A 56007-nucleotide genomic window follows, 5' to 3' on the forward strand; every position below is an offset into this window, starting at 1 on the left:
TGATCGGGGAAGACCCATATGCATACAGTTGTTCATTGCGGAGGGAAAAATGAAAATCGAGTTAACCATTGATCGCATGAAGAAACTTCCTGTTGGAGCTATACCTGCGCTCGAGTCAGAACTGCTCAAAAGACTTAGCAAGCAGTTTGATGGTTGCCAGATTACGATTAAGCGTGCCAGTAATGATGGTTTGACTGTTTTCGGGGGCGACAAGAAAGAGGTTGAGCAAATCGTGCAGGAGACCTGGGAAAGCGCCGACGAGTGGTTTTATTAATCGCGTGAATTTCACTGGAGCAGTTTCAAAGAGTATCGCTGTTTGCGTTCCCCTGGCTGTTCCCGATTACTGTTTACCGCGTCAATAAGTCGCTCTGGGGGAAATAGTGTGTAGTGCAGATGCCTTTAATGCAGATGATCAATGGTACGACGTGGTCAGAAGGGCCGATAAAGCAGTTATCTATAGCTTCCCGGCTGAGGGCAGATATCTGGTTTATCGAGTAAATGGAATAGTTTCATTGCGACCGTTGCTCGAAGAGGAAGAAATATTCACTCTCAACGGGTTTATGCAATTTGCAAAACGACTGGGGTACCGAGTTACACCACCGTCTGATATTATTCTTTCATAGGCCTGAACAACCTATACCTGATGCGCCACGGAGAGAACCATGGCGCTAGAATTACAACTTATCAAACACCATTCAGGAATACTGATCCCGGCTACGCCCGAGACCAGGGATATCCTGCAATCAAAAACCCGGCTCGGCGATATTCTTGTTGCCGAGTTCAGGCGGGTACGAAACCCGGCATTTCACCGGCGCTTTTTCGCGCTTCTCAATCTCGGTTTTGAATACTGGGAACCAACCGGCGGGGCTATCTCGAGTAACGAGAGGAAGCTGATTACTGGCTACGCCAAGTTCCTGGCTTCGTATGCCGGCAATGAGGGCGCGCTGATCGATGCTGCTGAGCATTATCTTGAGCAGGTTGCATACCGCCGGGTCACAAATGGCATTAGCCTGTGCAAATCCTTTGACGCTTACCGCTCCTGGGTGATCGTCGAAGCAGGGCACTTCGATGCTATTCAGCTACCTGACGGCACACTCAAAAAGCATCCTCGCAGCATTTCATTCGCCAACATGGACGAGCTCGAGTTTCAACAACTCTATAAAGCTGTGCTCGATGTTCTTTGGCGCTGGGTCCTGTCTCGTTCATTCCGCAGTCGCGATGAGGCCGAAAATGTCGCCGCGCAGCTGCTTGGCTTTGCGGGGTGATGGGCATGCAACATTCATGGTTCCATCATACCGAATGCAGCACCGAACAGGCCGACGAACTGGTTATCTACGCTGGACAATAAAACCAGCCACGACTGCATTATTCGTGACCTGTTGCGTTACACCCTGGATAACAAACCGGTCGGGCATAAGGTGCCTTACCTGCAGGGACCCGGGAGGATTCATTTCTGCTGTCGTTCTACTGAAACCCTGATTCTCAAGTCGTGGCGCGAACTCGGCATCGATATCGACGAGATGGACGAGGGGACTCGTGCCAGCATGGATGGACAGGTACCGGGAAAAACATCATATCTGGAATGGCTCGCGCGCCAGCCGGCACAACGCCAGGATCAGGTTTTGGGCGCCGAGCGTGGCCGTTTGTTCCGCGCGGGTGAAATCGACCTGGCTGATATGTTCACTGACAAAGGCGAATGGATCAGCCTGGAACGTCTGAAGCAGCTCTCAGGCACAGACAACTAACAATCCATCTTACTCCACGCCCTGGCATCCGCCGGGGCTTTTTTATGGGCGAGGCCCGGCAAAATCCCGAGGGGAAATTATGTTAATTCGAAACATGCTTCTGAAATATTACGCACCTGAAAGCGGCGGTGAGGGCGGCGGTGGCGGTGGTATCGAAATCACTCCTGAAATCCAGAAGCTGATTGATGAGCGCGTGACCAGTGAAGTCACTGGCCTCAAAACGAAAAATAGTGAACTGCTGGGCACCATTAAACAGCAGAAAGAAAACCTGTCCCGCTTTGAAGGTATCGATCCAGACGCTGTGCGCGGCATTCTCCAGCGTTTTTCCGACGACGAAGAGGCAAAGCTGATTGCCGCCGGAAAAATCGATGAGGTGCTCAATAGGCGCACCGAGCGTCTGCGTGCTGACGTTGATAAGCAGATTAAAGCCGCAAATGAACGCGCGGACAAAGCCGAAGCGTTCTCCAACAAATTCCGGGATCGAGTTCTGGGCGATGCAATCCGTGCAGCAGCGTCAAAAGCTGGCGCGCTGCCGGAAGCATCAGACGATCTGATCCTGCGTGCCAAAGGCACATTCCAGCTCAACGACGAAGGCGAGGCCGTGGCAGTTGATGCAAATGGCGATGTTCTGTTCGGTAAAGACGGCAAAACCCCACTAAGCCCGCTTGAATGGGCGGAGTCTCTTAAGGAGACGGCTCCGCACCTGTTCCCGCGCGCCGAAGGCACCGGCGCAGGCGGACACAAATCAAACAGCGGTGGCAGCCTGAAACGTTCCGAAATGAGCGCCAGCGACAAAGCGGACTACATCCGCAAACACGGCCAGCAGGCCTTCCTCAAACTTCCGAAATAAGGGATTTAAACCATGGCAACGACTGTTAATACTGACCTGGTTATTTATGACGACCTGGCGCAGACCGCTTTCCTTGAACGCCGACAGGATAACCTGGCAATCTTTAACGCCTCTTCCAACGGGGCGATTCTGCTGGATAACGAGCTGATTGAAGGTGATTTCCGCAAGCGAGCCTTCTACAAGGTGGGCGGTTCTATCGAATCGCGTGACGTGAACTCCACCGAAAAAGTGACGGGTAAGAAGATTGGCGCCGGCGAAGCAGTTTCCGTCAAAGCGCCGTGGAAATACGGTCCATACGAAACGACTGAAGAAGCGTTCAAACGCCGCGGCCGCTCGGTTGACGAGTTCTCCGAAGTGATCGGCACTGATGTGGCTGACGCGACGCTGGAAGGCTACGTGAAATACGGCTTGAAGGCGCTGACGGCTGCTATTGGCGCCAACACGGACATGGTGGTTACCGCCGATATCGAAACAGACGGCAAGAAGACCCTGACGCGCGGCCTGCGTAAGTACGGCGACAAGTTCAACCGTGTGGTGCTCTTCGTTATGCACTCCGCCACTTACTTCGACATCGTGGATGAGGCGATCGCCAACAAAATCTATGAAGAAGCGGGGGTGGTGGTTTACGGCGGGCAGCCGGGCACCCTGGGTAAACCTGTCCTGGTTACCGACACCATGGACGCTGATGCGATCCTTGGGCTGGTGGCCGGAGCGGTTATCCCTTTAACTGGTCATGGGTGAGCGCCAACACGTTCACCAGCACCACCTGCCACTAACCCATTCAGTTTTGAACAAACCCCGCTCCGGCGGGGTTTTTTATTGCCTGGAGAAAATATGCTTTATAACACTGGCACCATCGCCATTAACGGAAATACAGCCACCGGCACCGGCACGAACTGGACGGCACCGGCCAGCCAGATTCGGGTTGGCCAGACGTTGTTTGTTCTTTCTAACCCGGTACAGATGTTTCAGATCACCGCCATCAACAGTGCGACGTCACTGACGGTTACGCCTGCCGCGTCTCCGGCGCTGAGCGGCCAGAAGTACGGCATTCTTGTTACTGATAGTCTCTCAGTCGACGGCCTGGCGCAGAGCATGTCTCAGCTCATTAACGAGTACGACGAGAACATCGGCGCCTGGGAGACGTTCGCCACCACCTCAGCAAACCAGAACATCACCGTCACCATCAACGGCGTACGCGTGACCATTCCTGCGATCGGCAAACTGGTCCAGAAAGGGAGCAATGCGGCGGTTAGAGTTTCGGACGGCGGGACCGGGGCAACGAATGCCGCTGACGCTCGCGCAAACCTCGGTTTAGGAAGTAGCGCGACTAAGGACGTCGGAACGGACTCCGGTAATGTCATGCAAGTGGGGGCTTTTGGGGTTGGTACATACCAGGCTCCAAGGCCAAATGATGCAAACTCATCGTTTATCAGTGATGCTGACGGTAACACCAGTTGGGCTCCTGCCAATGGCTGTGGCTACCAAAGCTCTTATAACACTCAGCGCATAGCGCAAATGTGGGTTACCACTGGCGGAGCTGGCTATTGGCGTTTTCTGTTAAACACAAATCCTCAAACTGCAAAAACAGATGCTCCGTGGACGGTATTTCAGTCAGCAGGAACATCGGACATTAACTTTAAGAAAGTGACCGGGGATCTGGATCTAAACGAATCGCTGTCAAACATCGCGGCAATGGATTTTAAGACCTTCTACTACCTTGCTGATGAAGATAAAGTCATTCGCCGCGGCGTTATTGCTCAGGAACTGGAAAAGATAGATCCCCAGTATGTTCATTCAGCTGAGGAATCGGGGAAAATGACACTTGACCTCAACCCTCTTGTGCTCGATGCGCTTGCTGCCATCAAAGCCCTGACAATCCGTGTCAGAGAGCTGGAGAAAGAGGCTCAAGCTGTGGTTCCTGTCTCATCCGCTGATTAAAGACAGAATCATCAGGCATATCCAGGCGAACATCGATCCAGCTGTTCACCGGCACGTCCATCGGTTCCCCTTTTGTTTTGACGATCTCCCCTTCATCGCTCAGCATGTATTTTCGCTTAAACAGGCGGATAGTCAGCTCGCCGTCAGCGGTTTGTTCAGCTTCAGCCACACCCAGTTCTCCCATGCCGCCAGGGTCCATTGGCGGCAGTAACTGCCAGCCTTCTGATGCCAAGCCTGCGGAACCGAACAGGGCATATACACCAACATCCAGGCGGGAGATTTTGATTCCTTCAGCCTCGGTGTTCGCCGTACCACAGCCGCTCCAGAAAAAGCCTGGTTCATCGATATCAGTCCGCTGACATTCCTCCTGACTTTTCACTATACGGGCTACAGGGGATGCTGCCCTGAGCGTTCCGTCGCTGGCTTTCGTGGTATTTTCAGAAGTGTAAACAACTGAGCCTGGCTTCACAGACAGCATTGTTGAGAATGCATCGGTGCCATTATTTCTTCCTGCGATTTGGTAAGAGACGGCACCACCAATGCCTGCAACACCTGCCCTGAAGCGAGGAGTACCGTTAACCATCACCGTATGAGCCCATACACTACCCACCGTTGAAAGTCCTTCAACGGTAAAAGCGTAAGGGTTGCCAGCGATACCTGCGATATTCAGAGCATTCGTTAATGTACCTCCGCTCAAGCCCAGAGCGCCAAGGTTTGAGAGTGCAGAACTGGCAGTCTTTGCACCTGTTCCTCCCAGTTCTAATGGGATGACACCATTGCTGTCTACCAAACCGACGTTTTATAGATTGCCCTGCGGCATCCATGCCGATAACTTCACCTGATTTTTTTTGCAGAAAATATTGGGTGAAAAACATGCTAATTGGCTACGTAAGGGTGTCAACAAATGACCAAAACACAGATCTTCAGCGACAAGCTCTCGAACGAGCAGGATGTGAACAGGTTTTTGAGGAAAAAATGAGCGGGACGGTAGCGAACCGGCCAGCGCTTAAAAAGCTTCTGCGAACGCTGAATGAGGGCGATACGCTGGTAGTGTGGAAGCTGGATCGCCTCGGGCGAAGCATGCGGAACCTGGTACTGCTGGTGGACGAACTCCGGCAGCGCGGCATCCACTTCAAAAGCCTTACGGACAGCATCGACACTTCCAGCCCAATGGGGCGTTTCATATTCCATATCATGTCAGCCCTGGCCGAGATGGAGAGGGAGTTAATCGTAGAGCGTACCCGGGCAGGACTGGCGGCAGCGCGTGAGAAAGGGCGCGTAGGTGGTAGGCGCTCGAAGTTAACCCCAGAGCAATGGGCGCAGGCGGGGCGTCTGATTGTAAACGGCGTGGACAGGAAGCAGGTAGCGATTATCTATGATGTGGCCGTATGTACTTTGTATAAGAAATTCCCAGCCCTCAAGGGAATCAGCGAAACGTAAATGATTATAGATCATCAGGATTATTAGATGTGCAGATCCCAACTTTAACCAGACAGAATATCATCAATGCCAGAACTATTACGACGATAGTAGAGATTATGAGCGTTATCATAAATGACCTTTATATGATTTTATTTTTTAGACTGTGTGAATCAAAAAATGTTCCAAACAGTTAAAAATATGTGACTTAAGTTAGGATGCTATTGAATGCCGTACTACATAGAATGTAATGAGTGCGGCGGCTGGCTATCCCGCATCAAACTAGCTTACTTAGGTTAGTATGATCGGCTGGACAAAATTCATAATGAGCAATTACCCGAGGGATGAAAACATACATACAAAATTGAGAGTCCTTAAATATCAGCGAATTCGCAAAAGTCTGGCCATATCCTTGAAGCTACCTCACCATTTATTTCATTTTTTACCTTTGAGTCTGGGCACAAATGTAAGGGTTTTTTCTTCTGGTGATATCATCAAAAAAATGACCATAGGCGTAGGCTCTAAATTTTTAATCCTACGAAGAATGCCATAAAGTCGCTGTTTTAACTTGGCTGCGCCGTCTTTTTCAGACTCCCAATCTAAAACCATTTGTTTTTCAATTCCGATGTAGGTGTTTTGAGGAAATCTCACTCCACTACCAGATTTTTCCATATACTGACGACTATGTAAGAAATCTACAATCAAGGAGTTATCCATTTGATTGAAGGGCTTGCTTTCGAACATTAGCAACACCGTATAACTTATGATTTTCATAGAAATCTCATGGGTAGGTTCAGACCATGTGAACGGTATGTTAGTTAAAAAAGCGACAATGTGTATTGTTTAACATTAAAGAAATGTATCGTCTGCTATATAAAAAAAAGCCTACACCAGGTAGGCAATGCTGATGATTTCTAATTATTTTTATAATGCTTCTTGTTCAATATCTTCCGCGATGTTGGTAAAAAACACCGAAGCTTATAGATACTTTCGTGCCGCATCAAAAATTTCCTGAGAGGTTAGCTCTCGATCTGATGCAACATAGACAACTTCATGGTCCCCTGTTAAAGAGGGGAAACCGGCTGACATTATCTGAAGATTGATCTCTTCTCCACCAGGGTACTGTTCGAGTATTGATGTTACGCCTTTAAGCACAGTGACAACCTTACTTGGTTTACCATTAAAGAAAATGATTACTTTTTTCATATATCACCATGTATTGAAACAATTTTTAGCGGTCGTGGCTGTTCGGTAAGTGTTGCTTTTTTCTATGTATTGTTTGTTTTTCGAAATTAAAACAAGCAATATTCTGCCTTAGCGTGTACTGTAGTAGCCCATTTGAACTGGAGAAGCCTGTGTCTGCACGTAAAAACAATCAATTCCGCCGAAATTATTTAGTCAAATGCCTTTGTCCAAACTGCTCAAAATATTCGGAGCATAGTTACAATCGTGTACAAAAGGGATCTCAATTAGTATGCCCTTACTGTAATGCTTTGTTCAAAGCCCCTGAACGTTACTAAAAAAACTCATACAATAAATAAGAAGTGATGCTTTTGGAGGCTGCCTAACCTCTTACGCACTTTAATATTTTATAAGCAGTTAGCTTCTGCTTTGAGACTATTCATGCAGCAGTCCTGCATTTCATCACATCGGTCAGCAAACTTGACGGTTCTGAAAATATGCTGGCCTGTTGTAATGATACTCGCAAACGATAAATGACTCTTCTTGTTTTTTAATTCGTATAAGCTTAAACGGCCCTTGAGGGGGTTATTTATCGCAGAGCGTAACATTTGCAGCTGTCGGACCTTTAGTACCGGCAATGATAACAAATTTCACTTTTTGTCCTTCAAAAAGAGTTTTGAATGTCTCTCCCTGTAGTGAAGAAGAGTGAACAAGAATATCTTTACTTCCATCGAGTGGGGAGATAAAACCAAAACCTTTATCTTCGTTAAACCACTTAACAAGACCTATCATTTTTGAAGACATAAAAACTCCCCTTGAACACTTAAGAAGTTACAACTTCATGAAAAGAAACGCATAATGGCATACGTATGGACTCAAGATGAGGGGTATCAGAGATAGCACCTGGTTATGAGGATTACTTAGAAAAAGTCAGATTCACATTGCATCGAACTAACCAGATCATTAAGGCACGTGTTAAACTATTTAGCAAATTTTATTTTAGCCATCTGGGAGGCTATGAAAATTAGATTAGCTAATCCAAATTTTTCCTGTATAGTCAAATTGGATTTCACGAAAGGAAATTATTTGACTCGTAAAATGACAGGCGTTGTCAAAAGTTTTGACTGCAAGAGTGGGAAGGGGTTCATTATACCATCGGATAGGCGTAAAGATGTTTTCTTACACATCTCTGCATTAAACAATAGCGAAAGCCAAACGTTAAGTCCTGGTGTTCGTGTTGAGTTCTATCGTATAAATGGACTCAGTGGTCCAATGGCGGCAAACATATTTCTTTCTTAAAAATATGCTATTGTGAGACTAGCTAAAAAGTGCAGGTCTAACTGATATTAGATTTGATTGTTATATGCTCTATCAAATTCCTCCCTTGGTTTTTTACATTTCCAACTGTACGCGTTACCGCATGCCAGTTGAACTTATCGGTGGGCACTGCACCGTCTGAAGCTATCTCTAACGCTTTATTCCCTCCAGCGTCCAGCCGCATCCACTCTCTTGCAGCTTCCGGCGACAAAACTAGTGGCCGGCGGTCGTGAATGTCGACCAGACCTTTGTCCGCTGCCGATGTCACGATGAGAAAACCTTCTGCTTCATCACCGCGTTCGAATGGCGTGCTTCCGATCGCCGCCATGAATACGGGCTGCCCGTCTACCCGGTGAATGAAGTAGGGCTGTTTCTTGTCGCCTTCATTCTTCCATTCAAACCAGCCATCTGCAAAGCAGATCGCCCGGCCATGCTGCCATAGCGGTTTAAACATTCTGCTTGTGTCCGCCGTCTCTACGCGCGCGTTAATCAGTGGCTGCTTATCCCACCACCCGGGCGCGTAGCCCCAGAACACCGGATCGAGATGCAGTTGCTCGTCTCGTTCGCTCAGCAGCAGAACTTTGGTTCCTGGTGCAACGTTGTACCGGCCAATAGGTTCCGGGTCATAGGCAATGTCACGATCGGCTTCGTCGGCCAGGTAAGCCAGATATTCTTCACGGGTTTGTGCTTGTACAAAACGTCCACACATAGAAACCTCCAGTCAGTCAGACTGAAAGTATAGGGCAGGGAGAAAAAGAGGTACGTACTGAGTAAAGTTAGGGGCAAATTTAGGGGCAAAAATGCGGAATAGAGGCAAAAAAAGGGCACTGAAAATGTAGATCTGGGTAGCTTTAGGGAGAAGTTATTATGCTATAACTAATTGAATAAGCGGAGAAAATAAATGATATCAATGAGTTGGGAAAATCAGCGTAGCTTATTCAGGTTAATCTCTTGATTTTGTTGCATCTATTCGTTACTCAGATCTCAAATGGGGCACAGGGTGAGGAAAACGATTTCAAAGCGTCAGCTTCGTGTTCATCTCTTCTATCCATGTAGCATAGATTTCATACACCATCTGCGCATTTACGTGCCCCATCTGGTTAGCGATAAAAGACGGGTTTGCGGCTACCGGTAAAAACCAGCATGCGAAAGTGTGTCGTGTATGGTACGGATTGCAGCGCCGAATGCCAGCACGATTTACAAATGAGCCCCACAGGAGAAGTTTGGTTAAGACTGAAGGGTTGTCTACACTTACAGCTTACGCAGTAAAAACGGAGGTGAAAATGACTGACCGTCCCGTTCATGGTGACCATCCTGATTATAATCCCAGCCCGGATAACCCGGAAAAGGATGGAAGAAAACCGAAAGATGATCCTGGCTCAGCGCCTGAATCAGGCGATAAAGATCCAGAGTAATGACCAACCGCCTTTACGAAGGCGGTTTTAACACCCATTACGGCCTCTCTACGCGCACCGCTATTCACGTTATCCTCATCAACGTCGTCTGATAACCGCTCAGAATCCATCCCTTTTTTGCCGGATGATCGGGTGAGATAAAGCACGGATCTCATTCCCGCGTACCAGCGCGTTTTACAGTTCTCCTGCTACGCTTTTGTGGGGGACAAGGGAGCGCTTCTATGAAAAATAAAGACGAGCAGACAGGATTAGTTGGGCTGGCGATTGGTGCCGCCGTTATCGGGCTGGTTTCATCCCAGAAGATCATCAACCGTGAAAGTATTGTCGATGAACTGGTAAGGCTCGGCAGGCAGAAGGGGGATGGTGTCGAAGATGAGGTCTTTTTAAAAGCGGCTGAGTTAGTGAGAAAAGGGGTATAAGCGATGGCTGACATTCGTCATGCACAGTGTCATTGTGGGGCGGTGAAATTTACGGTTGAGCTGACGGACGGCCTGAATACCGCACGTCGATGTAGCTGCTCGTTTTGCAGGATGCGTGGGGCGGTCGTGGTTTCAGCGCCTTTGACGGGCATTAAGGTGACGCAGGGCGCGGACACGCTCACAGAGTACCGTTTCAACACCGGCACGGCGCGCCATTTCTTCTGTTCGATTTGCGGTATTTACACGTTCCACCAACGACGTTCCAATCCCAATGAATATGGTGTGAATGTCGCCTGTCTGGAAAATGTCACGCCATTCGACTTCCCGGAAGTGGCGGTAATGGATGGAGTAAATCACCCTATGGATGGCGACAGCGGGGTATTTGGCTATCTCTCTTTCCGTAAAGAACAGACGAAACAGCGATGAAAACTAGCCCGCAGATCGCTGCGGGCAAACGGGATTAGAACTGGTAAACCAGACCTAACGCTACAATGTCATCCGTACCGATGCCATTGTTTTTGTAGAATGAATCATCTTCATCCAGCAGGTTGATTTTATAATCAACATAGGTGGACATATTTTTGTTGAAATAATAGGTAGCACCGACGTCAGCATATTTCACCAGGTCTTTATCGTCCTGGCCATTGCCCAGGTCTTTACCTTTAGACTGTAAATAGGAAATGGCCGGACGCAGACCGAAATCGAACTGATATTGTGCGGTGACTTCGAAGTTCTGGGTTTTGTTTGCCACCGCATCTGCATTGTCGCCGTACGGCGTCATATTGCGGGTTTCGGAATACATTGCCGCCAGATAAATGTTGTTGGCATCGTATTTCAGACCTGCGGTCCATGCATCCGCAGTATCGCCGCCCGCAGTAGTGTAATTTACCTGATCGTTGGTACGGTCAGATGAAGTATATGCTGCACCTGCGCTGAAGCCCATGCCGAAATCGTAGGTTGCGGATATACCGTAACCGTCACCATTTTCATGACGTGTATCACGACCGTTGTTGGTCCCTTCATTGGTAGAGCAGAAATTCTCGTCGCAGTTATTACCTTCATTATTACCCTGATACTGCACCGCGAAGTTCAGACCCTGCACCAGACCAAAGAAGTCGGTGTTACGGTAGGTCGCCACGCCGTTTGCACGACCGGTCATAAAGTTATCGGCATAAGTATAAGAGTCGCCACCAAATTCTGGCAGCATATCGGTCCAGCCTTCAACGTCGTACAGGACGCCATAGTTGCGGCCGTAATCGAAGGAGCCGTAATCGCCCACCTTCACGCCCGCGAAGGCCAGACGCGTCCAGGACTGATTGTCAGAACCTTCGGTGTTGTTTGCCTGAATGTTATATTCCCATTGGGCGAAGCCGGTCATCATGTCGTTGATTTGGGTTTCACCTTTAAAACCCAGACGCATATAGGTTTGATCGCCATCTTTAGACGCGTCGTCAGAGAAATAATGCAGACCATCTACTTTGCCATACAGATCCAGTTTATTGCCGTCTTTATTATAAATTTCAGCTGCGTGAGCGGCTCCAGCCATTAACAAAGCGGGGATCATCAGTGCCAGTACTTTTCTTTGCATTTTGATTATTCCTTTGCAGTTATTTTTTTATTGCTTAGTGAACTTTCCGGGCTGGAAAGGTGTCCCATGCTAAATCACTCTGGCGGCGGATGAATAAAATATAATTGTTACGGGTTAAGTAAAATCTAAACTAAATGATGCGGTTGAAATAATGATAAACGTCATGAATGGATTATTATAATCAATACAAAATAAAAATTATTAATTACGAGGAAAACAAGGTAATCTCCACGCCGTTATATGCCTTTAAGATTATTTCATCCATAATTCACGTGAATATTGTTCAGAACATTGAGGCAATTTTCACCGATCTTCTGGATTCGCCCGGTGCACGTGCATCGGGCTTTTTTATAGCAAAAAAATGCCCGGACAAGCCGGGCATACAGGTTATTCACTGGTCGATTTTTCGGCTTTTCCTGCCAGTTGCGCCAGAAAGTCATAACGCTTCTGAAGATCCGCTGCCGCATCCTTCCATAGCTGCTCTGCTACTTCAGGCTGCTGGGCGTTCAGCCTGCGGAAACGCTGCTCCTGAAGTAAGGTTTCGGCAAGGGCGTCTGACGGCGGACGCGAATCCAGCGCCAGCGGCAATTTCCCTTCATCGGCACGGCGCGGGTCAAAGCGGTACAGTGGCCAGAAGCCGGTTGCGGTGAGCTGACGCATCTGGTCGTGGCTGAGTGCCAGATCGTAGCCATGCTCCTCACACGGACTGTAGGCGATGATCAGCGACGGGCCTGGATACGCTTCCGCTTCCTGAATGGCTTTCACCGTCTGGTTGAGCTGCGCCCCAAGCGAAATTTGCGCGACGTAGACGTGCCCATACATCATCATGCTGACGCCCAAATCTTTACGCGCCTTGCGCTTGCCGTGCTCACCAAATTTCGTGACCGCTCCCAATGGCGTTGCTTTCGAGGCCTGTCCGCCGGTGTTGGAATAACACTGAGTATCGAGCACCAGAATATTGACGTTTTCGGTCAGGCTCAGGACATGATCAAGACCACCGAAACCAATATCGTAGGCCCACCCGTCGCCGCCGATCAGCCAGATAGATTTTTCAACCAACGCGTCAGCATCAGTCAGGAGTTGTTCAGCCCCTTCAACACCCTGAAGCGCGTGGCGCAGTTCAGCAACCTGCGCGCGACGAACGTCAGGTGTGGCCTCCGCATGCAGGGCATCATTCAGTTCTGCCGGGATCTTATCGGCAAACTGTGCCAGCAGACGCATTACGCGGGCGCGGTGCTGATCGACCGTCAGACGGAATCCCAGACCAAATTCTGCGTTGTCCTCGAAAAGCGAGTTTGCCCACGCCGGGCCGCGACCGTTTGCGTCGGTAGTGTACGGCGTGGACGGCAGGTTACCTCCGTAGATCGACGAGCAGCCCGTCGCGTTGGCAATCAGCATCCGGTCGCCGTAAAGCTGGGTAAGCAGTTTGATATACGGTGTTTCGCCGCAGCCGGAGCACGCCCCGGAGTACTCGAAGAGCGGGGTGATGAGCTGCGAGGTACGAATGTCAATGCGTTCCAGCTTGTTGCGATCGATTTCGGGCAGGTCGAGGAAGAAATCATAATTCACTTTCTCTTCTTCAACATGTTCAAGACGCGACATCATATTGATGGCTTTGATTGACGGGTCCTGACGATCTTTCGCCGGGCACACCTCGACGCACAGGTTACAGCCGGTACAGTCTTCCGGCGCCACCTGAAGAACATATTTCTGACCACGCATATCGCGGGATTTTACATCCAGCGAGTGCAAACTTTCCGGTGCGCCATCTAACGCTTCTGGTGACACCACTTTGGCGCGAATAGCCGAGTGCGGGCAGGCCGCCACGCAGTGGTTGCACTGGGTGCACAGCTCTTCTTTCCAGATAGGAATCGCTTCGGCAATGTTGCGTTTTTCCCAGCGGGTCGTGCCCATCGGCCAGGTGCCGTCAGGCGGAAGCGCAGAGACGGGAAGGGTGTCTCCCAGTCCGGCAAGCATCGCCGCCGTGACGGTTTTGACGAAATCCGGGGCGGCGTCAGACACCACTGGCGGCCGGTTCGGACTGCTGGCATTGACCGGCTGCAACGGCACCTCGAACAGCGATTCGCGGGCCAGCGCCAGCGCCTGCCAGTTGCGCTCAACCAGTTCCTGACCTTTGCTGCTGTAGCTTTTGGCGATCGCCCCCTGGAGTTCCATCAGCGCGCTGTCGCCCGGCAGAATATTGGTCAGGTGGAAGAACGCCATCTGCATAACCGTATTGATGCGCGCCGCCAGGCCGCATTCGCGGGCGATCTTCGCGGCGTTAATGACATACAGGCGCGCCTGTTTCTGGTTAAGCACTGCCTGCACTTCCTGGGGCAGGCGTGTCCAGACCTCGTCGGCGCTGTAAGGGGTGTTGATCAGGAAAATACCACCGGGCTTCAGGCGCTCGGCCATCTGATATTTATCAATGAACTGGAGCTGGTGACAGCCAACAAAATCCGCCTGAGAAATCAGGTATGCCGAGCGGATCGGGTGTTCGCTGACGCGCAGGTGGGAGACGGTCAGTCCGCCCGCTTTTTTGGAGTCGTAGACGAAATATCCTTGCGCATACCACGGCGTAGAGTTGCCGATAATTTTGATGTTGTTCTTGGTCGCCGAGACGCTGCCGTCGCTGCCCAGACCGTAGAACAGCGCTTCCAGTTTCGCATTCGAGGGCAGGGTGTTTTCCGGCAAAGGGAGAGAAAGGTTAGTCACGTCATCATAAATGCCGACCGTAAAGCGCGGTTTCGGTTTTGCCTCGCGCAGTTCAGCAAATACCGCAAGGACGCACTCCGGCCCGAACTCTTTTGAAGACAATCCATAACGCCCGCCAATGACGCGCGGCAGCGTTTCGCGCTCACCGCGGTTAAACGCCTCAGCCAGTGCGGTCATCACATCCAGATAAAGTGGCTCAGCCTGTGCGCCAGGTTCTTTGGTGCGGTCCAGTACTGCCACGGCACGCGCGCTGTCCGGCAGGGCTGCGAGCAGGTGTTTCGCTGAGAAGGGACGGTAGAGGCGAACTTTGAGCACGCCAACTTTTTCACCACGCGTCAGCAGCTCATCGACCACCTCTTCGCAGGTGCCGATGGCAGAGCCCATCAGGACGATCACGCGCTCGGCCTGTGGATGACCATAATATTCAAACGGCTTATATTCGCGGCCCGTCGCAGCGGCAAAATCGTCCATCGCCTGTTCAACGTGCTCATACACCGCGTTGTACCATGGGTTTGTCGCCTCGCGGGACTGGAAATAGGTATCCGGGTTCGCAGAGGTACCCCGGATCACCGGATGTTCCGGATTGAGGGCGCGAGCGCGATGCGCATTGATGTCAGCCTGCGGCAGCAGATTCAGAATGGTGTCGTCCGGCAGTGGAACGATTTTGTTGATCTCGTGGGACGTGCGAAAACCATCGAAGAAATGAATAAATGGCACTCGGCTTTTCAGCGTAGCGATATGCGATATCAGCGCGAAGTCCTGTGCTTCCTGTACGCTGCTGGCGCAGAGCATAGCGCAGCCGGTCTGACGCACGGCCATCACGTCTGAGTGGTCGCCAAAAATAGAGAGAGCGTGAGTGGCTACGGTGCGTGCGGCAACGTGCAACACAAACGGCGTTAATTGCCCTGCCAGCTTGTAAAGCGTGGGGATCATCAACAGCAGCCCCTGAGACGACGTAAACGAGGTCGACAGGGCACCGGTCTGCAACGCACCATGCACGGTGGCAATGGCCCCGGCTTCGGACTGCATCTCAACAACCCGCGGGACATCGCCCCAGACGTTTTTTATCCCATTACCAGCCCAGGCGTCAGCCTGTTCAGCCATCGTGGAGCTGGGAGTGATGGGGTAGATGGCGATCACTTCGCTGGTACGAAACGCAACAGACGCGACTGCACCATTGCCGTCAATAGTTTGCATAGGACAACACCCTTACATTGCGCAAAAAGAGGGGTCTGTAAAACGACGACAGACCCTGAATATTATCTGTGTATTTTAGCAAAGCTCAGGTTTTACGATTTTCGCTTTTGTGTCCTTGGTATGCGCTGTATCAATGACTCGAAGGCTATTCGCGTTAAAAAATTGCGAGAAATTGTTACCAGGGCGCATAAATACGCACATCCGCTCTCGACGATGCTGCGCGTGATGCCTATTATGCATAGGTTTCGCGTTAATTATGGGGAGGAAGGTATGCGTTCAGCATTTTGGGTCGGATGTGCCGCGTTACTGTTGTCGGCATGCAGCAATGAACCAGTACAGCAGGCGACAGCGGCACACGTTACGCCGGGTATGCGAGCGGCTATGTCCAGTTCAGGTCAGGCCAACTGCGCAATGATCGGCGGTTCACTCTCCGTTGCCCGTCAGCTCGACGGCTCAGCCATCGGCATGTGCGCGTTGCCAAATGGCAAACGCTGTAGTGAGCAGTCGCTTGCCGTTGGTTCGTGCGGAAGCTACTGAGTTATTCAACTCGCTTAAACATCAATGTCTTATTGGCTGTCGCCAGCGTTAACTGGTCTTCGGTCAGGTCTACCTGTGCGCCTGTGCGTAGCATATCGGCGATGGTCTGATCCAGTTCATTTAGCTGCGGCTCGGTGCAGAGTTTCCGCGTCATTGCCAGCGTTTTGACCGTCAACTCTCCTTCGGACAGTTTACCCTGGCCGTTGAAGCCGTTGCACATTGTGCCGGAGACGACAATGTTGTTAATCAGGCTGATATTGGGTTGCGCACTGAAGCGAATTTCAGGCTGCGTTTTCCCGCCTTTGACTGCTTTGCCATCCACATTTTCAAGAACGAAACGGTGATTCTCTAACTGATCGGTCTGAACGGAGGCTTTACCAGGATTAACGCATCCAGCCAGTACAAGGCTGATTAAACTTACTGCCGCGAGCTTTTTCATTTTTCTTCTCAAACTATCAATGCTGTAAATATTTTTTCAGTGTAACCATACCCTCCTGGGTGTTAATGGGGTTTATCTGAAAGTGCGGGAAGGGACCGGGCGGCGGCGCGCCCGGTCAGCGAGTTAGTGCGATTTAAATCCAGCTGCGGCCATCAGCATTTTAAAGAGCATACTTACGCAGGCCAGCGCCAGGACGCTGCCGCCCCAGATGATGGCAAGCCACATCAAACGTTTCCATACAGGTTGTTGCATCAGTGATAACCCTCCCCATGCTGTACTTTTCCGCGAAAAACGTAATAACTCCAGAAGGTGTAGACCAGAATCACGGGAATGATCAACAGTGCACCCACTAACATAAAGCCCTGGCTTTGGGCTGGCGCAGCGGCCTGCCAGAGGGTAATGTCCGGCGGGATGATATGCGGCCAGATGCTGATCCCAAGCCCGCTAAAGCCAAGAAAAACCAGCCCTAACGTCATGATAAACGGCAGGGTATGGCTCGCAGGATCGTGCAGGCAGCGCCACTGGCACAGACTCAGGATCGCAACCAGCGCAGGAACAGGCAGCAGATAAAACAGATTCGGCAGCGTAAACCAGCGCGCAGCAATAGCTGGTTGGGCGAGAGGGGTCCAGATACTGATTATCGCAATGAATACCAGAAGCAGGGGCAGAAGCACTTTCGATAGCTGACGCATCCGCTTTTGCAGGGCATTTTCGCTTTTCATTACCAGCCACGTTGATCCTAACAGCGCGTAAGCCACCACAAGACCCGCTCCGCAGAAAAAATTGAACGCGGTAAACCAGTCAAACGGACCACCGCTGTAAGCTCGACCGGTGACGCTGAACCCCTGGATGACCGCACCGACGGTGATGCCCTGGCTGAAGGTCGCCACAATTGACCCGCCAATAAAGGCCTTATCCCAGAACGGGCGGTGCGCCGGAGTGGCCTTGAAGCGAAATTCGAAGGCGACCCCACGAAATATAAGCCCGATCAGCATTATTGTCAGTGGAATGGTTAGCGCGTCGATGATAACCGCATAGGCGAGAGGAAAGGCGCCAAACAGGGCCGCACCGCCAAGCACCAGCCAGGTTTCGTTGCCATCCCAGACGGGAGCCACGCTGTTGACCATCACGTCGCGGTCGTCCGCATTCGGCGTTGCCGGAAACAGGATGCCTATCCCCAGATCAAAACCGTCCATCACGATATACATCAACGTGGCGAAAACGATAATCACGAACCAGATAATGGAAAGATCGATACCCATTACGGTTACTCCTTAAATTCAGTGGTGACGGCAGAAAGCGGACGAGCAGGGCGGCCATCGGATTCAGTCGCGAAGGATTCATGGGGCTGCGGCCCTTTTTTAATCAGACGCACCATATAGCTGTAACCCACGCCGAATACCGCGGTATAAACCACGAAGAAGGCCAGCAAACTGATGCTCATGTGCAGATCGCCATGCGCGGAAACCGCATCCTTCGTACGCTGTAGTCCATAGACGACCCACGGCTGGCGGCCGACCTCCGTTGTTACCCATCCGGCGAGGATCGCGATCAGCCCGGACGGTCCCATCAGCAGGGCAAACCACAGGAAGGAACGTGATGTATAAAGGCGCTGTTTGTAACGCAGCCAGATTGCCGTCACGCCCAGGAGCAGCATCAACATCCCCAGGCCGGCCATGATGCGGAAAGACCAGAAGACAATGGTGGCGTTCGGGCGATCTTCTTTTGGGAACTCCTTCAATGCCGGAACCTGTTTATCGAGACTGTGGGTCAGGATCAGGCTGCCGAGAGCGGGAATTTCCAGGCCAAAACGGGTCCGTTCCTGCTCCATATCCGGCCAGCCAAACAGCAGCAGTGGAGTAGGCTCACCCGGCGGATTCTCCCAGTGACCTTCGATGGCGGCTATTTTCGCTGGCTGGTGTTTTAAGGTATTAAGCCCGTGCATATCCCCCACCAGCGCCTGGACTGGGGCCACGATTAACGTCATCCACAACGCCATGGAGAACATAGTGCGAATAGCGGGGGTATTGTTTCCGCGCAGCAAATGCCAGGCCGCGGAGGCACCAACAAACAGTGCGCTGCTGAGAAATGCCGCTATCGACATGTGCAGCAGGCGGTAAGGGAAGGAGGGGTTAAACACCACGGCAAACCAGTCCACCGGAACGACCTGACCGTTGATGATTTCATACCCTTGCGGTGTCTGCATCCAGCTGTTTGACGAGAGGATCCAGAACGTAGACATGAGGGTCCCCAGGGCGACCATGCAGGTCGAAAAGAAGTGCAGCCCCGGCCCGACCTTATTCCAGCCAAACAACATCACCCCGAGGAACCCCGCCTCAAGGAAGAACGCGGTAAGCACTTCATAGGTCAGCAGGGGGCCGGTAATACTGCCCGCGAACTGCGAAAACCCGCTCCAGTTGGTGCCAAACTGATAAGCCATCACCAGGCCGGAGACCACGCCCATCCCAAAGTTGACGGCGAAGATCTTTGACCAGAAATGGTACAGCGATCGCCAGACGGGATTTTTTGTTCTCAGCCACAGCCCTTCCAGCACGGCGAGATAGCTCGCCAGGCCAATGGTTATCGCCGGAAAAATAATATGAAAGGATACGGTAAAGGCGAACTGTATTCGCGCAAGATGAAACGCATCTGGACCAAACATGCATTGCCTCAATGTTAAACGGTGTACTGTTATGATAAAGAGGGGGGGAATGAGATATCAGAAGCAGAAATTGATAATTTACCTATAACAGTTGTGTGAAAAGGTGAACTTTATCTGGCTGATATAGCTAACAAGTAAGAATAAAAAATTTCTTTTTATGATTATTACGCATTAAACAGCTTGCTTTGTCGCCAGCAACATGCGTTAATGGATTTCTGGTTTTGAATCCAAATAAATATCTGACGTAGTTTTATAAAGCAGTTCTCATCACGTTGTGCCTCTCCGCAGCCTCTCTTGGGTCTTTATCTACATTCCGATTAGTTTTGTATCGAACCATTTTTTGCCTGATCGGCTCATGAGTAATTTACGTTTTTACGTTTACAGGAGAATCCTATGACTTCTTATATCCATTTCCGCTGCCCATGCTGTCATGGCTCGCAGTACCGCACCTCAGCTTTTGATGTGTCTGACAAAAATCCGTTCGGCGCGAAATGCATTTTCTGCAAATCGCCAATGATCACGCTCGACCACCTGGCCGCAGCGCGTTCGGCTCAGAATCACATTACTGAGTACCGCAAGTAATCTGCCGCGTTTCCCATAACAGTTAGCAAAATCTTCTCTTTTTCTCCTGCTGATATACACTGTCAGCAATAAGGAGAATCTGATGAAAAAATACCAGCGTCTGGCGCAACAAATTATCTCGCAGATTGAGCTTGGCGTATGGTTGCCGGGCGATAAGTTACCTTCTCTGCGAGAGCAGGTGGCAAGCAGCGGCATGAGTTTTATGACCGTGGGCCACGCGTATCAGATGCTGGAAAGTCAGGGGCGCATTGTTGCCAGACCGCAGTCAGGCTATTACGTTGCCGCGCGCCCGACCACACACCAGCCTGCACCGCCCGCGCAGGTGATGCGCGATGAAGTGGTCGACATCAACACCTATATCTTCGACGTGCTACAGGCCAGCCGCGACCCCTCCGTTGTCCCTTTTGCCTCGGCGTTTCCCGATCCGCGCCTTTTCCCGCTTCAGCAACTCAACCGATCGCTGGCTAACGTCAGCAAAACGGCTACCGCCATGAGCGTGATTGAAAACCTGCCGCCGGGTAACGTCGACTTACGTCATGCCATTGCCCGTCGCTACGCTCAGCAGGGAATGAATATCTCCCCGGATGAAATTGTGATCACCGCGGGTGCGCTTGAGGCGCTCAACCTCAGTTTGCAGGCTGTGACTGAACCAGGGGACTGGGTTATCGTTGAAAATCCCTGTTTTTATGGCGCACTCCAGGCGCTTGAACGTCTGAAACTGAAAGCGCTGTCGGTTGCCACTGACGTGCGTGAGGGCATCGATCTCAGTGCCCTTGAGCAGGCATTAAATGATTATCCGGTGAAAGCCTGCTGGCTGATGACCAACAGTCAGAACCCGCTCGGCTTCACGCTGAGTGCAGAGAAGAAAGCTCAGCTGGTGGCGTTATTAACCCGGCATAACGTCACGCTGATTGAAGACGATGTTTACAGCGAACTCTACTTTGGCCGCGAAAAGCCGCTTCCGGCAAAGGCCTGGGATAAGCAGGATATGACGTTGCACTGCTCCTCATTCTCCAAGTGTCTGGTGGCTGGTTTTCGTATTGGCTGGGTGGCGGCGGGAAAACATGCGCGCCGTATTCAGCAGTTGCAGCTGATGAGTACGTTATCCACCAGTTCTCCCATGCAGCTGGCGCTGGTGGATTACCTGGCGACCAAACGTTATGACGCCCACCTTCGCCGCCTGCGACGCACGCTTGCTGAACGCAAACAGCAGGCCTGGCAATCGCTTTTGCGCCATATGCCTGCCGGCGTCAAAATCCATCATAACGACAGCGGCTACTTTTTATGGCTGGAACTGCCTGAACAGCTGGATGCGGGGCGGTTGAGTGAGAAGGCGTTAACCCATCAAATCAGCATTGCGCCCGGCAAGATGTTTTCCACCTCCAATATCTGGACACCGTTTTTCCGTTTCAATACCTCATGGGGATGGGGCGAGCGGGAGGAGCAGGCGGTCGTCCAGCTGGCGGGGGTAATCCGCGAAATGATGCTGCACCCAGTCACACCTTGATGAAAATTCCTGAAGCGACATGACGTGCGGTCTACCTTTAGTAAGGGAGTGCGGATTGGTGACGTGACGTTGTCACGTACATGTCCGCCAGAACGTGTACTGACAGCGAAAACAATGTCGATTTCAACAGGACGATGCTATGCAAAATCAATTGCTGATTAATGGTGAACTGGTGGCCGGCGAAGGTGAGAAGCAGGCGGTTTATAATCCTGCCACGGGTGAAGTGCTGCTGGAGATTGCTGAAGCGTCGGAAGCACAGGTGGACGCTGCCGTCCAGGCTGCCGATCGCGCGTTCACAGAGTGGGGACAAACGACGCCGAAAACGCGCGCCGAATGTCTGTTGAAACTGGCTGATGTGATAGAAGCCAACGCTGACGCGTTCGCAAATCTGGAATCCCTTAACTGCGGGAAACCGCTGCACTGTGTCCAGGGGGACGAGATCCCGGCCGTGGTCGATGTGTTTCGCTTCTTTGCCGGGGCCGCCCGCTGCCTGAACGGGCTGGCTGCCGGAGAATACCTCGAAGGACATACTTCGATGATCCGCCGCGACCCGGTTGGCGTTGTCGCCTCTATTGCGCCCTGGAACTATCCTCTGATGATGGCCGCATGGAAGCTGGCGCCCGCGCTGGCGGCGGGAAACTGTGTCGTCATCAAGCCGTCTGAAATCACCCCGTTGACGGCGCTGAAGCTGGCGGAACTGGCGAAAGATATCTTCCCGCCAGGCGTGTTGAACGTGCTGTTTGGTCGCGGCAAAACCGTAGGAGATCCGCTGACCGGTCACGAAAAAGTCCGTATGGTTTCTCTCACCGGCTCTATTGCTACCGGAGAACATATTATCGGGCATACCGCATCTTCAGTTAAACGTACCCATATGGAATTGGGCGGAAAAGCGCCGGTCATTGTCTTTGACGATGCAGATTTGGATGCCGTGGTTGAAGGCGTGCGTACGTTTGGTTTCTACAATGCTGGTCAGGATTGTACCGCAGCCTGTCGTATCTATGCCCAGAAGGGGATTTACCCCGCGCTGGTCGAAAAGCTGGGCGCAGCCGTTGCCAGCCTGAAAATGGGCGCGCCGGACGATGCTTCAACCGAGCTGGGCCCGCTCAGCTCCGCAGCGCATCTTTCCCGCGTTTGTGCTGCCGTGGACGAAGCCAAAACCCTTGGACATATCCGCGTCGTCACCGGTGGCAGTAAAAAAGAGGGGGCAGGATATTACTTCCAGCCAACGCTGCTGGCCGGGGCGAAGCAGGAAGATGCGATCGTCCAGCGAGAAGTGTTTGGCCCGGTGGTCAGCGTGACAGAATTTGAGGATGAAGCGCAGGTGCTGAACTGGGCTAACGATTCGCAATACGGCCTGGCCTCGTCCGTCTGGACAAAAGACGTCGGACGCGCCCATCGCCTCAGCGCACGGTTGCAGTATGGCTGCACCTGGGTCAATACCCATTTTATGCTGGTGAGCGAAATGCCGCACGGCGGGATGAAGTTATCCGGTTACGGAAAAGATATGTCGGTCTACGGACTTGAGGATTACACGGTAGTCCGACATGTCATGTTTAAACACTAAACCCTCATGCCCGGCGCAGTGCCGGGCGATTCAGCTTACCAGCCACATACCTCGTGTTCATTTTCCGTATCGTAGGCGCGAACGGTGTTCACCAGATCCTTCACGACATCTGCCGCGACGTCCGGGATCAACAGCTCCATTGGCGCTTCTGTTTCATAATCCACTGACACGCCGTTGCTGTTGTTGGTGACGGTCACGGTATAGGTAGCCTTACCCATTATTTACTCCTTATGCGTGTTGACCACTTTACCGATGCCCGCACCGCTGAGCGTGACGGCAGGATCCGCGAAAAAGTCGATATTAAAATAGGTGTCGTCGGTCAGAAGCTCAATGCGGTGCCATTTTTGCGGTGGGGAGATGCCAAAAGAACCGGCCTCAATGACCACTTCCAAATCGGGCTCGGTGGCGTCGCCATCGGCAAAGCCAAAGTAACGCACCGCACCCTGCATGACGGACAACCGACCGTACACGCCGGCTTTGGTGTTGTGATGGGTAAAAAGCGCTTTTGGGGCGGTCTCTTTATTCCAGAACGGCGTCGAGCGGGTATGAACAAAGTTTTCAGGAATACGTAACATCATAGTTTCCTTCATGTTGGCGGGTGCTTAAAGGGACTTAAGCACCTCAGGTTCAACAAAGAATTCAATATTGAACAGGGTGTCGTCGGTCATCACCTCAATGTGGTGCCATCTCTCTGGCGGGAAAACGCCGAAACGACCCGCTTCAATGACGAGCTCGCTGTCAGGCTCAGAGGTAAATTCATCAGCATAGCCCAGATAACGCACTGCGCCACGCATCACCGACAGGCGAGGGTAAACGCCCGGACGCGTGCCCGTATCAAGGTGACGTTTAAAAATGCCGGCGGGGGCCGTTTCTTTGTTCCAGAAAGGCGTGGAACGGGTGTGAATGCAACTCTGCGGAATGCGTAGCATGTTTCCTCCCTTAAAAGCCTGCTGTTATTAAACTGCTTTCTGAGGGGATGGATTTATCAAAAAGTGCATTTAATTTGCATGTTATCAATAATAACCGTTTTGCTTTACCCGGCGTTGTTACACAAGGTACTCAGTTGTTATTATCCATAGTATTTAAGTGGTTATGATGTAACGAAAAAACTTGATCTGTGTCAACATATGACGCATATTGCGTGCGGTTATTTTTCGGCTCAGGTAAACAGAATGACGTTGTATCAAAAGATGTTGGTGTTCTACGCAATCATGGCCTCCATCTGCGCATTAATCACCTGGTTCCTGTCTAAAGATCGTAAACGTATTCGCCTGTTGAGCGCATTCCTGGTGGGTTCCACCTGGCCGATGAGCTTTCCTGTTGCCCTGTTGATCTCTCTTTTCTGAAGCACGCTTCCAGAATCGGCATCCAGACATAGCATTCCATACATTGAGGCTGTATAAATATACAGTTTGTCATACATGGAGTGCTTATGAACAGTTTCTATTCGCAGCAAGCAGGCTGCACTGTGCGCTGGCAGGATCTTCCCGGTTTCGGTGACCCGGTTGTGTTTATCCACGGGTTGGGCTGTGCATCGTCGTATGAATATCCTCGTATTGTCTGTGATACCCGTTTCGGGGGGCGCAGAGCCATTCTGATCGATCTTCCCGGTAGCGGTTACAGTGACAAACCTGACATCTACCGTTATCGCACGAGCGAACAGGCGCAGGTGGTGGTTGAACTGTTAAACCATCTCGGCCTGGATAGTCTATGGCTCTATGGTCATAGCATGGGGGGGAGTATCGCGATCGAAACGGCAACGCTGTTAACGTCGCGCGTTAAGGGCCTGATAGTGTCTGAACCCAATTTTCATGCGGGTGGCGGGATGTTCAGCCGGGCAATTGCGGCCCAAACGGAACAACATTTTCTGGCTCAGGGCTATGATGACATGCTGCGGGCGGAAACGTCGCCGTGGACTGGAAGCCTTCAAAGTAATGCCCCCTGGGCCGTCTGGCGCTGCGCAACAAGCCTGGTCGAGGGCGTTAAACCTGACTGGGAACACCTGTTCTTGTCATTGCGCTGCCCGGTAATGTTAGTTTTTGGTGAGCGATCCCTACCTGATGACGATTTTAATCGTCTGCAACAAAACGGCGTTGCTGTAAAAATTATCCCTGATGCGGGCCATTCAATGTCCTGGGAAAACCCGTCAGCGTTGGCTCAGGCTTTGTCTGGCTTCATAAACGGCTCATGAATGGGCAGCCCGCATTGTTGCGGGCTGGAATGATTAAGACAGCAAGGCAGACAAGGCTTTCCGTGCCGCAGGCTGAACGTCATACGGACACTGATAATCCACGTTCTCAATCGCGCGGGTGTAGAGCGCAACCAACCAGTCATAAACATAGGCTGTCGCCGCATGGACAGGCTGCTCGCCAAGTCGGGTAAGACGGGGTGAGGCGCTGCTCACAACGGGCGTCACAAAAATTGGCTCACCTTTGCGGATCCGGCTTGCAGGCCGTTCAGAGACGGGTGTCAGTTCATAGCCAAGCCAGCTAATGAAATTGCCTGTCGCGGCATGCAGCTGCGCGGCGCTGCTTTTATCTTTTTCTGCAATGCGTTGCAGTTGCAGCGGCAGATCCAGCCGATAGCTGGTAACGATCAGCACATCCGCAATCTGCTGTAATACCTCTGCGTCCAGGCCCAGACGGGCAGCCGCCGCGTCGTTGCGACTCCACTGACGAAGATGGTTAACCCACACGTTATGGGCCAGCCGCGCTTTGTCTTTGGTCTGCAACGCGCCTGGATTTTCCTGCGTCTCTTCCGCAAACAGATCGATAACATCGTTAAACAGGCCGTTGACCTGTTCCTCACGAGGCTGGTGGACGGTCAGCAGCGTCTCAAACGCGTTTAACGGCGGCAGAAGCCCCTCAAGCAGTTCACCATGACGAGCGGCACTGCCTTGCAGCGTTCGGACCATTTTTTCGGCCATTGCCCGCCCTGCGCCTGGCTCCTGAGTGAGAGGCGCGACATATGGGCGCATCAGCGTTGACAGCGACTCTAGTAACAGCCTTTTCAGCGCGCGGAGACGCTTCTGGCGCTGTGCCGGCAGGGTAGCCTGCGACAGCCACTCAATCACTCGCTGCATGCTGTGGCTATCGAGCGCCTGAAGCGTGCCCCAGCGCAGACCCGGCTGGCCCAGCAATTGCTGCACCGCTTCGTCCAGATTCTGCTTTGTGGTAAACCGCGCATCATGAGGGGTAATGGCCCAGACCAGCCCCGGCAACGCGGATTCTTCAACCGGCTGCGTCTCTTTGACCCAGTTTTGCAGGAGCCTTGCCGTTTTCGCGGTCTGCTGGTGGTGCGCCGTTGCATTGCAGATAACCAGGACATCCGGCTGAATGTGCTGACGATAATGCTCCAGCAACCACAGGCATTTTGCCTGCATCATCAGCGGCGTGTTTTCCTCAGGAATGGCCGGAATATCAATGACGTCAACGTTATCCAGCACGCAGTTCTCAACGGGCAGCACCACTTCGCGGGTCAGAGATGCCAGTACATCAACGGGCAGGCTAATGGCGTTAAGCAGCTCGCCGTTTTTTACCGGATGAAGCAGTGTTTCCTGTGCTTCCGGCACGGTAAACGCCCCGTGAGTAAGAAAGCCTTCGCAGGGTAGACCAAAGCTGTCCACCAGCAGACTCAACGGCGCCGCAAGTGCGCTGGCATGGCTGGTTTGATGCAGCACCTGGGCGAATTTAAGCCACTGCTGGGTTAACTCCTGCTGCTCACCCCACAGCAGAGACCAGACGCTGGCGCGGGTGCTGAGATCAAGCGACGGAACCAGCAGAGCAAACTGGTGCCACAGGGCATCATCAATATGCTGCTTAGCGCCGGGTACTACGCTTTGCCAGAACCGGGCAATGGTCGCGACTTCCCGCGCCGTCATTCCCGGCACGCTCTGCGGTTGTCGCAGCGCTCGCCACTTCTCAAGCCGGGCTTCAATCACCGATTTATCCACCGCGCGGATCTGCGGATCCAGCGTGGTGCGCGCGATAAACAGCTGCACCAGCTCGGCCTCCGTTACCAGGCGCAGGCGCAGGGGAAACGCGTCGTCTGCGACCTCGCGGGACGCTCTGCTGAAACGCACGGCCATGTTGGTCGGTGCATGCCCGGGGTTAATATGCGAGAAGTAATCAAACGTGCGTTGACCCGGCGTAACGTTCAGCCGTTCGTCCCCGCTGTCGCACAGGGCAGCCAGCAGGTGCGCTTTCGCGGCCTGCGAGTGGCCATATAGGCCGATACTGCCCTGGCTGACAAGGGCGCGATCGAGCGCCTCTTCACGCGCGCTTACTCCGTTAAGGCGGGCAAGCAGGGCGTCGGCTTCGTTATCCAGCATCGGGGCGTGCTGTCGCGTCTCGTTGATCCACCCGATTAAGGCCTGAGTGGTGGCAGTCGTCGCAGTCATTTGAGGTATACGCTCCCGCTGTCGATCCAGTAGTGGCTGCCGCTGTGTCGGCGATCGGCCAGAGTATTCAGTTTAAAGGTCAGGGCATCCGGCGGCACTGGCGTGCCGTCCTGTAGCCAGGCATCACTCAGCTCGAAAGATTCCGGACCTTCCTGTTTAGTGCCGCCACGCAGCTTCAGGCGCACGTTCAGTACGCCGTCGCCCGCAATGGCTTTCGCCAGCTCGGCAGAATTGATGCTCAGGGTATAGAGCGGTGTCGCGGGCCAGCGGGCATTGGCCAGCTGCCGGAAGCCGAGCGTAACGTTGCCGCGCAGCGGGAAGTGCAGACGGGCGTCCAGTTTCGCGCCGGGTTTATCGAGGTCGATATCGTGATACCAGACGTTCTCGTCCCGCAGGGTATTGATCGTGTTATCCAGCACGCCCAGATAGCGCACCGTAGAGTACGCGCCGATATCCGCTGCTTTAAAGTTAAAGCGCGGCAGACGAAGATCCAGCGCCAGGCTACAGAGCATCGCTCCCACCGCAGCGGTGGATTTCGGGTTGCCGATCCGTCCCTGCTGGCTGAACGGATACCATTCATGAACCTGATATTTATCCAGCCAGACGATGCGGTTGACGGGCACCGGTTGCAGGTGGCGAATGAGGGCCTGAACGCCCGGCAGACAGCCCGGCCGTCCCGTGATCAGCAGGATATCGCAGCTGTAGTGAGAGATCGCCTCACATACCGCATGAAGCGGGGCGGCAAGCGTGAACTGACCCGCCAGCATGGCGTCCCGCATCTCCCGAAAGCTGACGTGCAGCGGTACGCTGAACAGATCGAAGTGTTCTGAGCCGGCAGGCAACGCATGGTCAATCGCCTGCTGGAGATAATTCATCACGTTGCGCGTCGGTTTTTGCGTAAGCAGGTCGCCAAAGGTGGCATGCAGCCCGGCCAGCGGATCGTCAACATCGCTCGATTCCCACGCCGCCAGGATCGCGTGACCTATCGACATAAAAAGCTGAAGCGCCGTCTGCTGGCGCAGGACCGCCTGGGTATCGATCCGCCCGGAATCACCGAACAGGGATGCCATCAGTTGGGAGGCATCGGCTATGCCGGATTTCTGAAGCTGGGTTTGCAGCGCGGGCAGAACGTAGCGCTGGATCACGTCCAGCAGCGTATCATCGCCAGCGACCTTGAACCCTTCGCGGAACAGCAGCTGCGGGGTGATTTTGACGTTATTTCCGGAACCATCATCTAACTGATAGTGCGTGATAGCCATATCCGTCGTGCCGCCGCCGATATCAATCGAGGCCACGCGCAGCGCACGCCCCGGCTGGACGCCAGGCTCAGGCGCGCGATCCGGACGGGCGAGGGAGGCGAAAAAGGCCTCGGTCTGACCACCGAAATGGGAAATGGCTTCGTTATACAGCCACACCAGCTGGCCGCAGCTGGCCTCGTCCCACTCCATCTGGATCTCAGGGACCGGCACCACGCTTTTTTCCTGCTGCTTGCGGCTGGCAAAATCTTCATCCTGCGGGTGCCAGCCCATCGCTTTCCAGACGATGGCGATGGCTTCGAACATGCGGCGACGGAAAATCTCGCGCTCCTGTTTCGGCATTGCCGAAGGCAGGGTGAGGATCAGCGTCCGCAGCTGGCGGGGAGAGGCCGGGAAGCCGAGCCGCAAGCGGGTGGCCACGCTGTTAATCTGGCCAAGCGCCTGAGCCAGCAGCTCGCAGAGCATGTGCGTCATCAGGGTGCTGCGGCTGTACTGCGGAGAGAACACCGGCAGACGCTCATCCTGCGGCAGCGTAAAGAGTGGTTCCCCGTCGTCGTTCATCAGGTTCATCAGCGGAAACGCAGTTGCCAGCGGTTCGCGCTGGGTTTTGCTGTTCATCTGGCTAAAGCGCCAGTCCTGCACCACCGGCGTCTCGTCCCACAGATAGCGACGCGGGCTGGAAATTCCACTGTTGCCTTCCGTGCCCAGACGCTGCATTGCCAGCTTACGCGCTTCATCACCCACGCGGACAATGGACGGCCAGACGAATGCATCCTCCCGGCCGCTTTCCACAGAGAAGTGCTGCTTGCCAAAACGCGCTTCGGAAAATTCAAGACGGCTGGTAAACAGCGGCTCATTCAGGAACTGTGGCTCACTCAGAGATCGTACCTGAAGTTCAGCCGTCTGGCGCAGGCCGTCGTTGGCATCACCATGATCTTCAATAATCACGCCGCAGGTGTGGGTGTTGCCTACGTCAAGGATCAGATCGACAGGAATAGCAGGGGTGCTCAGGGTATGGGTGACAAACTTCACTTCCGGCACGGTGAGTTGTTCCCCGAGCATGGAGAGCAGGTTGAGCCAGTGTGCCTGATATTCAAAGCTGCGCATGGCCTGATGCAGCTCCCGCTCGGAGCGTTTTTCAACCCCGTCGGCAAACTGCGTAAAGGCTTCGCGCAGCCAGCCGTCAATCCAGGTCTGGTCAAGGAAACTCTCAACCTCACTGTCGCGCCAGGCGAGCGCGAAACGCGTGCCGTTAAGGATATCGTTTTCAACCGGCGACAGCGCAGACGTCGCATGCTCTGCAATCTGGCTGTCGAGCGCGACGGTGACCCGGTGCGTATTGCCAGCCGCGTCGGGCGTGGAAAGCTTTCGTACCTGGACGCGCGCCCAGTTATCCGGACCATCAACAAACGTCCGCGGCGGGTTAAAGCGCAGGAAAGGGAGCGGCAGCCAGACGCCGTCCAGCACGTTCAGGGAGTTATGCAGTGGAATGGTGCTTTCAGGCTTGACCACTTCCGGCTGCCCGCCATCGGTGGCAGGCAGCGTGTACCGGCCGTTAACCAGATCAAAATCCAGGCGCAACAGCGGGCCATTTGCCGTTTTACGCACGAAACGCCCGTTGCTGGCAGTGTCCTGCGGAGTCAAGCCAAAATCGAGAAACTGCACGCCGCTGTTAGCAATCAGCGTCACGCTCTGTTTATAGTCGCAAAGATTAACCAGCATAGGATCAGACACCTGCTTTCTTGAACGTCAGAGGAACGATGGTGTTGGCATCGTAACGTGCGGTGCATTCCGCCACGTCGCTGGCACCAGCCTTACAGGTCACTTCCGGCATCGGATAGCGTGAACCGTCGGTGCAACGAGCGTTTCCGCGCGTTTTGATCAACAGCTCGCCGTTGCTGTGTAATCCGGAAAAGACGTCTACCCGGCAGACAATGTTGTCGCCATGCACAACCCGGGCGAAACCTTTATTGTTCTGGATCTGATAGCGCAGCGACGGCGGTTTGCCGGTGAGCGGATCCTGCACATCGAGAAACGCGCGCCAGGTGCCATTCAGGAAGCGCGTTAACCCCGCTTTGACCTGGTTTGCCTCCATCACCATCGCATCTTTCGGTATCGCGGTAATGACCACTGGTTCGGCTGCCGGTGCAGGCGTTTTCACCTTCGGCTCTACCACTTCGGCCTGGTGCAGCGGGAGTTTCAGCTCAAGCGGCTCGACCGTCTTTACGGGGGCCGGAGCAATGGCGACAGGCACTGGCGCTGGTGTGGCAACAGGCGCTGCGGTCGGGGCCTGTTTTGGCCAAAGCAGCGGGGTGGCAATGGCCGCAATAATGACGGCGGCAACCGGCAGCAACCACAGGGGGGAGCGACGTTTTTTCTGCATGGCCGCCGGTGCGGGCTCTGGCGGCGCGGCGTTCATGCGCACCGGCTCTGGCGTATACAGTTCATCTTCGGTGATACGGACGGAAGCCACAGGCGTGATAAGCGGCGCGTCGGCCTGCTCAAAGGTCACTACCGGGGCCGGTTCTGGCTCCTGTTCAGGTTCAGGCTCGTTAATCACCACTGGCTCAGGTTCAGGGACCAACGATTCGCGCAGGCAGTCCAGCACGTCGTCGCGCGCGTTCTCGTTAAGATTGACGAAACCCCAGAAGCAGATCACCGGTTTGCCATCCACCAGGAAAACAAAGTTTTCACCGGGAAACTGAAAGGCTTTTGAGAGCAGAGAGCCAAACAGTTGCTGCGCCGTTTTCGGTGACTGAAGGCATTTTTTACTCAGAGACTCCACGCTGGCGAGCGTGTTTTCCAGATAGCGTAGGGCGCGATAACGATCATCTTCATCCGCCGCCTTCCAGCTGGAGACGGTTCCCTCAACCGGGGAGTACCAGTCAACGCGATCGCCGCCGTCGTAGACCTGGGGGATGGCCAGACAATCGACGATAGCCTGTTGTTTGCGCAACCGAAGCGCTTCGCGGATTTGCAGCGCTGATTCAAAAACGGCCTGTCCGCCGCCACCAACGGCCTGAAAATCATCCAGATTACCGCTGCGTAAAAGTGTTTTTGCCACGATTTGGTCCTGTAGACTTCTTCACGCCATTACTTTAACGAAACAGCTAAGCAAGCAAACGGCGGAGGAGACGATAAAAGGGACGATTTCTTGCGGCATTGATCGTGATGGTTGTGCTTGACGAATAATGAACCTTAAGGCAAATCGGTTTCTGCGGGGTGATGCTAAAACCAGCGAAATGTACGGCTTTAGAATAACCTGATAGTGATTCGTTATTTGTCAGGCCAATACGTCTGTGCTGTTATTACTGTTCACTATAATAAAACCGAAAGGGTAATAACCATGTCTACAGGGAAAACCGTGCTCGCCCTCGCGCTGAGCGCGCTGCTACCGGCAAGCGCCGCATGGGCGGCAAATAAAGACACCATTATCTACTGCTCCGAGGCGTCGCCGGAGTCGTTTAACCCGCAGATCGCCAGCTCTGGACCTTCGTTTGTCGCCAGCTCGCAAACGCTGTATAACCGTCTGATTAACTTCGACCCGGTAAAAAACACGCCGGTGCCTTCTCTGGCCGAGTCGTGGACCATTTCGCCAGACGGCAAAACATACACGTTTACCCTGCGTAAAGGGGTAAAATTCAACAGCAATAAATACTTCAAACCTACCCGTGATTTTAACGCTGATGACGTTATTTTCTCCGTTATGCGTCAGAAAGACCCTAAGCATCCCTATCACAATGTTTCCCAGGGTAATTACGAATACTTTAATGACGTGGGCCTCGACAAGCTCATTCAGGATGTGAAAAAGATCGACGATTATCACGTCCAGTTCACGCTGAGCGAACCCAACGCGGCGTTCCTGGCCGACTGGGGAATGGACTTCGCCTCGATCCTCTCTGCCGAGTACGCGGACGCGATGCTGAAAAAGGGGACACCTGAAAATGTGGACACCTGGCCAATCGGCACCGGCCCGTATGTGCTTCAGCAGTACAAGGTGGATTCGCTGATCCGCTACGTCGCTAATCCGAACTACTGGGACGGTGAGGTGCCGACCAAACACCTGATCTTCTCCATCACGCCAAACGTTGAGACGCGTCTGGCGAAGCTGCAAACGAACGAGTGTCAGATCATTCCTGCGCCGTCGCCGGTGCAGTTTGAAGCGATCAAGAAAAACAAAGACCTGACCCTGCACTCGGTGGATGCGCTGAACGTGGGGTACCTGGCGTTCAACACGGAGAAAAAACCGTTTGATAACGTGCTGGTGCGCCAGGCTCTGAATTACGCGACGGACAAAAAGGCCATTGTGAACGCGGTCTTTATGGGGTCTGGTACGGTCGCTAAATCGCCGATCCCGCCGAACATGCTCGGCTTTAATAAAGACCTGAAGGATTACGGCTACGATCCGGAAAAAGCGAAAGCGCTGCTGAAGCAGGCGGGTCTGGAGAAGGGCGCGGAAGTGACCCTCTGGTCCATGCCGGTTCAGCGTCCGTACAACCCGAACTCGCGACGCATTGCGGAGATGATCCAGGCTGACTGGGCGAAAGTGGGTGTGAAGGCGAAAATCGTCTCTTACGAGTGGGGTGAGTACCTCTCCGGCATGCGTAAAGGCGAGCATGATTCCGCGCTGTTCGGCTGGATGTCTGATAACGGCGATCCGGACAACTTCGCCGATGTGCTGCTGGGTTGTAACAGCATCAAAACCGGATCTAACGCCGCGCGCTGGTGTGATAAGGGGTATGATGAACTGGTGCAAAAGGCCAAACTGACCAGCAACCCGGACGAACGTGCGAAGCTGTATGGACAGGCACAGGAGATTTTCTATCAGCAGGCACCGTGGATTGCGTTAGCTAACGGCAAAACGTTCTACGCGACCCGCAGCAACGTGACCGGGTACAGCGTGAGTCTGATGGGCAGTGACTTCTCGAAAGCGAAGCTGAACTGATCGTATTCTTGCCGGGTAGCGGCTATGCCTTACCCGGCCTACAGTTAGCACCCGGCACGTGATAAGGAGTGACAATGTCACATTTAAACAAAGTTATCGCCCGCGTCGATGCCACCATCGAAGAGAGCGTGATTACCCACATGAACGAACTGCTGATCGAATTAAGCGATGATGCAGAGCTCAGCCGTGAAGATCGTTATACCCAGCAGCAGCGCCTGCGTACCGCGATTGCGCATCATGGCAAGCAACATAAAGAAGAGGCGGAGGCACGCCATGCCCACCTCACGCAGGGTGGGACTATCCTGTAAGGGTTAAAACTGGCGCCGTGCCACCAGCCAGGCGCCAACCACCAGCATCACTGCGCCGCAGACCGGGCCAACCAGCGCGCGCAGGGGAATGCCGTTGCTCTTGAGGATGTCCATCACCAGACCGCCAATCAGCTGGCTTGCCACCAGTACGGCAATGGTCGTTGCCGCGCCCACATTCTGATATCCGCTAATACTGGCAAAGACAAAAAATGACCCCAGCAGGCCGGGGATCAGCGTCCACCAGCGCACCGTTGACGCCAGTTCGTTAAACCCCGCCATGCCATTTTTCACCAGCAACATGCTGACAAACAACACAATCCCCACCAGCGAGTTCAGCAGCATGGCGATAAGAATGGTGGAAGAGGATTGCGTAATGCGCACCATAAGGGTGTTTTGTACCACCAGCCCAATCCCGGCGGCCACCAGAAATGCTAACGTCAACGATTGATTCATGGCAGAGCATCCGGATCGCTGCGCTCATCGAGCTGGAGTTGCATAAAGGTTAAATCCAGCCAGCGACCGAATTTGGTTCCTACCTGCTGCATATTTCCGGTGGTAATAAAGCCCAGGGTTTCATGCAGATGAATCGACGCCTGGTTCTGCGCCTCAATACCGGCAACCATCACATGTTTACCTATCTGGCGGGCTTCCTTAATTAATTCCGTCATTAGCAGTCGACCAATGCCTTTGCCCTGATGATCGGGATGAACGTAAACCGAGTGCTCCACCGTATGGCGAAAACCGTCGAATGCTCGCCAGTCGCCAAATGAGGCGTATCCCGTCACTACACCTTCTTCTTCACTGACCAGCACCGGATAACCCAACAGCGTGCGCGCCTCAAACCATGCAATACGGTTATCGGTATCGACAGTTGTATCGTTCCATATTGCGGCGGTGTGCAGCACCGCATGGTTATAAATTTCACCGATAGCGGCACAATCTTCTTTGCAGGCATGACGAACAATCATGGTTAACCTCTGGCTGTGTTGTTCACTATAGTAGTATGGTTTTGTCACAATATTACACAGTTCATGTATTCCATCGCTACGACAAAATCCCTGTTTTTTTGTCACAAAACTCCCCCGAAAAACCATCCGTACACTATAGTATGACGTCATGAATACAATGACAGACAATATGAATCAACGCATTAGCGCCCGCATACGCCTTGAACGCGAGTCGCGTGGCTGGTCATTAAGCGAACTGGCCGAACGGGCAGGTATCTCACGCGCCATGATCCATAAGATTGAACGGGGTGACAGTAGCCCAACGGCGACGCTGCTTGCGCGGTTATCCGGTGCCTTCGGTATTAGCATGTCTACGCTCATTGCGCGCGCGGAAATGCAGGAGGGCAAACTGTTACGTCTGGCGAACCAGCCCGTCTGGCGCGATCCGCAAACCCACTATTTGCGTCGCCATGTGTCGCCGCGCACCGATATGCCTATCGACCTCGTCCAGGTGGAGCTACCCGCAGGCAGCGATGTGCCGATGCCCGCTTCCTCTTACGCGCTGGCGCGACAGCTGATTTGGTTGCAGGCAGGTGAACTGGTCTTTCTGGAGGGGGATACCCGCCATGAAATGAAGGCCGGAGATTGTCTGGAACTCGGGCCGCCGAACGACTGCCGGTTTATCAACGAAACGGATGAATCGTGCCTCTATCTGGTCGTGCGGCTTAATCAGTCCGGCTCATAATGCAAAGGCGATCCGCAGGATAACGTGCCAGACTTGAATGACATTTTCAGCAGTAAGGAGCGAAGAATGAATCAATCAACTACGCAAAACCGACGCTGGGTACTGGCTTCCCGTCCACACGGCGCGCCGGTTGCCGAAAATTTCCGCCTGGAAGAGCAGCCGATCCCCACGCCCGCAGAGGGACAGGTGTTATTACGCACCGTATGGCTCTCGCTTGATCCGTACATGCGTGGCCGTATGAGCGATGCCCCATCCTATTCACCTCCTGTCGAGATTGGCGCGGTGATGGTGGGCGGCACGGTAAGCCGCGTCGAGACCTCCCGCCATCCGGATTATAAAGAGGGCGAGTGGGTTCTGGGCTACAGCGGCTGGCAGGAGTATGAACTTTCCGACGGGAAAGGGCTGGTCAGGCTGGGCGAAAACCCGTCGCACCCTTCATGGGCACTCGGCGTGCTCGGGATGCCGGGCTTCACCGCGTATATGGGGCTGCTTGATATCGGCCAGCCTCAGGCAGGGGAAACCCTCGTCGTGGCGGCGGCCACGGGGCCGGTTGGCGCAACGGTGGGGCAGATCGGAAAAATCAAAGGGTGCCGGGTCATCGGCGTGGCTGGCGGGGAGGAGAAATGCCGTCATGCGGTCGACGTGCTCGGTTTCGACGCCTGTCTGGATCACCATGCGGATGATTTTGCCGAACAGCTGGCGAAAGCCTGCCCGCAGGGCATTGACGTGTATTATGAAAACGTCGGCGGTAAAGTCTTTGACGCCGTACTGCCGCTCCTGAATACCTCCGCGCGCGTGCCGGTTTGCGGACTGGTCAGCGGCTACAACGCGACCAACCTGCCGGAGGGGCCGGATCGCTTGCCGCTGCTGATGGGGACCATCCTGAAAAAACGCATCCGCATGCAGGGCTTTATCATCGCTCAGGACTATGGTCATCGTATCGGCGAGTTCCAGCAGGAAATGGGACGCTGGGTGAAGGAAGGCAAAATACACTATCGCGAGCAGGTCACCGAAGGGCTGAACGCGGCGCCGGAGGCGTTGATTGGGCTGCTGGAAGGGAAAAACTTCGGCAAGGTCGTGATCCGCGTGGCGGCGGACTAAACAGAGCATCGGTTATGGCGGGCAAAGTCCGCCATAATTATTTGTGAAGATACGATATATTGTCTTTAATTAATCCATAAGCATTGCGCGCCATCGGCCCAGCTGAGCCAGAAGTGGTAAACGTAATAGTAATTAAACAATTTTTATTTTAACGCGCGCCCTTCATACCAGGCATGACGATACAGGATATATCAAACCGGCGATATTTTTTTAAACAGTCGCTGAAAATGGCATTTTGTTTTGGCTACGGGAATTAAACATGCTTGATTTGGAAAACCTGGAAAAAGCACAAAGAATCAGTCTGACGATGCAAGTTGAGAACAGTTTAAAGGGAGCGTTAATTACGGGCTCATTAAAACCTGGGGCTCGACTCATCACGAAAGAGATTGCGGATAAATTAGGCACCAGCATCACACCAGTGCGCGAAGCCCTGCTGCGCCTGGTGTCGGCAGGCGCATTACAGGCCACGCCTGCTCAGGCGTTTTTGGTGCCAGAGGTTACGCTGGAGCGTTATAACGAAATTAACGCCATCCGAAAACAGCTTGAGCCGATGGCCGTTGCGGCGGCGTGTCAGAATATGACCGAGACCAAACTGGATGCATTACGCGCGCTGTCAGATAACTTCAGCACCGCCATGCATCAGGGCGACGTGCAGAAGGCGATCCATGCCAACCGCGTGTTCCGGTTTACGCTCTATCAGTATGCCGAAATGCCGACCCTGAACTCGCTGATTGAGCAGCTATGGGTACGGATTGGTCCGTGTATCAACTACCTGCACGAAGAGATGAAAGATATCCCTGCCACGACTTACCATTATGCCGATCTGCTTTCTGCGCTTGAGCAAAGGGACGTGACGGCCAGTCGGGAAGCGATCGACCGAGCCATTGATGAAGCCAATATCCTCCTGCAACGGCAATACTACAGTTAAGGATCGCACTGGCGCACTTATTTTTTTATTCGTTTTAAACTTCCCTGAGTATATTCCCGGCGCTTAAGGCTACCGGGAATGATGTTATTTTTTTACCGGCAACGTGCGCTGCCGGAAAATGTTTTACTCAAAGCGATAAGAGACCGACAGGCCCACGCCATAGTTACGGCCAGGGGCGGGTTCGTAATAGCGATTGTAGCCGGCGTTTACAATCTCTGAACCGACGTACTCTTTATCGAACAGGTTATCGACGCGACCAAAGATGTCCATTCCCCATTTGCCGTAATTGAGTTTATACCCGGTATTCAGACCGACCACGGTATAAGAGGGCGCTTTGGCGGTATTGGTGTCGTTTGCCATCACGTCGCTCATGTAGCGGGCATCTGCCCCCGCGTACCAGCCTTCCTCAGGCTCCCAGCCAAACGACGCATACCCCATATTACGGGCAATCCCCGGCATTCGGTTGCCGCTACAATCTGCTTTATCGCAGACGTTGGTACGGTAGGTCGCATCGAGATAGGTCCACGCCATTTTCAGCTTCCAGTTTTCGGCAAACTGCTGGTCAAGCGCAATTTCCACACCCTGACGGCGCGTTTTCCCCGCATTTTTGTAGGTAGTGCGACCATCTTTGTTTTCGTCCACTACGATCTCGTTGTCGGTATCCGTGCGGAACAGCGCCGCCGTCAGGATGCCATTGCCGATGCGGGTTTTGCTGCCAATCTCATAGGTGTTGTTGGTTGACGGTTGCAGGTTGATATTGAGGCCGCCTTTGCCATCAGAACGGTATGAGAGTTCGTTGATGGTAGGGGTCTCAAATCCCCGTCCCGCCGCGGCATACAGGTTCCAGGCGTCGGTCACGGCGTATTTCACCGCACCAGCCGGGAGCCATTTATGGTAGCTGGCGTCACCGCTGTCATCGCCGTTTTGAGGGGTAATGTAATGATCGTTGGAGTCAAACCAGACGGAGCTGTAACGCACGCCCGCCTCAACGGACAGCTTTTGCGTGAGCTGCCATTGGGTTTGCAGGTAGGGATCAAGGTTCCACATCAGGTTACGTTCGTCACGGCGTTTGTTACCCTTCACGCCAAAATCCGGCACGCCGTTGTTCATCACGAAGTTTTCATACCCGCGGCGATTTTCACTCATATTTTCGTAGTTCAGGCCGGTGGTAAACGTTACCGGCACCAGAAGCTCACCGCGGTGGGTCCAGCGGGTATCAATACCCTGATAGTGGCGCTGCATATCAATTACGCCACCCGAATGCGCAGGATTTTCAGTCTGCGCGGTATCCGGAATGGACTGGTACTGGGTCATTTCACGCTCACCGGCGTACATCATCACGCTGAGGTCGTCCTGTTCGCTTAACTGACGGTCGTAGCGGATCCCGGCCTGGGTCTGCTTAATGGTTTTACGCGTGTTGTACTGATCGCCACGGGGTGACTGGCGTGGGTTGTTCTGCCACTCCTGATAACTCAGTCCGCCCGGATCGTTGGCTTTCATGTCGACGCTGTTAAAAATCAGCGTTAGCTTGCTGACATCATCAATGCGTACGCCCAGTTTCGCATTGGCGAGGTTTTTCCGTGCGCCGCTGTGGTCGCGATAGCCATGGGTGGTGAAGCGGGTTGTGGATACCGCATAGTCCACATCCCCCGCCTGAGTCCCGTCGCCCACCGCACCGGTGGCCTTCATGCCGTAACGCCAGGTGCCGTAACTGCCGTAATAGCTGCTGGCTTCAATTGTGGCTGGCTGTTGTCCGGTCTGGGTGTTGATGTTGATTACGCCGCCGGAGGCATTGCCGTACAGGGCAGAGAAGGGGCCGCGCAGCACGTCGACGCTCTCAATGCTGTTGAGGTCTATGTTTGACGTCTGCCCCTGGCCGTCGGGCATGGTTGCCGGAATGCCGTCCACGTACATGCGGATCCCGCGTACGCCGAAGGTTGAACGCGCGCCGAATCCGCGAACGGAAAGTTGCAGATCCTGAGCATAGTTCTGGCGGTTCTGGATTTGCAGGCCAGGCACGCTCCCAAGGGATTCAGAAAGGTTGATGCGCGGTGTGGCATGTCGCATATCCTCGCCGCTCACCACGCTGACTGCGGCCGGGGTGTCCAGTTCGGAGACAGTTTGCGGCGTGGCGCTGACGATCAGGGTCTGTTCATCCGCGGCCATCGCACTCAGCGGGCCAAAAATGACGGGAGCGAACAGCAGGGGTAGTGATGCCTTGCGGGCAGTAATAATTTTCATGGAGTAAACCGGTTAAGAAAAATTCGAACCAAATCAACTGGAACCTGTGTATATATGTTAAATCCTTTGTAAATGTTATGAAAACTATAACCGCACATTTCGTGAATGTAAGGCTTTGAAGGAAAGAAATACTCCACATTCAACTGATTAATGATTACTATTCTCATTAAAATAACGGCAAAGCGATGACTTTGCCCACCGGAAGTGATGTCAGCGGTAAATCTCCTCATTTAAAAAGGAATTGTTATGTCTTTACGTCATCTGTGCTCGCCGCGCCTGCGTGGGTCTCTGCTGTTGGGCTCTTTACTGTTTGCCGGTACGTTCCAGGTTCATGCCGCTGAAGAGATGTTGCGCAAAGCGGTCGGCAAGGGCGCGTATGAAATGGCCGTCAGCCAGCAGGAAAACGCGCTGTGGGTTGCGACGTCACAAAGCCGCAAAACCGATAAGGGCGGCGTGGTTTATCGTCTGGATCCGGTCACGCTGGAAGTGACGCAGGCGATTCATAACGATCTCAAGCCGTTTGGCGCCACGATCGATAACGCCACCCAGACGCTGTGGTTCGGTAACACCGTCAACAGCGCCGTGACGGCGATTGACGCCAAAACGAGCGAGGTGAAAGGGCGCCTGGTGCTGGACGATCGCAAGCGTAGCGACACGGTGAAGCCGCTTCAGCCGCGCCAGCTGGTGGCCGATGACACGACCAATACGGTGTACATTACCGGCATCGGCAAGGAGAGTGTGATCTGGGTTGTTGATGGCGCAACGCTGAAGCTGAAGGACACTATCACGAACACCGGCACGTTCAGCACCGGACTGGCGCTGGATGCGAAGGCAAAACGCCTGTATACCACCAATGCGGACGGCGAGCTGGTGACCATTGATACGGCAACCAACAAAATCCTCAGCCGTAAAAAAGTGCAGGATGACGGAAAAGAGCACTTCTACCTGAACCTGAGCCTGGACACTGCCGGCCACCGTGCGTTCGTGACGGATTCAAAACAGCCAGAAGTGCTGGTGGTGAATCTGAAAGATGGCAGCGTGATGCAGAAAATCGCCGCGCCAGAATCGCTGGCCGTACTGTTTAACCCGGCGCGTAACGAAGCCTATGTGACGCACCGCGAGGCGGGCAAGGTGAGCGTGATCGACGCCAAAACTTACAAAGTGACCAAGACCTACGATACCCCGGTTTACCCGAACAGCCTGGCGCTGTCCGCGGACGGTAAAACGCTGTACGTAACGGTGAAACAGAAATCAACCCGTCAGCAGGAAGCGACCCAGCCTGACGATGTGATTCGTATCGCGCTCTGATGTGGGATTTGCCCGGTGGTGGTGCGCTTACCGGGCATAAAAAAACCATGAAATGCAGGCCGGGTAAGGCGAAGCCGCCACCCGGCTTTTTTATTAACGCGACGTCTCTTCCACCAGTGGACCGTCCTGTTTGTCATCTCCAGGATGAACCGGTGCGGTACTGTGGATTTCATTCACGCGTTTACGAACGCCAAACCAGCCAGCAATCAACAGCACCGCCAGCAGCGGGATTGTGGCGATGGTGTAGGTACCGTTCGGGTAGTCGAAGGCCATCAGCACCAGCACGCTCAGCAGGAACAGCAGGGTAAGCCAGGAGGTCACCGGTGCGCCCGGCAGCTTGAAGCTGACGTCAGCCGCTTTTCCTTCTTTGATCGCTTTGCGCAGACGCATCTGACACACCACAATAAAGGCCCAGGAGGCAATAATGCCCAGTGCAGCGACGTTCAGCACAATCTCAAACACCTGAGACGGCACCAGATAGTTCAGGAACACGCCAAAGATATACACCACCAGAGTGGCCAGAATACCCGCGTAAGGCACCTGCTGCTTGCTCATCTTCGACATAAACTTCGGCGCAGAGCCCCCCATCGACATGGAGCGCAGGATACGGCCCGTCGAATAGAGTCCGGAGTTCAGGCTGGAGAGCGCGGCGGTCAGTACCACGATGTTCATGATGCTGCCCACGTACGGCACGCCCAGCTTAGAGAAGAAGGTTACAAACGGGCTTTGGCCCGCCTGGTATGCGTTCCACGGCAGCAGCAGAACCAGTAGCACCACGGAGCCCACATAGAACAGGCCGATACGCCAGATCACGCTGTTGATGGCTTTTGGCACCATCGTCTGCGGATCTTTGCATTCACCTGCCGCCGTACCGACCAGTTCAATGGAGGCAAAGGCGAACACCACCCCCTGCACCAGAACCAGCGCTGGCAGCAGGCCGTGCGGGAAGAAACCACCGTTATCGGTAATCAGGTGGAAGCCGGTTGCGTTACCGTCCAGCGGTTTACCGGTGCCGAGGAATACGGTCCCGACCACCAGGAAGATCACAATGGCCAGCACCTTAACCAGCGCGAACCAGAACTCCATTTCGGCGAACCATTTCACGCCGATCATGTTCATGGTCCCGACAATTGCCAGCGCTCCGAGGGCGAACACCCACTGCGGCACATCGCCAAACGCGCCCCAGTAGTGCATATACAGCGCAACGGCGGTGATATCGACAATACCGGTCATTGCCCAGTTAACGAAGTACATCCAGCCCGCGACATACGCGGCTTTTTCACCAAGAAACTCGCGGGCGTAAGAGACAAAGCTGCCGCTGGAAGGGCGGTGGAGTACCAGTTCGCCGAGCGCACGAAGGATGAAGAAAGAGAAGATCCCGCACACCAGATAGACCAGGGCGAGAGCGGGGCCAGCCATTTGCAGACGTGCGCCTGCACCTAAAAACAGACCTGTACCGATAGCGCCGCCGATGGCGATCATCTGCACCTGACGGTTGCCCATCGCCTTGTGATAGCCCTCTTCATGAGAGTTCAACCAGCGACGTTTCGCAGCATGATGATCGGCTGCGCTTTTATTGCTTGTTTTCATTGAGTTACCTGTTTGCCTGTCTGAACCATTAACGTGATAGTCCTGCCTGGCAGATGCCGAAACAAACGATTGCTTCTGCGCAGACACATGCTGCCTTTCCAGTCATTCTGTGTATGGATAAGGCAAAACATGGCGAGGCATCCTACCCGCAATTGATAAGCGACGCAAAATATAACCGTGCCGAAAGTGATGCACGTCGAAGGAAATCGTGTGGTCAGAGCAGACGGGGATCACAACGCGCTGAATCGTGGCGTTTTTTTAGGCAAAAAGGTCTGCGAATGCTGATTTAATCATCAGGTTTACTTAATAGTTACTTATAGGTAGAGACTATGTATGCCGCAGGGCTGCAATGAGTAATGCAAAGGCGGTAGTGTGCTGGCGGCGGCTCGGATAATACAGATGGTATCCCGTAAAAGCCGGACACCAGGCTTCAAGCACACCCACTAACCGGCCCTTAGCAAGGGCGTCCTGAACCGCATCTTGCGGAACATACGCCAGCCCCAGACCGTTTTCGGCGGCATCGATGCGCTGCGGCAGGCTGTTGAGGATCAGCTGGCCGTCAACCCGCACGCGCAGCTCACGTCCGTCCCGTTCAAATTCCCAGGCATATAATCCGCCGCGTGTGGGCAGGCGCATATTAATGCAGCGGTGCTGATCGAGCTGCTCCGGCGTTTTCGGTATGCCGAAACGTTGCAAATACTCTGCTGACCCGACAACCGCCATGCGCATGTCCGGCGCAATACGTACCGGTCTTTTAACATGGCGGCTTACTCGATTTATGAATTGAACTCATGGTTCCTTTCTGATTATGCACTCTAATGCTCCCCATGGCTTTACGCTACTGTTAACGCAACAGCAAACGAGGAGTAAATCATGAAAATTATCCGTAGCGGTTCGTTACCTTCCGTTCAGGGTCCAGAGGCCTGGTTTACCGGCAGCGTGCGCATTGACGCGCCTTTCCAGGCGACTGAACCGGCAAAAGTCGGTGGCGCGACCGTCACCTTTGAACCCGGCGCACGTACCGCCTGGCATACGCATCCTCTTGGACAAACGTTGATCGTGACGCAGGGGCGCGGCTGGTTACAGGAGTGGGGGAAAGAGGCGGAACCGCTGAATCAGGGGGATATCGCCTGGATCCCACCCGGCGTGAAGCACTGGCACGGCGCAAGCGCGCAGACGGCGATGACCCATATCGCCATCGCAGAAGCGGTCGAAGGGAGTCCGGTGGCGTGGCTGGAGAAGGTCACCGACGAGCAGTATCCGAACGAGTAGTCTGGCGTTTCGTAAACAAATTATTAACGTTATGATTCGATCCGTTTTCTTCAGCATTTGCAGGCGGAACGGTGAAAATCAATATCATAGGTACCAGCGGAAGTGGGAAAAGCACGTTTGGCAGGCGAATCGCGGAGGCGCTGGCTATCCCTTACATTGAGATGGACAGGCTTTACTGGCGAGCGAACTGGCAGGGAACACCGGACGATGAGTTTCTTGCAACCCTGGAAAAAGCGCTCGCCGCCTCGCCTGACTGGGTCCTGGACGGGAATTACAACCGCACACGCGACGTTAAGTGGCGCGACGTCGATCTGGTGGTGTGGATAGATCGTGGGTTTATCCGCACGCTCTGGCAAGCGGTGACGCGGGCCTCCAGACGCGCCTGGCACAAACAGGAGCTCTGGCCCGGCACGGGGAACCGCGAAAGCTTTCGTCGGTCGTTCCTTAGCAAGGACTCTATTATCATCTGGACGATCAAAACCTGGCGCAGCAACCGCAAACGCTATCAAGCGGATATGCAAAACCCGCAGTACAAACACATTCGCTTTCTCCGCATTACCCGACGGCAGGATGCCGAAAGACTCATTGCCTCGCTTAAATCACGCCGATGACAGACTCTCTATTGCCGTTTTCCGGCAATCCAAATGTAAATTAATTGTTTCTCAGAGGTGAAATCCGCCTTTAATAATGACGACATGTTAAGTCAAACGAGAACGCAACATGTCATGGCGAATCAGCATTCTGGATAAAAGCCCCGTCGCAGAACACGAAACAGCCGCCGATGCGCTGGCGCGAACCTTAGCACTGGCGCAGCAGGCAGAAACGCTGGGTTATCACCGCTTCTGGATTGCCGAACACCACAATACCCCGCAGCTTGCCAGCCCCTCGCCGGAGCTGCTGATTGCCTGGATCCTCGGGCAAACAAAGCGTATTCGCGTGGGCTCAGGCGGCGTCATGCTGCAACATTACAGCCCCTACAAAGTCGCCGAAAATTTTAACGTACTGGCCGCCATTGCGCCGGGCCGGGTTGATCTGGGCGTTGGCAAAGCGCCCGGCGGTCTGCCGCTCTCTACCCGCGCCTTGCAGTACGGCCTAAATCCGCAGGAGAAAGGCAGCTTTGCGGACCAACTGACGCAGCTTGATCGCTGGATCCGCCCTGAAAATCAGTCAGCGGAGGAGGACGTTCGCGCCACGCCGCTGCCGCCGGCGCCTGCCCGGGGATTCCTGCTGGGCGCCAGTACCGAAAGCGTGCTGCTGGCGGCCTCCCTCGACTGGCATTTTGTCTTTGCCGCCCATCTGAATGGTGATCCTGAGCTGCTGCGCGAGGTCGTCACAGCCTGGCGTCAACACAGCGTCCGGGAGGTGATTGTGGCCGTGCAGGTCATTGTTGCCCCAACCCAGGCTGAGGCCGATGCGCTGGCGCAGAAGGTTGAAGTGTGGGGTGTGGAGCTGGCAAACGGACAGCGCGTCACCGTCGCCAGCGAAGAACAGGCCTACGCCTTTGCGCGGCAGGCGGGGAGTGAACCGGTGCGCATTGCGCGTCGGGCGCAGTCTCTGCTGGCCGGAACGGCGGCGTCGGTGCTTGAACAGCTCAACGCGCTGCATCAGCAGTGGGGGATTGACGAATTTATCATCGACACGCCGGTCGCTGATGGCGCAACGCGCGTGCAGTCCCTGCGACTGCTGGCCGAGGCGCGTCTTAACAGGGAGGTTACCGTATGAGCTTTAGCGAACAACTGATTGCCTGGCGCCGTGAGCTGCACCAGAACCCTGAACTCTCCGGTCAGGAGGTCGAAACAACGGCCCGCCTGCGCGAGTGGCTGACGGCAGCCGGGATTGCGCCGCTGCCTTACGATCTCCAGACCGGGCTGGTTGCGGAGATCGGCACGGGCAACGCACTGGTTGCGCTGCGCGCCGATATCGACGCGTTACCCATCGACGAGCGCAGCGGGGTGCCGTTTAGCTCCCGGCGTGCCGGGGTGATGCATGCCTGCGGACACGACATTCACACCAGCGTGATCCTAGGCGCCGCGCTAAAGCTGAAAGAGCGGGAAGCCTCGCTTAACGGTCGCGTGCGGATCCTGTTCCAGCCTGCGGAAGAAAATTTCGGCGGAGCGAAAAGCATGGTGCGGGCCGGGGCGTTACGCGACGTACGCGCGATTTTCGGGATGCATAACGAGCCGTCACTGCCGGTCGGCGAGTTTGCCACGCGCGGCGGCCCGTTCTATGCCAACGTCGATCGCTTCGTTATTCACGTGACCGGCAAAGGCGCGCATGCCGCACGTCCCCATGAAGGCAACGACGCCATCGTGCTGGCAAGCCAGCTGGTAACCGCGCTGCAAAGCGTAGCCAGCCGTAACGTCAATACGCTGGATTCGGTTGTTCTGAGCGTGACGCGCATCGCCGGGGGGAATACCTGGAATGTGCTGCCGGAAAGCGTTGAGCTGGAGGGCACGCTGCGCACGCACCGCACGGAAGTGCAGCAGAACGTGAAAGCGCGCGTCGGTGAAATCGCCGCCGGATTTGCCAGCGCCTTTAGCGCGCAGATCAACATCACCTGGTACGCCGGGCCCACCGCGCTGGTGAACGATGAGCACTGGGCCGTGTTTGCCACCTCGGTCGCGCGCGAAGCGGGATATGAAACCCGGCATGCGGAACTGCACATGGGCGGGGAGGATTTCGCGGTCTATCTGCAAAACATACCCGGCGCGTTTGTCAGCATTGGCAGCAACAGTCCGTTTGGGTTACATCACCCGGCATTTAACCCGGACGAAGCATTAATCGAACCCGCTGCCCGCTATTTTGCTCAGCTCGCGGAAAAAGCCCTGCAACACGTTTAATTAATTTGAGGTGAATATGACTGCACATCGTCAATTGCGGCTGGGGACCATTTTGCATGGTGCATCCGGTAATATGTCTGCCTGGCGCCATCCCGCGGCGGTCGCGGATGCCAGCATTAATTTTGATTTCGTTAAAGAAACGGCTTTAAAAGCAGAAGAGGGCAAGCTCGACTTTATATTTGTGGCCGACGGCCTTTATATTAACGAGAAATCCATTCCGCATTTTTTAAACCGCTTTGAGCCGCTGACGGTGTTGTCCGCGCTGGCGAGTATCACCTCGCGCCTGGGACTGGTCGGCACGTTGTCCACCTCCTACAGCGAGCCCTTCACCGTTGCACGCCAGTTCGCCAGCCTCGATCACCTGAGCAACGGACGCGCGGGCTGGAACGTGGTGACCTCACCGCTGGAAGGGTCAGCGAAGAACTTCTCACGTGAAAAACACCCGGAGCATGCGCTGCGCTACCGCATTGCCGATGAGTATCTCGACGTGGTGAAAGGACTGTGGGATTCCTGGGAAGGGGATGCCTTTATCCGCAATAAAGAGAGCGGACAGTTCTTTGATGCGTCGAAACTGCATACTCTGGATCACCACGGTGATTTCTTCCAGGTTTCCGGCCCGCTGAATATTGGCCGCACGCCGCAGGGACGTCCGATTGTCTTTCAGGCTGGCGCGTCCGACGACGGTAAAAAGCTGGCGGCAAAACACGCTGACGCCATCTTTACCCACCATGACACGCGGGAAGAAGCCCAGGCTTTTTACCGCGATGTTAAACAGCAGCTGGAAAGTCACGGCCGTCGCGCAGGGGATTTACATATATTCCAGGGCGTCAGCGTGATTGTTGGAAACGACGCCGATGACGTAGAAAACCAGTATCAAACTACGGCGGCACTGGTCTCCATTAATGATGCGCTGAATTACCTCGGACGATATTTCGAGCATCACGACTTCAGCCAGTATCCCCTCGACGCGCCGTTCCCGGATATTGGCGATTTGGGCAAAAACAGCTTTCGCAGCACCACCGATGAAATCAAGCGTAACGCCCGTGAGCGCAACTTAACTCTGCGTCAGGTCGCGCTGGAAGCCGCATCGCCGCGCCCGCGTTTTTCCGGCACACCGGAGCAGGTGGCCGATGGTTTACAGGCCTGGTTCGAAGAGAAGGCGGCGGATGGCTTCATCATTCAGGGCGGCACGCCGGACACCTTCCCGCGCTTTGTCGACCAGGTGGTGCCTGTTTTACAGGCGCGCGGCCTGTTCCGCACCGACTATCCCGGCACCACGCTGCGCGAAAGTCTGGGCTTAGACGAGCCCAAAAATCAGTTCACACAACAATAAAAGAGAAAAACGCTATGCAGAAATCATCGCTTATTCTGGCGCTTGCGCTGGCCTTTACCCCTGCCGTCTGGGCAGAGAACGTCAATATTAACGGCACCGGCGTGAGCATTGAGACCAATAAAACGCCGATCAATACCGCCAAAAACAGCGATGCGATCGCGCAACTGCCGAAAGACTATCGCTTTGCCGTGCCGGGGAAATTTACCGTGGCGGTGGCGGGACTGAATCAACCGCCGCTGACGGTCTTTTCCGACGACAACAAAACTCTGCTGGGAAGTGAGGTCGACATTGCGCGTCTGGTATCGGACAGCCTCGGACTGGAGCTGAACGTGGTGCCCACCTCCTGGGAGGACTGGCCGCTGGGGGTTGCCTCCGGGAAATACGACGCGGCTATTAGCAACATCACCGTCACTAAAGCGCGCAAAGAGAAGTTCGACTTCGCCACCTACCGCAAGGATTCACTTGGCTTCTACGTGAAATCCACCAGTCCGATCAACTCGCTTGTGAAGGCAGAGGATATCGCCGGGCTGCGCATCATCGTAGGTTCCGGCACCAACCAGGAGGCCATCCTGCTGGCATGGAACGAAGAGAACCTCAAAAAAGGGCTTAAACCCTTTACGCCGATATACACCAAAGACGACGCGGCCCAAACGCTGGCGCTTCAGTCCGGACGCGCGGACGCCTACTTTGGCCCGAACGTGATCGGTGCCTGGAAAGCGGCGCTTAACGGTAAAACCAAACTGGTCGGCAGCGTCGACGGCGGCTGGCCGAAGGCGGCGCATATCGCGGTGACGCTGAAAAAAGGCAGCGGCCTGGTCGAACCGGTTCAAACCGCGCTGAACGGCGCGATCAAGAACGGAGATTACGACAAGGTGCTGAACCGCTGGGGGGAAGGCGTGGAGCGTATCCCCAGTTCCGAAGTTAACCCGGCGGGTCTGGGCGATTAAGGAGGCGCTATGCGCGAACAATTTCGTGACGTTTCGCCGGAAGATGCCGATCTTCAGCCCATTATCGAGGGGCTTTTTGGTGAATACGCTGCTCGTTACGGCGACTACTTTTCAAAGGATGCGGAAGTCGAGCTGACAGAGTGGTACCTGGCGCCGCAGGGGCTGTTTATCGTTCTGGAGCGCGATGGCGAGATCATCGCCACCGGGGCGTATAAGCCCTTCGACGAACATACCGCAGAGATCAAACGTATCTGGACGAATAAAACGCTGCGCCAGCAGGGGCTGGCCGCTCGCGTGGTACAGGAGCTGGAGCGCCGGGCGGTGCTGGCGGGCTACAGCCACATCTACCTGACCACGGGGTTTCGTCAACCGGAGGCGGTGCGGCTCTATCTCAGCCAGGGGTATCAGCCGCAGTTCGATCTCAACCGCGACCCGGAAGAGTACAGCCAGCCGCCGTTCGACGGTCGGCTGCGTTTCACCAAGACGCTGATCCGCGAAGCGCTCAGCAAAACCGCATAAGGAGCGACGATGAGCAACGTTGAAACCATAAAAGTGGTCCCGGCACGTTATCCGCTGCGCGCTGCTGGCGCCGTGGTGGCGCTGTTTGTGCTGGCGGTCGTGATCCAGTCCGTGGCCTTTAATCCGCGCTGGGAGTGGGCGGTATTTGCCCGCTGGTTCTTCGACCCGGTGATCCTCGAAGGCGTCGGCCAGACGCTGCTGCTGACGTTGATAAGCACCGTACTGAGCGTGGTGATTGGCGGCATGCTGGCGCTGGCGCGGCTCTCGTCATCATGGCTGTTGAGCAGCCTGGCGTGGGGTTACATCTGGCTGTTCCGATCGCTGCCGCTGATCGTGGTGCTGATTATCCTCTATAACTTCTCCTATCTCTACGACACGCTCTCTCTAGGCGTGCCTTTTACCGGCATTACCTGGGGCAGCTTTGAAACCATCAACGTTCTCGGGCAGTTTTCTACCGCCATCGTGGGGCTGACGCTGGTGCAGAGCGCCTATACTGCGGAGATCATTCGCGGGGGCTTCCTTGGGGTCGACCACGGTCAGTATGAGGCGGCCGCTGCGCTAGGTCTGCCGGCGTGGCGTCGCACCGTGCGCATAATTCTCCCGCAGGCGCTGCGCACCATCCTGCCGTCCGGGTTTAACGAAATTATCAGCCTCGCAAAAGGGACGGCGATGGTGTACGTGCTGGCGATGCCGGAACTGTTCTACACGATCCAGATGATCTACAACCGCACCCAGGAGGTGATCCCGCTGTTGATGGTGGGGGCCGTCTGGTATCTGGTGATCACCACCGTACTGTCTGCCATCCAGCATGTTATTGAGCGTGGACTCGCCCGCAGCGAGCGCCGCTCCGCCGTAAACCAGAACCGGGCGGCGAGTCGCTCGCGTTCGGTCACCACTTCGCCAGCACAGGAGCCTGTTCATGCAAGCCTCTCCTGAAGGACACATTTCCATTACCGGCGTCAGTAAGTTTTTTGGCCGACATAAAGCGCTCGATAACGTCACGCTTGAGATCCCGCCGGGCTCCGTGACGGTGATCCTCGGCCCCTCTGGATCGGGAAAATCGACGCTGCTGCGCGCCATTAACCATCTGGAGCGCGTAGACGAAGGCTTTATTCAGATTGACGGGGATTACATCGGCTATCGCCGTCAGGGTGACAAACTCTACGAACTAAAAGAGAGAGAGATCCTCAAACAGCGCGTCAACGTTGGGTACGTGTTTCAGAACTTCAATCTTTTTCCGCATCTCACGGTGCTGGAAAACCTGATTGAAGCACCCATCGCGCATAAAAAGTTCAGTAAAAAAGAGGCTGTTGAAAACGCCTACAGCCTGCTGGATGTGGTAGGACTGCGCGATAAAGCCGATGCCTGGTCGCGTCACCTCTCCGGCGGCCAGCAGCAGCGTATCGCCATTGCCCGCGCGCTGGCGCTGCGCCCGCGCGTGATGCTGTTTGATGAACCAACCTCGGCGCTGGATCCGGAACTGGTTGGCGAAGTGCTGGACGTAATTAAAAAACTCGCCCGTTCCGGCACTACGCTGGTGGTGGTCACCCATGAGATCGGCTTTGCCCGGGAAGTGGCGGACCAGGTGGTATTTATGGTCGACGGTAAAATTGTGGAGCAGGGCAGCAGCGATGACGTTTTAAACCGACCGTCTCATCCGCGAACGCGCCAGTTCCTCTCAAAAGTGCTGTAAGGAGCGCAGATGAAATATGGACTCCTGGCGGGGCTGGTCTTCACGACGGCGAGCCACGCCAGCATTGATTTAAAGGCCAACGAACAGCCGCTGCCGGTGACGGTTGATCAACAGGCAGTGGCGAAAATCCCGGCGAACTATAAATTTGTTGAGCCGGGTACCCTCACGGTGGCGATTTCAGCCCTGAATTCTCCGCCGCTGGCGCTGCTGGCCAGTGATAACCGCACCCGTATTGGCAGCGACCCGGATATCGCCCGGTTGCTGGCGGGCAGTCTGGGGCTGAAGCTGAAGCTGGTGCCAACGGCGTGGGAAGACTGGCCGCTGGGGATCACTTCCGGGCGCTATGACGTGGCGTTGGTGAATATCGCCGTCACCGAGCAACGTAAGGAGAAGTTCGATTTTGCGACCTATCGCGTCGATTCCCTGGCCTTCTCGGTGAAATCCACCAGCAACGTACAGTCGATCACCAGTGCGAAAGATCTGGCCGGGAAAAAGGTGATTGTCGGGTCTGGCACCAATCAGGAGCGTATTCTGCTGGGCTGGAACGAAGAGAATAAAAAGGCCGGGCGCGAGCCTGCGTTGCCGGTTTACCTGACCGACGACGCCTCAGGCAATCTTTATATTCAGTCCGGCAGGGCGGATGTGTTCTTTGGACCGCAGTCCGTTTCGGCCTACAAAGCCGCGTTAACCGGCAAAACCCGCGTCGTGGGTTTAGGCCCGAAGAAAGCCTATGTCGCCACCACAACCAAAAAAGGTAATGGGCTGGTGTATGCGTTGCAGGCTGCGCTGGACGGTGCGATTAAGCGCGGGGAGTATCAAAAGGTGCTGGCGCGCTGGGGGGAAGCGGGCGAAGCGGTGACGTCTTCAGACGTTAATCCGCCCGGGATAACCTACTAATGGTGCTCTATACCCTAAATAATTCGAGTTACAGGAAGGCGGCAAGGGAACGAATCCCCGGGAGCGTACATAAGTACGTGACTGGGGTGAGTGAATGCAGCCAACGCACCTGCAACTTGAAGTATGACGGGTATACACTTAGGGTTTTCATCCCTGAGGGGGCAACATGATCAAACTCTATGGCGTACCTGGCTGGGGATCGGCAATCAGTGAAGTGATGCTGACTCTGGCAGACATCCCGTATCAGTTCGTCAACGTGGACGGGTTTGACCAGCCCGGCCCGCAGCGCGAATTGCTGTTGAAACTGAACCCGCTGTGCCAGGTGCCGACGCTGGAGCTGGAAAACGGGGCGATCGTGACGGAAACCGCGGCGATCGCCCTGATGGTGCTCGACAGACGTCCCGACCTCGCGCCGCCCGTTGGGCAGGCCGAGCGCCAGCAGTTTCAGCGCCTGCTCATCTGGTTTGTGGCGAACGTCTATCCCACCTTTACGTATGCAGATTACCCGGAACGCTGGGTGCCTGATGCCCCGGAACAGTTGAAGAAAAACTGCATTGAGTACCGAAAATCGCTTTATCTGTGGTTCGACAGCCAGCTCAGCGCCTCGCCGTTTGCGTTTGGCAAACAGCTGACGCTGCTTGACGTCTATATTGCCGTTGCGCGTACCTGGGGTCCACGCCATGAGTGGTTTGCCACCAACACGCCTAATATTACCGCCGTCGCGGATGCCGTCTGCGCGCTGCCGGAACTGCACAAGGTGCTAAAAGCTAACGATATAATCTGATAACGTGGAACGCTCACCTATAAAAGGAGCCCTGCCCATGCCACACGTTGATATCAAATGTTTTCCACGCGATCTGACTGACGAACAAAAAACGGCCCTGGCGGCGGATATCGCCGAAGCGATCGCCCGTCATCTGAACAGCAAAGATCGCTCAATCTCCGTGGCGCTTCAGGAGATTCAGGAAGCTGACTGGAAGGCGCAGGTCTGGGATACCGAGATCGGCCCGAAACTGGATGAACTGATTAAGAAGCCCGGCTATTCGATGTAACTTGCCTGCCGGGTGGTGCAATATCACCCGGCGATCCCCACTTTTATTCCCTTTCGCAAAAATCGATAATAAAAACCATAACGATTCCGCTACAATTCATCCTTCCGAACAATATTCGTTAAATCAGCAGGTAAGCACTGCAACTGCACCAGATTAAGTACAAATTAGTAAAAGGATAATTTTTCCATGACAAAATTACCTCAGTTTTCACTCGCCTTTATTCATCCTCGTTACTGGCTCAGCTGGGCAGGCATTGCCGCGCTCTGGTGCACGGTTCAGCTTCCGTACCCGCTGCTGTTGAAAACAGGTCACAGGCTTGGGCGTCTGGCTATGCGCCTGCTTCCACGCCGCGTGGAGATCGCCAGACGAAATCTTGAGCTTTGCTTTCCTGATATGAAAGAGGACGAGCGCGAGCGTTTACTTGAGCGTAATTTTGAATCGGTTGGAATGGGCGTCATCGAAACCGGGATAGCGTGGTTCTGGCCTGACTGGCGCGTGCGGAAACACTTCAGCGTGACCGGCTACGAACATATGGAACAGGCGCGGGCGCAAGGTAGGGGCGTGGTGCTCATTGGCATGCATTTTCTCACGCTGGAATTAGGCGCACGCATCTTTGGCATGCTCAACGCGGGTATTGGTGTGTATCGTCCCAACAATAATGCGTTGCTCGACTGGCTGCAAACGCGCGGTCGTCTGCGTTCCAATAAAACCATGCTTGACCGCTATGACCTGAAGGGCATGATCCGCGCACTGAAGCAAAACGAGATCCTGTGGTATGCCCCGGACCACGACTATGGCAAAACGAATAGCGTGTTTGTGCCGTTTTTTGCCGTCCCGGACGCCGCGACAACTGCCGGGAGCTACATGCTGGTGAAAAGTGCCAGACCGGCCGTGATCCCGTTTGTACCGCGCCGAAAAGCAGATGGCACAGGATATGAACTGCTTATTCTGGAAGATATCAGCGATACCTTGCAGGGAGGCGATAAAGCGTCGGTGGCCACGCAAATGAACAGAGCGATTGAGCGCGCCGTGATGATGGCGCCTGAGCAATATATGTGGCTGCATCGCCGGTTCAAAACCCGCCCTGAAGGCCAGCCGGACCGGTATAAACGCAAAAAACAGGTCGCGTCTACTGCAAGAACCTTATCTGCCAGCGATATTTCGGACCGGTCGAGTATCCAGCAGTAGTCGGTCAGGGCGGATGCTGGTGCGCTCCGCCCTTTATAAATCCTGCCGCGCTGGATAGAATTACCGCATCCACATTGACGGGATGCCCCACATGACCGGAAGAGTCGATTATCATCTAGAAAAATACCTCCTCACCGAAGCCGGCGAGCCGGAACGGCTGACGCGCCAGTGGGCCGAGGTGATGCGCGAGTGTCATGACCAGAAATCCGGGGCAGAAGAGCGGCTGCGTCTCGCGCTGCTGAACGTGGATTATGTGACCAGCTTTGAGCTTCCCTTCCGGTTACTTCTTACCCGTGCACCGCAGCTGATTGATGGCATCAGAAATGAGTTCCAGCTCAGTCAAAAAAATGTCCTGTTCAACGGCAAGCGGTTTGGCTGCGTTTACAGCCTTAAACAGGATTTGAACGGCATTCCAGATGAATTTACCTACCACCTGAAGACCCGTATTCAGCGGATCGATGCCTCCGGCGGTTCGGAAGTGCCTTACCGGCAAATCGCTCAGCAGGTGAAAGCCCCCCGCGAGCGCCTCCAGCTGGCGCTGGAACAGGGGCTTGCGGTCACCGCGCTTGACGGGCTTTTCTGGTTTGGCCTCCAGCGCATAGCCGCCGACGTGCAGCGGTTAAGGAAGACGGGGATGAGAATAGTGACGTCCGATACGGAGGTGTTCGACACCCTTACCGGAACAACACGGCGCATTCCGGTTTATCGTCTTGAGGACGCTGCCGCTACTTAGCCTGGAGCAGGATCGCCAGCAGTCCCGGAAAGCGGGCGTCCAGATCCTCTCTTCTCAGTGAAATCATATTCTCGCGCCCCTGCGGGCGCTGCCAGATCACGCCGCTGTCGCGCAGCACGCGCCAGTGGTGAGTCATAGTGGATTTCACCACCTCTTCCGGGCGCAGCGCGTTACAGCTCAGTTCGCTGCCGTCGGCCAGCCTGCGAATAATCGCTAATCGCAGCGGGTTGCCGAGGGCGAACAGCACATTTTCCAACACTATTTGTTCAGGTTCCGGGTGGTTTGGGATCATCGTTTTCCTGCGTCTCGCGTGAGATTGAGCTATATCAACAATAGGTCAACCGTTAAAAAATAGTTCGATAATACTCGTACAATGGGACTATTATAACAAACGAACGAATACGCGACCATCCCGGTCGTCACAAACCAGTCTTGAAGACTTAAGGAAATATCATGCCCCGACCCATTCCACTCGAACGTTATCGCAACATCGGTATCTCCGCGCATATCGATGCCGGCAAAACAACCACCACTGAGCGCATCCTGTTTTACACCGGGATGAGCCACAAGCTGGGTGAAGTACACGATGGCGCGGCAACCACCGACTGGATGGCGCAGGAGCAGGAGCGCGGGATCACCATTACGTCGGCGGCGGTAAGCTGTTTCTGGCCTGGTATGGACAGAGG

59 protein-coding genes and 5 pseudogenes (1 of these 64 only partly in view) are annotated in these 56007 nt (G+C 54.3%); 39 read left to right on the plus strand and 25 right to left on the minus strand.

Going from position 1 to position 56007, the window contains the following annotated elements:
* Window positions 1–49 precede the first annotated feature (49 nt).
* From DD597_RS11255 to DD597_RS25125, 7 genes and pseudogenes are all read left to right on the plus strand, one after another.
* A complete protein-coding gene (locus tag DD597_RS11255; RefSeq protein ID WP_023324737.1) occupies window positions 50–274 on the plus strand; it encodes a DinI family protein in 225 nt (74 codons plus the stop codon).
* 106 nt (window positions 275–380) lie between these two features.
* A complete protein-coding gene (locus DD597_RS25120) occupies window positions 381–623 on the plus strand; it encodes a hypothetical protein (RefSeq protein ID WP_224065701.1) in 243 nt (80 codons plus the stop codon).
* Window positions 624–662: 39 nt separating this feature from the next.
* The gene (locus DD597_RS11265) at window positions 663–1265 is read left to right on the plus strand and encodes a DUF1367 family protein (protein ID WP_023324736.1); all 603 of its coding nucleotides are present in this window, start codon (window positions 663–665) and stop codon (window positions 1263–1265) included.
* Window positions 1266–1325: 60 nt separating this feature from the next.
* Window positions 1326–1745: pseudogene (locus DD597_RS11270) on the plus strand (hypothetical protein); the annotation flags it as partial.
* Window positions 1746–1824: 79 nt separating this feature from the next.
* Window positions 1825–2595 carry a hypothetical protein gene (locus tag DD597_RS11275; RefSeq protein WP_059294640.1) on the plus strand — a complete coding sequence of 257 codons (771 nt, stop codon included), beginning with the start codon at window positions 1825–1827 and terminating at the stop codon, window positions 2593–2595.
* A gap of 12 nt (window positions 2596–2607) precedes the next feature.
* A pseudogene (locus DD597_RS11280) lies at window positions 2608–3315 on the plus strand (major capsid protein); the annotation flags it as partial.
* Window positions 3316–3429: 114 nt separating this feature from the next.
* Complete coding sequence (locus tag DD597_RS25125; RefSeq protein ID WP_181015264.1) at window positions 3430–4536, plus strand: tail fiber domain-containing protein; 1107 nt, start codon at window positions 3430–3432, stop codon at window positions 4534–4536.
* Here DD597_RS25125 and DD597_RS25130 read toward each other — a convergent pair.
* Window positions 4481–5326, minus strand: a complete 846-nt coding sequence (locus DD597_RS25130) for a hypothetical protein (RefSeq protein ID WP_232969563.1) — start codon at window positions 5324–5326, stop codon at window positions 4481–4483. The genes DD597_RS25125 and DD597_RS25130 overlap by 56 nt on opposite strands.
* Before the next feature lie 83 nt (window positions 5327–5409).
* Here DD597_RS25130 and DD597_RS11305 point away from each other — a divergent pair, with 83 nt between their 5' ends.
* A complete protein-coding gene (locus tag DD597_RS11305) occupies window positions 5410–5976 on the plus strand; it encodes a recombinase family protein (RefSeq protein WP_059294675.1) in 567 nt (188 codons plus the stop codon).
* 4 nt (window positions 5977–5980) lie between these two features.
* Here the strand turns inward: DD597_RS11305 and DD597_RS25320 are convergent, their stop codons facing one another.
* The 3 genes from DD597_RS25320 to DD597_RS11315 form a co-directional block, all read right to left on the minus strand.
* Window positions 5981–6088, minus strand: a complete 108-nt coding sequence (locus DD597_RS25320) for a YnaM/YnfT family protein (protein ID WP_350188533.1) — start codon at window positions 6086–6088, stop codon at window positions 5981–5983.
* 302 nt (window positions 6089–6390) lie between these two features.
* On the minus strand, window positions 6391–6729 hold the full coding sequence (locus DD597_RS11310) for a hypothetical protein (protein WP_059294652.1): 339 nt from the start codon (window positions 6727–6729) through the stop codon (window positions 6391–6393).
* Window positions 6730–6933: 204 nt separating this feature from the next.
* Complete coding sequence (locus DD597_RS11315; RefSeq protein WP_032645629.1) at window positions 6934–7161, minus strand: hypothetical protein; 228 nt, start codon at window positions 7159–7161, stop codon at window positions 6934–6936.
* Window positions 7162–7310: 149 nt separating this feature from the next.
* On the opposite strand from DD597_RS11315, the gene DD597_RS25025 reads away from it, so the two are divergent.
* Window positions 7311–7475: a YnfU family zinc-binding protein gene (locus tag DD597_RS25025; RefSeq protein WP_214582703.1), complete on the plus strand. Its 165-nt coding sequence runs from the start codon at window positions 7311–7313 to the stop codon at window positions 7473–7475.
* Between the two features lie 247 nt (window positions 7476–7722).
* On the opposite strand, the gene DD597_RS11320 is transcribed toward DD597_RS25025, so the two are convergent.
* The gene (locus DD597_RS11320; protein ID WP_022651253.1) at window positions 7723–7941 is read right to left on the minus strand and encodes a cold shock domain-containing protein; all 219 of its coding nucleotides are present in this window, start codon (window positions 7939–7941) and stop codon (window positions 7723–7725) included.
* Between the two features lie 282 nt (window positions 7942–8223).
* Between DD597_RS11320 and cspF the strand changes: the two genes are divergently transcribed.
* The gene (cspF, locus tag DD597_RS11325) at window positions 8224–8436 is read left to right on the plus strand and encodes a cold shock-like protein CspF (protein WP_080386836.1); all 213 of its coding nucleotides are present in this window, start codon (window positions 8224–8226) and stop codon (window positions 8434–8436) included.
* A 37-nt stretch (window positions 8437–8473) separates the two neighbouring features.
* Here cspF and DD597_RS11330 read toward each other — a convergent pair whose 3' ends face one another.
* Both DD597_RS11330 and DD597_RS11335 read right to left on the minus strand, forming a co-directional pair.
* Complete coding sequence (locus tag DD597_RS11330) at window positions 8474–9163, minus strand: SOS response-associated peptidase (RefSeq protein WP_059294653.1); 690 nt, start codon at window positions 9161–9163, stop codon at window positions 8474–8476.
* A 306-nt stretch (window positions 9164–9469) separates the two neighbouring features.
* Window positions 9470–9667 (minus strand): annotated as a pseudogene (locus DD597_RS11335) (tyrosine-type recombinase/integrase); the annotation flags it as partial.
* A 70-nt stretch (window positions 9668–9737) separates the two neighbouring features.
* Here DD597_RS11335 and DD597_RS25135 point away from each other — a divergent pair.
* The 3 genes from DD597_RS25135 to DD597_RS11345 all read left to right on the plus strand — a co-directional run bounded on the left by DD597_RS25135 (window position 9738) and on the right by DD597_RS11345 (window position 10714).
* Window positions 9738–9869: a hypothetical protein gene (locus DD597_RS25135; protein ID WP_255301129.1), complete on the plus strand. Its 132-nt coding sequence runs from the start codon at window positions 9738–9740 to the stop codon at window positions 9867–9869.
* A gap of 221 nt (window positions 9870–10090) precedes the next feature.
* Entirely contained in the window at window positions 10091–10288 is a 198-nt protein-coding gene (locus DD597_RS11340; protein ID WP_003856931.1) for a hypothetical protein, read from the plus strand.
* 3 nt (window positions 10289–10291) lie between these two features.
* Complete coding sequence (locus DD597_RS11345) at window positions 10292–10714, plus strand: GFA family protein (RefSeq protein ID WP_022651250.1); 423 nt, start codon at window positions 10292–10294, stop codon at window positions 10712–10714.
* Between the two features lie 34 nt (window positions 10715–10748).
* Here the strand turns inward: DD597_RS11345 and ompC are convergent, their stop codons facing one another.
* Window positions 10749–11876: a porin OmpC gene (gene ompC / locus DD597_RS11350; protein ID WP_017382260.1), complete on the minus strand. Its 1128-nt coding sequence runs from the start codon at window positions 11874–11876 to the stop codon at window positions 10749–10751.
* A gap of 387 nt (window positions 11877–12263) precedes the next feature.
* The gene (gene nifJ / locus DD597_RS11355) at window positions 12264–15788 is read right to left on the minus strand and encodes a pyruvate:ferredoxin (flavodoxin) oxidoreductase (protein ID WP_129256192.1); all 3525 of its coding nucleotides are present in this window, start codon (window positions 15786–15788) and stop codon (window positions 12264–12266) included.
* 270 nt (window positions 15789–16058) lie between these two features.
* On the opposite strand from nifJ, the gene DD597_RS11360 reads away from it, so the two are divergent.
* The gene (locus tag DD597_RS11360) at window positions 16059–16325 is read left to right on the plus strand and encodes a DUF333 domain-containing protein (RefSeq protein ID WP_003856935.1); all 267 of its coding nucleotides are present in this window, start codon (window positions 16059–16061) and stop codon (window positions 16323–16325) included.
* Window position 16326: 1 nt separating this feature from the next.
* Here DD597_RS11360 and hslJ read toward each other — a convergent pair whose 3' ends face one another.
* From hslJ to DD597_RS11380, 4 genes are all read right to left on the minus strand, one after another.
* Window positions 16327–16764, minus strand: a complete 438-nt coding sequence (hslJ, locus tag DD597_RS11365; RefSeq protein WP_023314216.1) for a heat shock protein HslJ — start codon at window positions 16762–16764, stop codon at window positions 16327–16329.
* Between the two features lie 123 nt (window positions 16765–16887).
* Window positions 16888–17016 carry a DUF2474 domain-containing protein gene (locus tag DD597_RS11370; RefSeq protein ID WP_017693358.1) on the minus strand — a complete coding sequence of 43 codons (129 nt, stop codon included), beginning with the start codon at window positions 17014–17016 and terminating at the stop codon, window positions 16888–16890.
* The gene (cydB, locus tag DD597_RS11375; protein ID WP_023314215.1) at window positions 17016–18026 is read right to left on the minus strand and encodes a cytochrome d ubiquinol oxidase subunit II; all 1011 of its coding nucleotides are present in this window, start codon (window positions 18024–18026) and stop codon (window positions 17016–17018) included. The genes DD597_RS11370 and cydB overlap by 1 nt, the downstream gene beginning before the upstream one ends.
* A 5-nt stretch (window positions 18027–18031) precedes the next feature.
* A complete protein-coding gene (locus DD597_RS11380; RefSeq protein WP_003856944.1) occupies window positions 18032–19426 on the minus strand; it encodes a cytochrome ubiquinol oxidase subunit I in 1395 nt (464 codons plus the stop codon).
* 393 nt (window positions 19427–19819) lie between these two features.
* Between DD597_RS11380 and DD597_RS11385 the strand changes: the two genes are divergently transcribed.
* The 3 genes from DD597_RS11385 (at window position 19820) to patD (ending at window position 23079) form a co-directional block, all read left to right on the plus strand.
* Window positions 19820–20008, plus strand: a complete 189-nt coding sequence (locus DD597_RS11385; protein WP_003856945.1) for a hypothetical protein — start codon at window positions 19820–19822, stop codon at window positions 20006–20008.
* An 82-nt stretch (window positions 20009–20090) separates the two neighbouring features.
* The gene (locus DD597_RS11390) at window positions 20091–21515 is read left to right on the plus strand and encodes a PLP-dependent aminotransferase family protein (protein WP_003856948.1); all 1425 of its coding nucleotides are present in this window, start codon (window positions 20091–20093) and stop codon (window positions 21513–21515) included.
* 139 nt (window positions 21516–21654) lie between these two features.
* Complete coding sequence (gene patD, locus DD597_RS11395) at window positions 21655–23079, plus strand: aminobutyraldehyde dehydrogenase (protein WP_003856950.1); 1425 nt, start codon at window positions 21655–21657, stop codon at window positions 23077–23079.
* A gap of 35 nt (window positions 23080–23114) precedes the next feature.
* On the opposite strand, the gene DD597_RS11400 is transcribed toward patD, so the two are convergent.
* Genes DD597_RS11400 through DD597_RS11410 form a run of 3 tightly spaced genes read right to left on the minus strand, consistent with a single transcriptional unit; the run spans window position 23115 to window position 24008 of the window.
* A complete protein-coding gene (locus DD597_RS11400) occupies window positions 23115–23297 on the minus strand; it encodes a DUF1869 domain-containing protein (RefSeq protein ID WP_003856955.1) in 183 nt (60 codons plus the stop codon).
* Window positions 23298–23300: 3 nt separating this feature from the next.
* On the minus strand, window positions 23301–23654 hold the full coding sequence (locus DD597_RS11405) for a DUF1971 domain-containing protein (RefSeq protein ID WP_003856958.1): 354 nt from the start codon (window positions 23652–23654) through the stop codon (window positions 23301–23303).
* 27 nt (window positions 23655–23681) lie between these two features.
* Complete coding sequence (locus tag DD597_RS11410) at window positions 23682–24008, minus strand: DUF1971 domain-containing protein (protein WP_023303799.1); 327 nt, start codon at window positions 24006–24008, stop codon at window positions 23682–23684.
* Between the two features lie 243 nt (window positions 24009–24251).
* Between DD597_RS11410 and DD597_RS11415 the strand changes: the two genes are divergently transcribed.
* A complete protein-coding gene (locus tag DD597_RS11415) occupies window positions 24252–24425 on the plus strand; it encodes a GhoT/OrtT family toxin (RefSeq protein WP_003856960.1) in 174 nt (57 codons plus the stop codon).
* Between the two features lie 86 nt (window positions 24426–24511).
* The gene (locus tag DD597_RS11420; protein WP_129256193.1) at window positions 24512–25270 is read left to right on the plus strand and encodes an alpha/beta fold hydrolase; all 759 of its coding nucleotides are present in this window, start codon (window positions 24512–24514) and stop codon (window positions 25268–25270) included.
* 33 nt (window positions 25271–25303) lie between these two features.
* On the opposite strand, the gene DD597_RS11425 is transcribed toward DD597_RS11420, so the two are convergent.
* From DD597_RS11425 to DD597_RS11435, 3 genes are read right to left on the minus strand one after another with little or no spacing between them, the layout of a single operon-like run.
* Window positions 25304–27478, minus strand: a complete 2175-nt coding sequence (locus tag DD597_RS11425) for a virulence factor SrfC family protein (protein ID WP_129256194.1) — start codon at window positions 27476–27478, stop codon at window positions 25304–25306.
* Complete coding sequence (locus DD597_RS11430) at window positions 27475–30456, minus strand: virulence factor SrfB (protein ID WP_129256195.1); 2982 nt, start codon at window positions 30454–30456, stop codon at window positions 27475–27477. Before DD597_RS11430 ends, DD597_RS11425 begins: the two co-directional genes overlap by 4 nt.
* Before the next feature lie 4 nt (window positions 30457–30460).
* Window positions 30461–31798, minus strand: a complete 1338-nt coding sequence (locus DD597_RS11435; RefSeq protein ID WP_045333081.1) for an SrfA family protein — start codon at window positions 31796–31798, stop codon at window positions 30461–30463.
* A 282-nt stretch (window positions 31799–32080) separates the two neighbouring features.
* On the opposite strand from DD597_RS11435, the gene DD597_RS11440 reads away from it, so the two are divergent.
* Together DD597_RS11440 and DD597_RS11445 are read left to right on the plus strand one after the other, a co-directional pair.
* Window positions 32081–33679 carry an ABC transporter substrate-binding protein gene (locus DD597_RS11440; RefSeq protein WP_003856968.1) on the plus strand — a complete coding sequence of 533 codons (1599 nt, stop codon included), beginning with the start codon at window positions 32081–32083 and terminating at the stop codon, window positions 33677–33679.
* Between the two features lie 74 nt (window positions 33680–33753).
* Window positions 33754–33987: a YdcY family protein gene (locus tag DD597_RS11445; protein WP_003856971.1), complete on the plus strand. Its 234-nt coding sequence runs from the start codon at window positions 33754–33756 to the stop codon at window positions 33985–33987.
* Window positions 33988–33990: 3 nt separating this feature from the next.
* Here DD597_RS11445 and DD597_RS11450 read toward each other — a convergent pair whose 3' ends face one another.
* A complete protein-coding gene (locus tag DD597_RS11450) occupies window positions 33991–34440 on the minus strand; it encodes a DMT family transporter (protein ID WP_058652216.1) in 450 nt (149 codons plus the stop codon).
* Window positions 34437–34955 (minus strand): GNAT family N-acetyltransferase, encoded by a 519-nt coding sequence (locus DD597_RS11455; protein WP_032609278.1) that lies wholly within the window; start codon window positions 34953–34955, stop codon window positions 34437–34439. Before DD597_RS11455 ends, DD597_RS11450 begins: the two co-directional genes overlap by 4 nt.
* Before the next feature lie 148 nt (window positions 34956–35103).
* On the opposite strand from DD597_RS11455, the gene DD597_RS11460 reads away from it, so the two are divergent.
* The 3 genes from DD597_RS11460 (at window position 35104) to DD597_RS11470 (ending at window position 37708) form a co-directional block, all read left to right on the plus strand.
* The gene (locus DD597_RS11460; RefSeq protein WP_003856978.1) at window positions 35104–35679 is read left to right on the plus strand and encodes a helix-turn-helix domain-containing protein; all 576 of its coding nucleotides are present in this window, start codon (window positions 35104–35106) and stop codon (window positions 35677–35679) included.
* 66 nt (window positions 35680–35745) lie between these two features.
* Complete coding sequence (locus DD597_RS11465; RefSeq protein ID WP_129256196.1) at window positions 35746–36780, plus strand: NADP-dependent oxidoreductase; 1035 nt, start codon at window positions 35746–35748, stop codon at window positions 36778–36780.
* 259 nt (window positions 36781–37039) lie between these two features.
* A complete protein-coding gene (locus DD597_RS11470; RefSeq protein ID WP_003856981.1) occupies window positions 37040–37708 on the plus strand; it encodes a GntR family transcriptional regulator in 669 nt (222 codons plus the stop codon).
* Between the two features lie 123 nt (window positions 37709–37831).
* Here DD597_RS11470 and pqqU read toward each other — a convergent pair whose 3' ends face one another.
* Window positions 37832–39949, minus strand: coding sequence for a TonB-dependent receptor PqqU (pqqU, locus tag DD597_RS11475; RefSeq protein WP_023314203.1), 2118 nt, complete (start codon window positions 39947–39949; stop codon window positions 37832–37834).
* Between the two features lie 246 nt (window positions 39950–40195).
* Between pqqU and DD597_RS11480 the strand changes: the two genes are divergently transcribed.
* Window positions 40196–41257, plus strand: a complete 1062-nt coding sequence (locus tag DD597_RS11480; RefSeq protein ID WP_032658537.1) for a YncE family protein — start codon at window positions 40196–40198, stop codon at window positions 41255–41257.
* Window positions 41258–41350: 93 nt separating this feature from the next.
* Here the strand turns inward: DD597_RS11480 and ansP are convergent, their stop codons facing one another.
* Both ansP and DD597_RS11490 read right to left on the minus strand, forming a co-directional pair.
* Window positions 41351–42847 carry an L-asparagine permease gene (gene ansP, locus DD597_RS11485; protein WP_022648235.1) on the minus strand — a complete coding sequence of 499 codons (1497 nt, stop codon included), beginning with the start codon at window positions 42845–42847 and terminating at the stop codon, window positions 41351–41353.
* A gap of 327 nt (window positions 42848–43174) precedes the next feature.
* Window positions 43175–43594 (minus strand): annotated as a pseudogene (locus DD597_RS11490) (LysR substrate-binding domain-containing protein); the annotation flags it as partial.
* Window positions 43595–43720: 126 nt separating this feature from the next.
* On the opposite strand from DD597_RS11490, the gene DD597_RS11495 reads away from it, so the two are divergent.
* The 13 genes and pseudogenes from DD597_RS11495 (at window position 43721) to DD597_RS11560 (ending at window position 55321) form a co-directional block, all read left to right on the plus strand.
* Window positions 43721–44119: a cupin domain-containing protein gene (locus tag DD597_RS11495; RefSeq protein ID WP_003856991.1), complete on the plus strand. Its 399-nt coding sequence runs from the start codon at window positions 43721–43723 to the stop codon at window positions 44117–44119.
* 71 nt (window positions 44120–44190) lie between these two features.
* Window positions 44191–44730, plus strand: coding sequence for a shikimate kinase (locus DD597_RS11500; RefSeq protein WP_003856993.1), 540 nt, complete (start codon window positions 44191–44193; stop codon window positions 44728–44730).
* Window positions 44731–44839: 109 nt separating this feature from the next.
* Window positions 44840–45841, plus strand: a complete 1002-nt coding sequence (locus DD597_RS11505; protein ID WP_045342988.1) for an MsnO8 family LLM class oxidoreductase — start codon at window positions 44840–44842, stop codon at window positions 45839–45841.
* Window positions 45838–46959, plus strand: coding sequence for an amidohydrolase (locus tag DD597_RS11510; RefSeq protein WP_003856998.1), 1122 nt, complete (start codon window positions 45838–45840; stop codon window positions 46957–46959). The genes DD597_RS11505 and DD597_RS11510 overlap by 4 nt, the downstream gene beginning before the upstream one ends.
* A gap of 16 nt (window positions 46960–46975) precedes the next feature.
* Window positions 46976–49239, plus strand: a pseudogene (locus DD597_RS25140) (NtaA/DmoA family FMN-dependent monooxygenase).
* A 9-nt stretch (window positions 49240–49248) separates the two neighbouring features.
* Window positions 49249–49758, plus strand: coding sequence for a GNAT family N-acetyltransferase (locus tag DD597_RS11525; protein ID WP_003857004.1), 510 nt, complete (start codon window positions 49249–49251; stop codon window positions 49756–49758).
* A gap of 9 nt (window positions 49759–49767) precedes the next feature.
* Window positions 49768–50694: an amino acid ABC transporter permease gene (locus DD597_RS11530; protein WP_003857005.1), complete on the plus strand. Its 927-nt coding sequence runs from the start codon at window positions 49768–49770 to the stop codon at window positions 50692–50694.
* Window positions 50678–51451, plus strand: a complete 774-nt coding sequence (locus tag DD597_RS11535; protein ID WP_003857007.1) for an amino acid ABC transporter ATP-binding protein — start codon at window positions 50678–50680, stop codon at window positions 51449–51451. Before DD597_RS11530 ends, DD597_RS11535 begins: the two co-directional genes overlap by 17 nt.
* A 9-nt stretch (window positions 51452–51460) precedes the next feature.
* On the plus strand, window positions 51461–52348 hold the full coding sequence (locus DD597_RS11540; RefSeq protein WP_003857009.1) for a transporter substrate-binding domain-containing protein: 888 nt from the start codon (window positions 51461–51463) through the stop codon (window positions 52346–52348).
* A gap of 166 nt (window positions 52349–52514) precedes the next feature.
* A complete protein-coding gene (locus tag DD597_RS11545; RefSeq protein ID WP_006810732.1) occupies window positions 52515–53132 on the plus strand; it encodes a glutathione S-transferase family protein in 618 nt (205 codons plus the stop codon).
* 37 nt (window positions 53133–53169) lie between these two features.
* Window positions 53170–53400, plus strand: coding sequence for a tautomerase PptA (gene pptA / locus DD597_RS11550; protein WP_032609265.1), 231 nt, complete (start codon window positions 53170–53172; stop codon window positions 53398–53400).
* A 186-nt stretch (window positions 53401–53586) separates the two neighbouring features.
* Complete coding sequence (locus DD597_RS11555) at window positions 53587–54588, plus strand: Kdo(2)-lipid IV(A) acyltransferase (protein ID WP_045336328.1); 1002 nt, start codon at window positions 53587–53589, stop codon at window positions 54586–54588.
* Between the two features lie 91 nt (window positions 54589–54679).
* Window positions 54680–55321 carry a hypothetical protein gene (locus DD597_RS11560; protein ID WP_023296669.1) on the plus strand — a complete coding sequence of 214 codons (642 nt, stop codon included), beginning with the start codon at window positions 54680–54682 and terminating at the stop codon, window positions 55319–55321.
* Here DD597_RS11560 and DD597_RS11565 read toward each other — a convergent pair.
* Complete coding sequence (locus DD597_RS11565) at window positions 55314–55613, minus strand: helix-turn-helix transcriptional regulator (protein ID WP_000612740.1); 300 nt, start codon at window positions 55611–55613, stop codon at window positions 55314–55316. The genes DD597_RS11560 and DD597_RS11565 overlap by 8 nt on opposite strands.
* A gap of 161 nt (window positions 55614–55774) precedes the next feature.
* On the opposite strand from DD597_RS11565, the gene fusA reads away from it, so the two are divergent.
* On the plus strand, window positions 55775–56007 hold the start of the coding sequence (gene fusA, locus DD597_RS11570) for an elongation factor G (RefSeq protein WP_003857019.1). 1870 nt of this gene lie beyond the right edge of the window; the window shows 233 of its 2103 coding nt (coding positions 1–233); the start codon lies at window positions 55775–55777; its stop codon lies off the right edge, out of view.

It is taken from the genome of Enterobacter cloacae complex sp. 677-3DZ2D5B, from assembly GCF_004136695.1.
In the GTDB taxonomy this organism is placed as follows: Bacteria; Pseudomonadota; Gammaproteobacteria; order Enterobacterales; family Enterobacteriaceae; genus Enterobacter; species Enterobacter hormaechei_C.

Bases quoted from the DNA above. Each gene is read 5' to 3' on its own strand.
- DD597_RS11410 (WP_023303799.1), bottom strand. From the start codon at position 24,008: ATGCTACGCATTCCGCAGAGTTGCATTCACACCCGTTCCACGCCTTTC.
- DD597_RS11430 (WP_129256195.1), bottom strand. From the start codon at position 30,456: ATGCTGGTTAATCTTTGCGACTATAAACAGAGCGTGACGCTGATTGCT.
- DD597_RS11415 (WP_003856960.1), top strand. From the start codon at position 24,252: ATGACGTTGTATCAAAAGATGTTGGTGTTCTACGCAATCATGGCCTCC.
- DD597_RS11440 (WP_003856968.1), top strand. From the start codon at position 32,081: ATGTCTACAGGGAAAACCGTGCTCGCCCTCGCGCTGAGCGCGCTGCTA.
- DD597_RS11275 (WP_059294640.1), top strand. From the start codon at position 1,825: ATGTTAATTCGAAACATGCTTCTGAAATATTACGCACCTGAAAGCGGC.
- DD597_RS11445 (WP_003856971.1), top strand. From the start codon at position 33,754: ATGTCACATTTAAACAAAGTTATCGCCCGCGTCGATGCCACCATCGAA.
- DD597_RS11425 (WP_129256194.1), bottom strand. From the start codon at position 27,478: ATGACTGCGACGACTGCCACCACTCAGGCCTTAATCGGGTGGATCAAC.
- DD597_RS25320 (WP_350188533.1), bottom strand. From the start codon at position 6,088: ATGATAACGCTCATAATCTCTACTATCGTCGTAATAGTTCTGGCATTG.
- DD597_RS11390 (WP_003856948.1), top strand. From the start codon at position 20,091: ATGAAAAAATACCAGCGTCTGGCGCAACAAATTATCTCGCAGATTGAG.
- DD597_RS11455 (WP_032609278.1), bottom strand. From the start codon at position 34,955: ATGATTGTTCGTCATGCCTGCAAAGAAGATTGTGCCGCTATCGGTGAA.
- DD597_RS11545 (WP_006810732.1), top strand. From the start codon at position 52,515: ATGATCAAACTCTATGGCGTACCTGGCTGGGGATCGGCAATCAGTGAA.
- DD597_RS11310 (WP_059294652.1), bottom strand. From the start codon at position 6,729: ATGAAAATCATAAGTTATACGGTGTTGCTAATGTTCGAAAGCAAGCCC.
- DD597_RS11370 (WP_017693358.1), bottom strand. From the start codon at position 17,016: ATGCAACAACCTGTATGGAAACGTTTGATGTGGCTTGCCATCATCTGG.
- DD597_RS11340 (WP_003856931.1), top strand. From the start codon at position 10,091: ATGAAAAATAAAGACGAGCAGACAGGATTAGTTGGGCTGGCGATTGGT.
- pqqU (WP_023314203.1), bottom strand. From the start codon at position 39,949: ATGAAAATTATTACTGCCCGCAAGGCATCACTACCCCTGCTGTTCGCT.
- nifJ (WP_129256192.1), bottom strand. From the start codon at position 15,788: ATGCAAACTATTGACGGCAATGGTGCAGTCGCGTCTGTTGCGTTTCGT.
- DD597_RS11525 (WP_003857004.1), top strand. From the start codon at position 49,249: ATGCGCGAACAATTTCGTGACGTTTCGCCGGAAGATGCCGATCTTCAG.
- DD597_RS11330 (WP_059294653.1), bottom strand. From the start codon at position 9,163: ATGTGTGGACGTTTTGTACAAGCACAAACCCGTGAAGAATATCTGGCT.
- DD597_RS11420 (WP_129256193.1), top strand. From the start codon at position 24,512: ATGAACAGTTTCTATTCGCAGCAAGCAGGCTGCACTGTGCGCTGGCAG.
- patD (WP_003856950.1), top strand. From the start codon at position 21,655: ATGCAAAATCAATTGCTGATTAATGGTGAACTGGTGGCCGGCGAAGGT.
- DD597_RS11465 (WP_129256196.1), top strand. From the start codon at position 35,746: ATGAATCAATCAACTACGCAAAACCGACGCTGGGTACTGGCTTCCCGT.
- DD597_RS11400 (WP_003856955.1), bottom strand. From the start codon at position 23,297: ATGGGTAAGGCTACCTATACCGTGACCGTCACCAACAACAGCAACGGC.
- DD597_RS11255 (WP_023324737.1), top strand. From the start codon at position 50: ATGAAAATCGAGTTAACCATTGATCGCATGAAGAAACTTCCTGTTGGA.
- DD597_RS11540 (WP_003857009.1), top strand. From the start codon at position 51,461: ATGAAATATGGACTCCTGGCGGGGCTGGTCTTCACGACGGCGAGCCAC.
- DD597_RS11560 (WP_023296669.1), top strand. From the start codon at position 54,680: ATGACCGGAAGAGTCGATTATCATCTAGAAAAATACCTCCTCACCGAA.
- DD597_RS11535 (WP_003857007.1), top strand. From the start codon at position 50,678: ATGCAAGCCTCTCCTGAAGGACACATTTCCATTACCGGCGTCAGTAAG.
- DD597_RS11265 (WP_023324736.1), top strand. From the start codon at position 663: ATGGCGCTAGAATTACAACTTATCAAACACCATTCAGGAATACTGATC.
- DD597_RS11565 (WP_000612740.1), bottom strand. From the start codon at position 55,613: ATGATCCCAAACCACCCGGAACCTGAACAAATAGTGTTGGAAAATGTG.
- DD597_RS11450 (WP_058652216.1), bottom strand. From the start codon at position 34,440: ATGAATCAATCGTTGACGTTAGCATTTCTGGTGGCCGCCGGGATTGGG.
- DD597_RS11510 (WP_003856998.1), top strand. From the start codon at position 45,838: ATGAGCTTTAGCGAACAACTGATTGCCTGGCGCCGTGAGCTGCACCAG.
- hslJ (WP_023314216.1), bottom strand. From the start codon at position 16,764: ATGAAAAAGCTCGCGGCAGTAAGTTTAATCAGCCTTGTACTGGCTGGA.
- DD597_RS11530 (WP_003857005.1), top strand. From the start codon at position 49,768: ATGAGCAACGTTGAAACCATAAAAGTGGTCCCGGCACGTTATCCGCTG.
- cydB (WP_023314215.1), bottom strand. From the start codon at position 18,026: ATGGGTATCGATCTTTCCATTATCTGGTTCGTGATTATCGTTTTCGCC.
- DD597_RS11460 (WP_003856978.1), top strand. From the start codon at position 35,104: ATGAATACAATGACAGACAATATGAATCAACGCATTAGCGCCCGCATA.
- DD597_RS11495 (WP_003856991.1), top strand. From the start codon at position 43,721: ATGAAAATTATCCGTAGCGGTTCGTTACCTTCCGTTCAGGGTCCAGAG.
- DD597_RS11360 (WP_003856935.1), top strand. From the start codon at position 16,059: ATGCGTTCAGCATTTTGGGTCGGATGTGCCGCGTTACTGTTGTCGGCA.
- DD597_RS11505 (WP_045342988.1), top strand. From the start codon at position 44,840: ATGTCATGGCGAATCAGCATTCTGGATAAAAGCCCCGTCGCAGAACAC.
- DD597_RS25125 (WP_181015264.1), top strand. From the start codon at position 3,430: ATGCTTTATAACACTGGCACCATCGCCATTAACGGAAATACAGCCACC.
- DD597_RS11470 (WP_003856981.1), top strand. From the start codon at position 37,040: ATGCTTGATTTGGAAAACCTGGAAAAAGCACAAAGAATCAGTCTGACG.
- pptA (WP_032609265.1), top strand. From the start codon at position 53,170: ATGCCACACGTTGATATCAAATGTTTTCCACGCGATCTGACTGACGAA.
- ansP (WP_022648235.1), bottom strand. From the start codon at position 42,847: ATGAAAACAAGCAATAAAAGCGCAGCCGATCATCATGCTGCGAAACGT.
- DD597_RS11405 (WP_003856958.1), bottom strand. From the start codon at position 23,654: ATGTTACGTATTCCTGAAAACTTTGTTCATACCCGCTCGACGCCGTTC.
- DD597_RS11480 (WP_032658537.1), top strand. From the start codon at position 40,196: ATGTCTTTACGTCATCTGTGCTCGCCGCGCCTGCGTGGGTCTCTGCTG.
- DD597_RS11555 (WP_045336328.1), top strand. From the start codon at position 53,587: ATGACAAAATTACCTCAGTTTTCACTCGCCTTTATTCATCCTCGTTAC.
- DD597_RS25135 (WP_255301129.1), top strand. From the start codon at position 9,738: ATGACTGACCGTCCCGTTCATGGTGACCATCCTGATTATAATCCCAGC.
- DD597_RS11345 (WP_022651250.1), top strand. From the start codon at position 10,292: ATGGCTGACATTCGTCATGCACAGTGTCATTGTGGGGCGGTGAAATTT.
- DD597_RS11385 (WP_003856945.1), top strand. From the start codon at position 19,820: ATGACTTCTTATATCCATTTCCGCTGCCCATGCTGTCATGGCTCGCAG.
- DD597_RS11315 (WP_032645629.1), bottom strand. From the start codon at position 7,161: ATGAAAAAAGTAATCATTTTCTTTAATGGTAAACCAAGTAAGGTTGTC.
- DD597_RS11380 (WP_003856944.1), bottom strand. From the start codon at position 19,426: ATGTTTGGTCCAGATGCGTTTCATCTTGCGCGAATACAGTTCGCCTTT.
- ompC (WP_017382260.1), bottom strand. From the start codon at position 11,876: ATGCAAAGAAAAGTACTGGCACTGATGATCCCCGCTTTGTTAATGGCT.
- DD597_RS11305 (WP_059294675.1), top strand. From the start codon at position 5,410: ATGCTAATTGGCTACGTAAGGGTGTCAACAAATGACCAAAACACAGAT.
- DD597_RS11320 (WP_022651253.1), bottom strand. From the start codon at position 7,941: ATGTCTTCAAAAATGATAGGTCTTGTTAAGTGGTTTAACGAAGATAAA.